This is a genomic window from Undibacterium sp. Ji50W (assembly GCF_049340445.1).
In the GTDB taxonomy this organism is placed as follows: domain Bacteria; phylum Pseudomonadota; class Gammaproteobacteria; order Burkholderiales; family Burkholderiaceae_D; genus Undibacterium.
This window is the reverse complement of the sequence record NZ_JBMPOX010000021.1, coordinates 1-57,671: the sequence shown is the minus strand read 5'-3', so window position 1 is coordinate 57,671 and position 57,671 is coordinate 1. Positions and strand designations below refer to the sequence as shown.

Below are 57,671 nucleotides of genomic sequence, written 5' to 3'. Positions count from 1 at the left end.
GTGCATTGGCGCGTGCCCGGCTGGCACTAGACATTGTTGCCGAACGTCTGAAAATTGCAGACGTGAAAGTCGGGGAAACACGTTACGATCTGATAGGTGTCAATGCAATCCACGGCTCCGCATTGAGTGCCTCGAATCCAGAACCCTATGAAGTTCGCATTCGCGTTGCTGGTCGGACCAGCACGATGAAAGAAGCTGTACGAATAGGTAATGAAGTCGAGACGCTTTACACATGTGGGCCCGCAGGTGGTGGTGGTGCGACAAAATCAGCCAAAGATGTGGTCGCCGTTCGGTCGACTTTATTGCCGCAGGCCTTGGTGCCGACTACTGTTCATTATGAGGAAATCTAACATGTTAATTCGTGAGATCGCGCATTCTCGCGCTGGTGACAAGGGAGACATTTCAAATCTTTCCGTTATAGTATATGACATCAAAGATTACAGGCACCTGGAAAAATACCTGACAGCAGAATGTGTGAAGATGCACCTATCTGATGTTGTGTTGGGGGATGTGGTGCGCCATACGCTTCCCGGGCTCGGGGCGATGAATTTTGTATTACAAAAGGCGCTTGGTGGGGGCGTCACACGTTCACTTGCTCTCGACGCACACGGAAAATGTTTGGGATCGGCTTTGTTGAACATCACGATACCAGATGTCTGACGTTGAGATGGTGCATCGCGGTCCATGGGGTCGCCATGTTGAAATGACGCGACTCGCCAACGGATTTCTGGTCAATGCGTGTCCTGGATGGCATCAGATTATGGACTCTATAGCTTGGTTAATTTCTGGCGGGATAACTGGAGGCATAATGGTCAGGGATAGCTTAAACCTGCTCACGGATCACCGTATGCACTTCTTTTTCCAAATGATTGCAGCGAAATTGTCTTCGGTGTAACAGAAAATACACTGCTGGCACCACAAACATTGATAGCAGTGGCGCGGTGATCATACCGCCAATCATGGGAGCAGCAATTCGTTTCATCACTTCTGAGCCGGTACCAGATCCGAGCATGATAGGAACCAGGCCGGCGATAATGACGGTCACAGTCATCGCTTTTGGCCGTACCCGTAGTACTGCGCCTTCACGAATGGCATCCAGTAGATTTTGCTCGTCAACTTTTCCTGCTTTGAGTCTGTCATCCCAGGCATGCTTCAGATACAGCAGCATGATGACACCGAATTCAGCAGACACGCCTGCCAGGGCGATGAAACCGACACCGCTGGCGACGGACAGATTATGGCCCAGCACCCATAGCAACCAGATCCCGCCGGCCATGGCAAATGGCAAGGTGGCCATGATCAGTGCTGCTTCATCGACGCGTTTGAAAGTCATGTACAACAATACAAAGATGATCAGCAAGGTTGCTGGAACGACGATTTTCAGTTTTGCTGCCGCACGTTCCAGGTATTCAAACTGACCAGACCAGGCAATCGAATAGCCGGCTGGCAATTTCACTTCCCTGGCCACGACTTCTTGCATTTCATGGACTGCCGAGCTGAGGTCGCGATCCCGGATATCGACATATACCCACCCCGACAAACGCGCATTCTCGCTCTTTAACATGGGCGGTCCGTCGTTGATGTGAATATCAGCAACATCACACAGACGGATTTGCGCACCACGTTCAGTCAGCACAGGTAACTGGCGCAACTTCTCGACCGAATCACGCAGCTCTCGCGGATAACGAACATTGATGGGAAAGCGTTGTAAGCCCTCCGTCGTTTCACCAATATTGTCACCACCAATGGCGGCGGAAACGATGCTCTGCACATCGGCGATGTTGAGACCGTAACGTGCTGCGGCGTCCCGGTTGATATCAATATCGATGTAGCGCCCCCCGTTCAGTCTTTCGGCCAGGGCTGATGACACGCCGGGCAGGTTTTTGATGACACGTTCAATATCGCTGGTAATCCTGTCTATTTCTTGCAGACTGGTTCCCGCCACTTTTATACCCACAGGGCTCTTGATACCCGTCGCCAGCATGTCTATACGGTTCCTGATGGGTGGCACCCAGATATTGGATAAGCCAGGAACCTTGACTATGCGGTCGAGTTCTTCCACCAGCTTGTCGGTAGTCATGCCCGGACGCCATTGGTCTTTGGGCTTGAATTGAATTGTCGTCTCGAACATTTCCAGGGGTGCAGGGTCGGTCGCTGTTTCGGCGCGGCCAGCTTTGCCGAATACGCTTTTGACTTCCGGAACAGTCTTGATCAGGCGATCTGTCTGTTGGAGCAATTCTGCAACTTTACCCGCACCAGCACCTGGTAAGGCGGACGGCATGTAGAGCAAGTCACCTTCATCAAGTGGCGGCATGAATTCGCCACCCAAACGTGCCAGGGGCCAGACCGTAAAGACAGCTATCAGCGCTGCAAACACCAATGTCAGTTTGGGGAAACGCAGTACGACATCAAGCAAGGGACGATACAAAGCGATCAGGAATCGATTCAAGGGGTTCTTGTGTTCATCAGGAATCTTTCCACGTATAAGATAACCCATCAACACGGGAATCAAGGTCACGGCCAAACCTGCGGCAGCCGCCATGGCATAGGTTTTAGTGAAAGCCAGGGGCGAGAATAGTCGCCCTTCCTGTGCTTCCAGCGTAAAGACGGGAATAAACGACAGGACAATAATCAGCAAAGAGAAAAACAGGGCTGGCCCTACTTCGGCAGCGGCATCTCCGATCACCCGCCAATGTGCTTCTCCCTGGAGTTTTTCCTCTGGATGGCTATGATTCCATGCCTCAATGTGTTTGTGCGCGTTCTCTATCATTACCACGGCAGCATCAACCATCGCTCCAACGGCAATCGCGATGCCTCCCAATGACATGATATTGGCATTCACGCCCTGATAATACATGATGATAAAGGCGATCAAGATACCAATTGGCAGAGTGACGATGGCGACTATGGCTGAACGGAAATGAAACAAGAAGACAGCGCATACGATGGCCACCACAATGAATTCTTCTATCAATTTCTCTTCCAGGTTTTTTACGGCGCGATGGATGAGCTTGGAGTGATCATACGTCGTGACGACTTCCACACCTGGAGGCAGGCCGGCTTTCAGTTTTTCCAGCCGGGCTTTGACGGCAGTGATGGTTTCCAGCGCATTCTTGCCAGATCGCATGATGATGACGCCACCAGCCACTTCACCTTCACCGTTCAGGTCGGCAATACCGCGTCGCATTTCTGGCCCGACCTGGATACGTGCCACATCGCCCAGACGCACGGATACACCGGCATCGGTCGTCATCAAAGGTATCTTACGAAAATCATCCAGCGACTTCAGATAGCCCGAGGCGCGCACCATATATTCGGCTTCACCCAGCTCCAGTACTGAACCGCCGCTTTCCTGATTGGCTTTTTTTACTGCTTCAATGATTTTTCCGTGCGGTATGTTGTAGGCACGCATTTTGTCGGGGTCAAGCTGGACCTGATATTGGCGCACCATGCCACCGATGCTGGCCACTTCGGACACGTTGGGGACGGATTTCAATTCATACTTCAAGAACCAGTCCTGCAAGGCCCGTAACTGTGACAAGTCCATCTTGCCACTGCGATCCACCAGCGCATATTCATAGACCCAGCCGACCCCGGTTGCGTCGGGGCCGAGCGAGGCTTTGGCTTGTGGTGGCAAGCGTGACTGCACCTGATTCAGGTATTCCAGCACGCGAGAACGGGCCCAGTAGAGGTCGGTTCCATCTTCAAACAACACATAGACAAAGGAATCACCAAAGAAAGAATAGCCGCGTACCGTCTTGGCACCGGGTACCGACAGCATGGTGGTGGTCAATGGATAAGTGATTTGATTTTCGACGATTTGTGGTGCCTGGCCAGGATAGCTGGTGCGGATAATCACCTGTACGTCCGACAGATCAGGAATGGCATCCAAAGGCGTGCGGGAAAGTGACCAGCTACCCCAGGCTGTGATAGTGAGCGTGGCCAGCAAGACCAGGAAGCGATTGGCAATCGACCAGCGTATCAGTTTGGCGATCATTTCTTTGCTCCTGCTGTTGGTGAAACAGAGACAATCTGGTAGCGTCCGTCCTGCACCTGGCGTATTTCAAAATTCACCGTGTCACCGACTTCGACATTCCGTGGCAAACCGCTGGCGGGTAGCTTGAAGCTCATTGTCATCGCATCCCATCGCAGGCTGGCGATAGGGCCGTGCGATAGCGTGATTTCATCCTTATCTATTTTTTCGACTTTGCCACTACCATGATGCGTGATGCCGGCAGTTTTGTTCATGTCTGCTGTATTGGTTGCCGGTGCGACACCCATGCGGGTGGTGCTGGCTTTTAAGCTGGCCTCGGAATCGATCAGGAACTGGCCGGAAATTACCACTTTTTGTCCGGCCTCCAATCCCTTGCGGATTTCAGTCTGGCCACTTGCCTCTGCACCGGTTTCAACATCGACAGGTTTGAATTGACCATCGCCCTGGGCCAGCATCACCACATGGCGGGTTCCGGTTGCAATCACCGCTTCAGACGGTACCAGCAACACATCCTTGTGTAGTCCAGAATTAAAGTTGAGCGCGGCAAACATGCCGGGTACCAATGCGCCATTGGGGTTAGCCAGTTCTATGCGTGCCTTCAAGGTGCGGGTAGCGGTGTCGACTTGTGGCAGGATGGCGCTGACCTTGCCCTGAAAAGTCACGCCAGCCAGAGATGGTGTGCGTGCTTCCACGCTATTGCCCGGATGCACCTGGGCTGCCAGGTTCTCGGGTATGTCGGCATTGACCCAGATCGTGGCCAAGCCATTGATACGGAATAAAGGCGCACCTGTTGCCACCGTCATGCCTTCGCGCGCAGTCAATTCCGAGACCACTCCGCTGACTGGTGCGGTAATGGTGATGCGCGGGCGCACTTTGCCACCACTGGTCACCTGACGGATCTGCTCATCATTCATGCCGACGAGACGCATGCGCTGTTGGGCTGCCTCTTGCAAATCTGCGATACCGGCAGTTTGCATGCGTCGCGCGGTCAGGTATTCTTCCTGCGCTGCCACCCAGTCAGGGACATACAATTCTGCCAGTGGCTGGCCCTTCCTGACTGTATCCAGGGGCGCACGCACATAGAGTTTTTCGATAAAACCATTGCTGCGGGCCTGCACCAGGGCGACATCGCGTTCATTATAGGCAAGGGTACCGACAGTGGTTACAGGAGTAGACAAATTGCCTTTGATGACCTCGGCGGTACGGACGCCTAAATTCTGTTGTACGCGCGGGCTGATGCTGACGCTGCCTTCATTTCTACTATTGGCGCCATCGGCACCGTCGGCACTATCCGCACTATCAGCACCGTCTGCATACACCGGCACCAGTTGCATATCCATGAAGGGTGATTTACCTGGCTTGTCAAACTTTTGCCCTGGGGCCATGGGGTCGTGCCAGTACAAGATCTTTTTGCCGCTGCTACTATTTTTCGGCATTTCTGCGCCGCCTGCTGTTTTGGGTGAGGCTTGTATTCCCTGCCGCAGACCCAATTGATATAGCCCGTAGCCACTGATGACGAAAGCACTGGCAAGGGCAAGGGTGAGGATGACTCTTTTATTTTTCATGGCATATCCTTGTTCACGACATCAGCAGGAGTCAGGAAATTCAGTTGCGCCCACAGACGCGCAGCATCGGCTTGCAATTGCAGTGTTTGCAGACGGGTGTCGAGTTCATTGCGACGGGCTGCCAATACATCTCTGAGGCTGGACTTGCCACCGCGGTAGGCGGCCATCACAGCCTGAGTGCGTTCCCTGGCCAAAGGGATCAGTTCATGCTCGTAGCGAGTGGCGCGCTCGCGATTGCTTTGCCATTCGGTAATCATGATTTGGGCTTCGGCAACATGGGCTCTCAGCATGTCGTCACGTTCAGCCCTGGACTGTTCCAGCATGGCCAGTTTGGACGACAGTTCACGGTCTTGCCGGTTCTTTTGGTCCCATTGAAAAGGCAGGGACAGGCCTATGGATACCATATTTGAATAGGCCGGCCCGCGCTGCTGAAATGCCACTTCTACAGTCCAGTCGGATTTTTTATTGGCTGCAGCCAGCCTGGTATCAAGCTCGGCAATTTCTGTTTGCCGGTTCAAAATGGCGATCTGTGGGTGATGTGCCAATGAAGTCTCCAGCGACATCTGGTCTAGCCTGATACTGTCGATATCGGGTTTTCCGGCTAATGCGATATCAGATGCGTCACCGGTCCAGCGAGCTAATGTGGTCCTGGCATTTTTTAGTTTTTTTTGAAATTCGCTGGTGCGATCATCCGCCATGGCGAGTGCACTGCGTGCACTAAATACATCAGCCTGGCTGCTGCGACCTCCGCGATAAGCGGCTTGCGTGGCTTCGATTTCCAGTTTTGCCTGTTGGATCTGCTCAACCGCCACGGCCAGCATTTGCTCGGCATAATAACGATCCAGCCAGGCGATTGCTGTTTCGCGCTGGATGGCGGCGATGGTTGTGGCTTTCTCTGCCAGGGCCTTGTCGGCGGCACGATCATAGCGTTCGGTGCGCAGTTGCCGTTTGTCTGTCCGTGTGATTTCCTGCATGACGCCGACACGACGCATGGTCATGAAATCACTGGTGAGGCTGCCACGGTCAGTGCCACTGACCGGCAGGTTATCGACGCCGACTTTCAATATTGGATCTGGCAACTGGCCAGCAGCGACGGCCATTTCGCGCGCAGCAGTTACTGCCTGGTCTTGCGCATTGAGCTGGCGCGAGCGTGCCACCGCCAGTTGTTGCGCCTGCCCCAGCGTCAGAGGAAAATCCAGCGCCAGAGCAGTAAATGAAGATAAAGCCAGCAGGCCTGCAAGTACGGCAACGCGAATAGGATGTGGCCGCCCACCACGTGGGGGGATGACAGCAAATAACATGGAAACTCCAGACAGCAATAAATAACAGGGCACGCTGAAAAGCGTGGCAGTCAGAAAAGCCTGTCTGGAAATTTAAATACGGAAACAGCAGTTACGTATGGAAATGGGGGGCGCTGTCTGATGCCGTAACAAGCGGGCAGCAGGTGCTGTTTGCGGCACGGTCGCCGTAAAATCTGCGGTCTTTATCACCAGCACTATGCCTGCTGGTGTAAATGCCTGCACATCAGGGATGGATGGCTTGTCGAGAGACTGCTTGCTCCATTCGTTCTGGGCATGGGCATGGCAAAGGCCAGGCTGTTCCTTGTCCATTCTTTCACAGCCTGGCATCGATGCATTGTCAGTGGATAGGGATACCTGAGCGCTATCCCGACCACCTTCCGTCGTCATACCCGGACAGGCATACGTAGCCAGGGCAAGCTGCATGAACAGCATGCTGAACAGGGCAATGAACACTGCTGCCAGGCGGGATGGACGGGATAGTTTCATGGAAACGTCATATTTTCAGTCTATGCATCATAAGGATGAAGGCTTTTTGCGTCAAGTTAAGTCAGTATGCACTTGAGCTATGTCATGCTTGCGCTGAAAAACCTTACAGGCTGCTGACGGTCACATCCTGACCAGCGTAGATTTGCCAAACAGGCTTTCGATCAAATCCACGGCCAGTACGGCGGTCTGGTTGCGGATGTCGAGTGCCGGGTTTAGTTCTACCACGTCCAGCGATGCCAGCAAACCGGTGTCGGCCACCATTTCCATGCACAACTGGGCTTCGCGATAGCTGGGGCCACCCAATACGGCGGTGCCGACGCCGGGGGCGATGCCGGGGTCGAGGCAGTCGAGGTCAAAGCTCACATGCAGATGGGTATTGCTGTCGAGATTCGCCAGGGCTGAGGACATGACATTGCGCATGCCATATTCGTCGATATAGCGCATGTCGAATACCTGCATGCCCATTTCGTGGATGAAGCGTCGTTCACCATCATCCACACTGCGTATGCCTATCAGGCGGATGTCGGCAGCTTGTATGGCTGGTGTGTGGCCGCCATAGTTGATCAATTCTTTCGGGCCGTGGCCCATCAGGCAGGCGACTGGCATGCCGTGGATATTGCCGGTGGGGCTGATGGTGGACAGATTGCTGTCGGCATGGGCATCAAACCACAGCACCCGCAGTTTTTTACCAACGCGGCGGCAGTGGGCCGCCACCGCGCTGATGGAACCTATCGCCAGACAATGATCACCACCCAGCATCATGGGCATGTGGCCATCACGCAAGGCCTGGTCAACGGCGTCATACACCGCCTGATTCCAGTCTATGGCTTCTTTCAGATGACGCAGACCATTGACCGCTTGTTCCCAAGGGTTGGCAGGACCATGCAGATTGCCATGGTCGATGACTTTTAATTGACGCGCTGCCAGTGCCTCGTTCAGGCCGGCCACACGCAATGCGTCGGGCCCCATGCCCGCGCCTCTGACGCTTGCGCCTACATCTGTTGGCGCTCCTATCAAGGAAATGGTTTTCATTTGCTGGTTTCGTTCTTGCTGTAATGCCTGGATCAGGCGTTTATCGGTACGGCAAATGCAGTTGTGCTGCGGGCCGGATTAGACATTGTATTACCAGCCATTCCCATGCCAAACAAATCTTTTGGATTCATCATTTCAGGTATCAAATCCAGTACAGGTGAATTGGCGTGCATCACATATTTTTCCAGATACCGCATGGCAGAAAAATCTTCCAACGCAAAACCAACAGAATCAAATACCGTGATCTGTTCTGCGTGCGTGCGACCAGATGCCTTGCCTGCCAGAATAGTCCATAATTCTGTCACCTGGAAATCTGCTGGCATCTGTTGCAATTCACCTTCTATTCTGGATTGTGGTTCATATTCAACCACGACATGGGCCCGATGTAAAATGTCGGCATGCAATTCGGTCTTGCCGGGGCAATCGCCACCGACGCCATTGATGTGCATGCCAGGTTCTATCATTTCTGGTGTCAGTATGATTGCATTGGTTTTGTCTGCCGTGACTGTGGTCACAATATCCGCACCCTTGACTGCTTCGGCAGTGGAACTGGCGCGTATCACCCGCAATTCAGGATACATGCGCAAATTATGGATTAATTTGTCGGTTGCTGCAGGGTCTATGTCATACACACGCAATTCTTTGATGCCCAGCATGGCATGGAAGGCGATTGCCTGAAATTCACTTTGGGCACCATTGCCGATCAAGGCCATGCTGCGACTGCCTGGTCTGGCCATATAGGTGGCTGCCAGGGCCGAGGTAGCTGCCGTGCGGATGGCGGTGGTCAGTGTCAGTTCAGACAGCAAGCGAGGGTAGCCGGTATTGACATCTGCCAGCACGCCAAAGGCGGTGACCGTTAACAGGCCAGCCTGGGTGTTCTTGGGATGGCCGTTCACATATTTGAATGAATACTGCACCCCATCGGAAATCGGCATCAATTCGATGACGCCAACTTCAGAGTGGTTGGCCACCCGTGCTGACTTGTCGAATGACTGCCAGCGCAAATAATCTTCCTTGATCATGTCAGCCAGACGCGCAATCGCATCTTCCAGCCGGGTTTTCTTCAAGTGGTTTTGCAGTTCTTTTGTGCCGATGAAGGTCACCATGATGTTCTCCGTGTATTTTCTAAGGACTTACCGGAACACATATTGAGAGGCTATTGCGAAATCACCCTGGTCTTCCTGATGTTGCGAGATTTCAGATTGGCGCCAGCTTGAAAGTAAACAAATAAGCAGACATAAAAGTAGGCAAATACCCTGAAAATCCACCAGACCCATTTCGCATCAGGCTCTTGCGCACCTGTTGTGCTATGTATTCTGTATCCATTGTAGCCAGCGGCAGCAAGAATTAGATTGCTAAATATGATGGTAATTTCACATAAATAGAAATTTAATTTCTTATTTATTAAAATTATGTGTTTAAATTTCTTATTTATAGTAATTGATAAAATATCCTGAAAATACGCATTGACTGATATGCTCTGACCGCAGCAGAATCGGTGCCTGGAATGGTGAATGAAAAGGAGAAGTAAATGGACGTGTATGACCGCAACATCCTGCGTCATCTTCAGCAAGATGGCCGCATGAGCAATCTGAGCCTGGCTGAGCGCATACATCTGTCGGCACCGCAAACATTGCGGCGTGTCAGGACGCTGGAAGAAAAAGGCGTGATACGCGCCTATGTTGCACAGGTGGCACCTGAAGCCTTGGGCCTGGGGGTCATGGCATTTGTGAACCTGTCACTGGACCGTGAACAGTTTCGCAATGTACGCGAGGTGGAGCGTCAGTTGAAGGCCTTCCCCGAAATCATAGAATGTCACACCATTTCGGGTGATTTTGATTACATTCTGAAAGTGGTGGCCTGTGACTTGAAGAGCCTGTCGCAATTTTTGACCGACACCCTGATGCAGGTGCCGGGTGTGGCATCCTTAAGGTCGATGATTTGCATGGAAGAAATCAAACCGGTCAGTGGTTTGCCCATAGAATAAGCACGCACCTGCTGCAGCGGGATTGAGGTAATCCCGGTCACGTTCAGACGCGGGCGATATCACCCCATAGATGACGCATGGTAAATTTAACCGGTACCTGCTCACGATACATGACTTCACGAATGGCGATTTTTTGCGTATCCCGCTTGAGTGGCACCGTCAGCGCCACCCCGCGCGGCCCCAGCAAGGCATGCACAAACGGTGTTGTGGTAGTTGCTCCCTTGGCGCTTACCACGCCCACTTCACCATTCTCAAGCTTGACGAAAGTACCTATGGGATAGGCACCAAGCTCACGTATAAATACCGCAACCAGCGTGGGATCGATTTTTGATTTTCCTTCTATCAGGATGTCGCGCAGGGCGACGTTGGGCAGCATGGATTTGCGATAACTGCGGGGGCAGATGCGGGCACAGTAGCGGTCAGCAACAGAAATAATCTTGGCATTTTGAGGAATATCGACGCCATTTTTTTTACCCGGGTAACCACTGCCATCTTCACTTTCGTGATGATGCAAGACCCAGGATAACCAGTCTTCGTGGTCTATGCCGGCTGCGCGCAACATGCTGACAGCAGCCTCGGGGTGTTGCATGATCAAATCCTTCTCACCCGCAGTCAGGGCCTCGCTCTTGTCTTGCAGGCGTTCTTGTTGACGCAGCATGCCCAGGTTCATGGTCAGTGCTGCGGCTGCCAGCACCAGCATTTCATCCTGTGGTTTTTTTAATGCGCGGGCGATCAATAGTGCCACCATGGCGGTATCGACAGAATGACGTATGCCGTAAGTGTCTTCCTGATTCAGCAAGATGCCACCGAGGGCGATGTCGGGCGACATGAAAACGGCGGAACCTACCTGTCTTGCCAGCGCGAGAATCTGCGCCTGGGCATTTGCTTCAGTATCCAGCTTATACAAGATGCGCCGCAATTCAGTGCGGGCCGAATTGACCATGCGCACTACAGAAGGAGATTCGCTGGCTTTTTCTACTGGTTTGCCCTCGCGCAGGCTAGCATCACTACGCTCGGTATTGGCGAACAGACCACGTTCTATCAATGAGGCGACCTGGCCGGTGTTACTGACAATAAAACCCTTGCGTAGCAAGAGACTGCCGTCACTGCCATAGACATCCCAAAGCAAGGGCTGCCCTATGACAATGTCAGACATTCCTATACGCCTTGTTGACATACATTCCTCAGGTGGGGGTAGTTGGTGGCCTTTGCAGAAAAGGCAGATAAATGATGCTAGCAGAAAAATCTTGCTTGGCACATTACCAAATGTCAATAAAGCAGTTTTTTATTGCCGCGTTGCAATATAAATGCTGTCTTTTATTTAAGGGCTTATCTTCACACGCTATCTTCACACGCTACGTTTTGCACCCACCAGAGCACAGCCAAAGAATAAAAAGGTGGCAGCACCGATTTTATTCATGTGTGCGCCTCCTTTGTCTGAAGTCAGCCAGGTTTTTGCCTTGCCTGCGAAAATGGCGTAAATGCCAAGTATTAGGACGATCGGTGTGCTGTAAGAACCTGTTTCCGATCTTGCGCTGATACGGAATTTATCGTCGAGACAATTTTTGTAGGTTGGGGGAAATGGGCAGGGGACATGCAAGCGCCTCCTGCATGTTGCCCTTTGCCCACCATGGATACGAGCAGCCTTAATTCACGCTAACAAAGATGGGGTTGGAATAAAACCATAAACTGGCATAGTTGCGATCGTTGATCTGGTTGTGGCGCGTAGGATTGTCCGTGGTCGTGATTTTTGCATCGGCCAATGGTTCGCCATTGTCCGTCAGGTCGGCGACGTTGATACCCAGGTTGGTGCCACGCAGGCGCAGGTACTGGTTTTTTTGCACGAGCATCTGGTACTTGATGACGTTGTAACCATCGGCATCGGTTTTCCAGTCAGCGCTGGTGAAGCGTTTCAAGACCTTGGTGCTGGGATTGACCGCCACATTGTAAGCACTGGAATCCGGTGCCGCCTTACTGCCAACATCGCCCACGATCAAGTCCACATGGTCCACTTTTGGTGCCTTGTTGCCGGATACGCCACTACCGACCGGAAACTCATAATTATTCTTTGCCGGGCTCTTGAAGCGTATGGTGACATCGACCATGCCGCCGTTAGTCACCTTCAGTTCTTGCCCCATGTTTTTTACATCGCTGGTGTTGCTGACATTGCTGACGGTGAATTCCATGGCATTGATAAGGTCACCAAAGACGCTGAATAGTCTTCCTGACTGCAGGCTCTTGATCAATTCATTGACGCCGGCTTTCTTGTCGTTCATCCACACATAGTTTTTGGCATATTCGCCAGGGAAGTAACCGCTGCTATTGCCGGCATCGTCGATTTTAAAATGCGAATCAGAATCGGCGATATTCCAGATGCGGCGACCTTCACCAAGCAAGGCATCCCAGACGCCGCCCACCTGGGCCACGATGGCATCAACACCCCCGTAGACACGATTGGGTTTATTGGCATCGATATAGCTGGAGGTGTAACCGCCACGATCAGGTTCCATCTGATTGCCGACCATGCCTTCTATCGAGAACATGATGCTGGGTGCCATGTCGTTCATGGTACGGAAATCGGCAATCGTATATTTGCCAGGATTGCGCGAAGGGTGGTTGACGGTGATAAAACTGCTGTCAGGATAATTTTTCTTCAACCACGAGATGGCTTGCAAGGCATCTGCTGCCGTGCTGTTGAAACGTTGGGGATATTTTGTTTTCCATTTGCTGACATCTGCGGCATCAAACTTGCTGTCTTCCAGTGTCGTGAACAGGTATTGGAATTCCTTGGCCGCAGTGGCGGACGACGTCAATTTGCCATCTGTCACATCAAAAATACTGACGCCCAAATGATCATGCGTGGGCATATCCCATTCAAAACCGGAAAAGATGGTTTTGTCTGCATAGCGACCGGAAGCCTGCAGGGCTTTGATTCTGGGGATTTCATAGGTTTCCATGCCATACGCAAAAGGCAGCGGGTTTGCCAGCAGGGCACCGTTATTGTCATATTTTGACGAGCGCAGGTGATTGGTGATGGCGGTCCAGTCCAGGCCATAGCTGGTAAATGCCTTATCCAGCACCGTATCCAGTGTTTGCGTTGTGCGGGCATCGTCTGACTGTATGGTGTGCACATGCAAGTCACCGGTCGTCCATCCCGCCTGTGAAGTGGCAGGCAGGGTCGGGTTTTGCACTTGCGTAGGATTGTCAGACGAACTACCGCAGCCATGCAGTAAAAAGACGGCGGAAGGAACAGCACAAAAAATAGCAATCAAACTCAAAAAACGGGGGCGCATGGGAAATCCTTTTCTCTGATGCATTGAAATTTTCATACACGGAAATTAAATATATTTACCGTATATGAGTGCATTGTAAAAGTTGACTGTGACGCCACAATTACAATCGATTTCATTCAGGAATAGGCATCGCTGGATATCGAGTGCGTTTTTTGGGGGATGCGTTTTGGCTTGGTGCGTGATACACGAATTAATGCGTCATGATCATGACGGACAAGCGTCTATTGCGTGGGAGGATACTTGAGTAGGCTGGACTTTATGCCAATACTGACGAAGGGGCCAGTGATGAAATACGAGTCGTGCTTGTCGGCATAAACCATCAGCCATTAGCCACGACTCGTCAAAGATATAACTTAGTGAGCCTTGGCGAAGCGCAGGGCAAATTTCTTGAAGTTGCGATAGCTGGCGCCCAGGTCTTTCAGTGAATCGAGGGATTCGGCAATGGACGCACCTTGTTCGCTGAAGTTGCTTTTGAATTCTTCAAATGCAGCTTCCAGCACGACAGCCAGTTGGTGGTTGTACAAACGGCCATAATTCAGATGACGTCTCTTGATGCGTAATTTCATGGTGTTTCCTTTCAGGTGAAGGGCGGATTATAGAGTAATCCCTGCCTCTGCTTCATTTCTGTGCTTGCCGCAGCGGATATGGATGGCTGAAAATGTTTAGCGCCAGCCATACATCATCTGTTCGGCCAGCATTTTTTTTGCTGGCTTGATCAGGTCCAGTGCACCCAATCCCATGCCCAGCAGGGTTTGGCTGAAAGCGCCGTCCGGGGCGCTGGCAAAGACGCGGGCCATGCTGTCGGTGATGCGTATGGTCAGTTTTCTGTCGGCCTGGCGTTCCGCCAGATAAGCTTGCAAGGCGGTAGCGGGATCAGTCATGGCGGCCAGCGTGCGTGCCAGTACGACACTGTCGCGCAAACCCAGGTTCAGGCCCTGGCCTGCTACCGGATGCAGGGTCTGGGCGGCGTTGCCAATGGTAACCGTGCGGGCCGTGGCCTGGGCCTGGGCATTCAGGCCCAGTGGGTAGGACAGCCGCGCCGAGGTCTTGATGAAATTGCCAAGACGATTGCCAAATGCTGTTTGCAGGGCTTGCCTGAATGCGGCTTCATCCAGCGCCAGCAAGTGACCGGCCTGGTCTGGCCTGACACACCACACCAGAGCATAGCCATCTTCATGCGGCAACAGGGCCAGCGGGCCTTGTTCAGTAAAACGTTCAAATGCACGCCCGGTGATCTGGGCGTCGGTATTCACATGGGCGATGATAGCTGTCTGCTGATAATCGTGGTGCTGTGTTCTTTGCTGCTGCTCACCAAAGGTGCCGCCTTCAGCCTGTATCACGATGCCGGCACTGATATGGGTGATGGCCTGCGTACTCATGGTATCGCTATGAAGCAAGCTAAGACGCACATGGTCGGGCATTTCATCAATGGCGGTAATGGTGTATGGCCGCGTGATGCTGATCCCAGATTGCGTGATTGCCTGTTGCAGTGGGCGTATGATGTCGCCATACCGTGCCACATAACCCAGTGCCGGTAAATCATAGTCGCTGGCGCGCATCAGGCTGCGGCCAAAATGGCCACGGCGTGAGACATGGATTTCGCTGATACTGGTCGCTTTGATGGGCCAGGCACCGGCAGCTTGCAAAATTTGCCGGCTGCCATACGACAGCGCGATGGAACGCGCATCATGCCCGGCCTGCTCAGCGGTTTTGCCATCGAACAGGGCAATGCGGTCAGCCTTATATCCCTGTTGGTGTAGCAGCAGGGCCAGTGTCTGCCCTACCGGGCCGGCACCACAAATGGCGATGTCCACATCATTGATGATTTGATCCATAGTTTTTTATGCCTGATGCTTGCGCATTTCTGCTTCAATTTCTGCCACGGTCTTGGGTGTGTCACGACTCAGGTTCAGGTGACCGTCTGCGGTGATCAGGATATCGTCTTCTATGCGTATGCCTATGTTCCAGTATTCTTGCGGTACGCCTTCGGCAGGCCGCACATAAATACCCGGTTCTATGGTGATAACCATACCGGCCTGCAATAGGCGGTAAGGATTTTCATCACCGACTTTCTCGACTTCGCGATAGTTACCGACATCATGCACGTCCAGCCCCAGCCAGTGGCCGGTGCCATGCATGTAGAACTGACGGTAAGCAGCACTGCTGATGGCATCATCAATGCTGCCAGTCTTGTTTTTATCCAGCAGGCCGGTGTCGAGCATACCCTGAGTCAATACGCGCACCGCGGCATGATGCCCATCCATATAACGCGAGCCAGGGCGGGCACAATCCATGGCAGCCTGCTGCGCAGCCAGCACGATCTCATACAGGCGTTGCTGTGCCTTGCTGAACTTGCCATTGGCCGGAAAAGTGCGGGTGATGTCGGATGCATAGCTATCGTATTCGCAGCCAGCGTCGATCAGCACCAGATCGCCATCCTGTATCAGCGCCTGGTTGCTTTGGTAATGCAATATGCAGGCATTGCCACCGGTGGCAACGATGGAACCATAGGCAGGTGATTGCGCACCCTGACGGCGGAATTCATGCAGCAGCTCGGCTTCCAGTTCATATTCATATTTACCGGGCTGCACACTGCGCATCGCACGTGCATGGGCCATGCCGGAAATGCTGGCGGCGCGCTGCATCAACGCGATTTCAGTGGCATCCTTGAACAGGCGCATTTCATCAATCAGATCTCGCACATCCACCGTGATGGCTGGTGCGCGGATGCCGCTGCGGCTTTTCGCCCGCACGGCTTGCAGGCTTTGCTGCAATTGTTCATCGATATGCGGTTCCATGGCGCTGCTGTAAAACAGCTTGTGGGCATCGGCCAACAACCCTGGCAATTTTTCTGCCAGGCTTTCTATGGGGTAGGCGATATCGAAGCCAAATTCTTTTTCTGCCGCCTGCGGACCATAGCGAAAACCATCCCAGATTTCACGTTCGGGATTTTTTTCGCGGCAAAACAAAATAGCTTGCTGTTGATCTGCATTGGCGACCAGCACGATGATGGCTTCCGGTTCATTAAAACCGGACAGGTAATAAAAATGGCTATCGTGCCGGAAAGGGAAGGTATTGTCGTTGTTGCGTATCAATTCACGTGCAGTGGGGATGACGGCCACACCACCACCTTGCGCCAGCATGTGTGATTGCAGTTGCTGGCGGCGGCTAATATAGGCAGGCAGAGCGGGGATGCTCATGCAGATCCTTTGAAGTTCAGGGGCGCATTCAGCGCTTCCAGTTGATCAGGCGTACCCAGATTATGCCACTCGCCGCGATACAGTTCACCACCGACGCGGCCGGCATCAATATATTCGCGCAGCAAAGGGCCCAGCTTGGCATGGTCGCCAGGGCGTATGGCATTGAACATCTCTGGCCGGTACACGCCAATATTGCCAAAGGTATGGCGCGGTGACCCTTCATTTTCCACACCCATCAGTGTCAGCGCAAAGTCACCACCAGGGTGGAAGCTGGGGTTCTTGACCAGGTACAGCCAGGCGATATCGCGCTTGTCTGCCGGGTGCGGGTTGCCCCATGGGTCATGTTCTTCCAGCGTATTCAGGCATTCGGAAAAATTGAAATGCGGGATATAAATATCACCCGATACCACGATGAAGGGATCGTCGCCCAGCAAGTGCAGGGCCTTGGCGATACCGCCTGCCGTTTCCAGCGCCTGTTCTTCGGCGGAGTACTGAATTTTTGCACCGAAACGTGAACCGTCACCGAGGGCATCTTCTATCATGTGACCCAGGTGTGCATGGTTGATGACCATGTCGGTGATGCCGGCTTTTACCAGGTTCAGGATATGCCAGACGATCAGCGGCCTGCCACGCACTTTCAGCAAGGGCTTGGGGCAGGTATCGGTCAAGGGGCGCATACGTTCGCCGCGCCCAGCGGCAAGTAACATGGCTTTCATGGCGCTGCCTCAGAAGGTATAGCCAACTTGTGGCGTATTGTCTTGCAGTTCATCCAGCAGGCGCAACAGCGGGATCAGTTCCTTGTAGCGGTGTGAAGTTTTGCGTACATATTCCATGACAGTAGGGATATCGCCTATGTAATGATGTTTGCCATCACGGTGTGACAGGCGGGCGAAGATGCCAAGAATTTTCAAATGACGCTGCAAGCCCATCCATTCAAAATCACGGTAGAAGCTGTCGATGTCGGGTGCCATTGGCAAACCGGCGCGCTTGGCTTTTTCCCAATAGCGTATGGCCCAGTCCAGCACGATTTCTTCATCCCATTGCACGTAGGCGTCGCGCAACAGCGATACCAGGTCATAGGTGATGGGGCCGTACACGGCATCCTGGAAATCGATAATGCCGGGATTGCCCTTGTCCATCCACATCAGGTTGCGTGAATGGTAATCGCGGTGCACGTACACTTGTGGCTGTGCCAGTGCACTGGCCAGCAAGTGATCAAATACCTTGTCCAGTGTGGCATTTTGCGCGTCAGTCAGGGTCACACCCAGGTGTTTGGCGACATACCATTCCTTGAAAATATTCAATTCACGTAGCAGGAAAGCTCTGTCGTATTCCGGCAAGACATCCGGCTGGCTTTGTGCCTGGAACAGGATCAGGCTGTCTATGGCATCCAGATACAGCTTGTGGGCATTGTCGCTATTCAAGACCTGGCCATACGTACGCATGCCCATATCGGTGACCAGCAAAAAGCCCTGTGCTATGTCGTGGGCCAGCACTTCAGGCACAGTCAGGTTGATGCTTTTCAACAGATTCGCCATCTTGATGAAGGCAGCGCTATTCTCGGTCGCGGGTGGTGCATCAACAGCGATCAGGCTGTTACCGTCTTCGGTGTCAATTCTATAATATTGGCGAAAGCTGGCGTCGGCAGAGGCCGCACGCATGCTGGCCAGCTTCATGGCATGTCCGTTGACACCAGCAAGCCAGGTTTGCAGCGCCTGCTTGCGCTGCTCTTTTTCGGGGGAGATCGCTGCAGATGCTGCAGAATTCACTGGGATTGCTGTGGAGGACATGTATAAATAGTAATAGAGTTTAGTTTGTCTGCATACTTCAAGTGGTTTTGCCAGCATTTCACCTATAATAGGCGACTGATTTCTGGCGGATTGTCTGTATGACATCGTCCAGCATACTTGGCAAAACGCTTACTGACCACTGAATTCATGCGCAGGAAACCCGTATTATCTCATTCACCGCTGTTGTTTCCTACTATCCCGGCGATTCTGGTGTCGGTTCTTGTGCCTGCCTATTTTTCCCAGGCGATGGCGCAGACTCAGGCTTCAGGCATGACTGCCGAGGTACAGGAGCAAAATCGGCAGGACGAAAAATCGCAGAAAGAGAAACTGCAACTTGCCAAAGCAAAACAGGACGATAAAAACGCGCCTGTGACAATACGCGCCGAATCCTTCAATGGCCGGCCGGAACGCTTTATCAAGTTTGAGCGCGATGTGGAAGTCATCAAAGGCGGCACGAAGTTAAATGCGGATGAGGCCACCTACAGCAACCTCGACGATGAAGTAGATGCCTCCGGCAACGTTCGCATGAATCGCTATGGTGACTGCTACAGCGGTGACAATATGCGCCTGCAACTTGATTCGGGTGCCGGTTTTGTCAGCAATCCTATTTACCGGCTGTTGCGCAATAATGCCCAGGGTAATGCCAAACGCATTGATTTTCAGGATGAAGAGCGTTCCCTGATTACCAGCGGCACTTACAGTACCTGCGAAGGCCCGAATCCGGACTGGTATTTGAAGTCAGACACGTTGAACCTGGATACTGGCCTTGACCGCGGTGTGGCAGGCAAATCGGTGGTGTATTTCCTCGGCATGCCTATCCTGGCAACGCCTTCGCTGACTTTCCCTTTGTCGGGCGCACGCCATTCCGGTTTGCTGCCACCTATCATGGGGGCGTCATCCAAGGGTGGGCCAGAACTGACGATGCCGTATTATTTCAATATTGCCCCCAACCGTGATTTGACGGTCTACCCCAAGATGATTGCCAGACGCGGCCTGCAACTGGGGCTGGAAGGGCGCTATCTGGGGGAAACCTATTCCGGTGAAACCAGTGTTGAAGGTTTGCTCAATGACCGCGTGACTGGCACCAACCGTTATGCGGTGGCTTCCGTGCATCAGCAAAAGTTGCTGCCGCAACTGGATTTTTCATGGAATATCAATACAGCGTCGGATGATAACTACCCTACCGATTTTTCCCGCACCATCACCAAGACCGCCCAGCGCCTGTTGCTGCGTGAAGCCAATCTGACGTATTACGGTTCATTCTGGAGCCTGGCACTCAGGACCTCGAATTATCAGGTCCTACAGGATCTGGCTGCGCCGATTGATCGCCCTTATGACCGTTTGCCACAGTTGCAACTGCATGCAGAGCAGCATGATGTGGCGGGTCTGGACTGGTCGATGGACACCATTGTGACGCGTTTCTGGCATCCGACCCTGGTGCGTGGCGACCGCACGGTGATCAATCCCAGCGTGTCTTTGCCCATGGTGCAGGCGGGTGCTTTCATTATCCCGAAAATTTCCTTCCATGCGACCAATTACCATCTGGTGAACCCGGCACCGGGGCAGGAATCTGATTTCCATCGTGCCGTACCGACTTTTTCTGTCGATAGCGGCCTGGTATTTGAACGCAAGACCCGGATGTTTGATACCGACCTGACGCAGACGCTGGAACCGCGCCTGTTCTATGTGAATACGCCTTACCGCGACCAGTCGAACATGCCGAATTTTGACAGTGCGGTTGCCGATTTCAATTTTGCCCAGATTTTCAGTGAAAACCGTTTCACCGGTCAGGACCGTATAGGGGATTCCAACCAGATCACGGCGGCCCTGATTTCGCGCTTTATCGAAGGCAATGGCGATGAAAGCCTGAAACTGGCGATAGGCCAGCGCTTTTATTTCAATACCCAGAAAGTCACGCTGGACAATACCGTCAGCCCAAGTCGTTCCGATCTGTTGCTGGCAGCCATAGGCAAGTTATCATCCACCCTGAGTGGCGAGATGGCCTTGCAACTGAGCCAGACTGACCGCCAGTCGGTGCGCTCCAACTACGGTATCAGCTGGCAGCCATCACCTAAAAAAGTGTTGAACCTGGCGTATCGTTATCAGCGCAACTCGCTGGAACAGGTGGATCTGTCGGCGCAATGGCCGATGGCAGACCGCTGGTATATGGTAGGCCGCAGCAATTATTCGATCATGGATAAACGTATGGTGGATGGTTTGCTGGGCTTTGAATACAAGGCAGATTGCTGGTCTTTGCGTTTCCTTGCGCAACGTTTTGCCACGAATATTGTCAATAACACGTCGGGCTTCTCGATTCAGCTGGAATTGAATGGCCTGGCCCGTCTGGGCTTTGGTGGCAATCCAATTGATGCCTTGAGGAAAAATATTTCGGGTTATCAGCCGATCAATGAACGGTAGATATTTTTTGCTGTAATAACAATTGTAGTAGCCGTCACCGGCGATTGAATGGCCTGCGCTGTTTATGAAACGGGTGCTAACGTGTATATTGCAACTTTTGCCCGGTGTCGATGCTCAGACACGTGACCAGGCGTAACAGGATTTTGGATCGATATGCGACATTTATTGCAAATGAAACAATGTAAATTTCTCTCAGTATTCGCGGTTTCTGCCGGCTTGCTTGTCAGCCCGGTGGCCTGGTCGCAAGTTAAAATCAATCCAGTCGTCCCGCCTGCTCCTGTCGTCAAGCCCAAGCCAGCACAGACGAACGGCAAGTCGCAAGTCATCAATACCATTGTGGTCGTGGTGAATGATGAAGTGATTACCCGCCAGGAATTGAATGAGCGCCTGCTGGCCGTAGAAGCAAACCTGAAAAAGCAGGGCACACCCTTGCCCGACCGTGCTGATCTGCAAAAACAATTACTTGAACGCATGATTGTTAATCGTGCGCAAATGCAGCTGGCAAAAGAAAATGGCATGCGTGTTGACGATGTTATGTTGGACCGCACCATGTTGCGTCTGGCGGAACAAAACAAGATGTCCATGACCGAGTTCCGCAACCAGATCGAACGCGAAGGCACTTCCTACGCCAAGTTCCGTGAAGAAATGCGCGACGATATTCTGATGCAGCGTATTCGTGACCGTGAAGTTGACAGCAAGATCCAGGTATCTGAAACAGAGATCGACAACTACCTGGCTGCAGAAGCCAGTTCCAAGGCCGGCAAGCAGGAATTGAATCTGGCACACATCCTGGTCAGCATTCCGGAAAACGCCTCGTCTGAACAAATTGCCCTGCGTCGCAAACGCGCTGAAGAAGTGCTGGAAAAACTGCGTGGCGGTGCCGACTTTGCCAAGCTTGCGGTGACTTATTCTGACAGTTCCGAAGCACTCAAGGGTGGCGATATCGGCTGGCGTGAGCAAGACCGGTTGCCACAATTGTTTGTTGATGCCATCAGCAAAGTGAAAGTTGGCGAAGTATCTGATATCGTGCGCAGCCCGAATGGTTTTCATATTGTCAAAGTCAATGGCAAGCGTGCCATGAATGACAGCAAGGCTGCCGCCGTTGAGCAACAAACCCATGCCCGCCATATCCTGCTGAAAGTCAGCCAGATCGTGACTGAGGCGGAAGCACGTCAGAAACTGATGGAATTCAAAAGAAAGATAGAAGCCAAAGAGGCGACTTTTGAAGATCTGGCCAAAGCCAATTCCGTCGACGGTTCTGCTTCCAAAGGCGGGGATCTGGGTTGGGTTTTCCCAGGTGTTACCGTACCTGAATTTGAGCAGGTCATGGATAAGCTGGCTATCAATCAGATCAGTGAACCAGTAACGACACAGTTTGGTGTTCACCTGATTCAGGTGCTGGAGCGCAAGACTGATGAGTTGTCGAAAGACCGCCAGCGTATTGCTGCCCGTCAGACTGTGCGTGAACGCAAGGCTGATGAAGCTTTGCAGGACTGGTTACGCGAAATTCGTGATCGCGCATACGTGGAATATCGTCTGGAAGACAAATAATGCCACAGCCCAGTTTGCCGGTGATCGCGGTGACCGTAGGGGAACCAGCCGGCATCGGGCCTGAAATATCCATCGCCGCAGCCTGGCAGTTGCGGCAAGAAGTAAGACCGGTCTTGATAGGCGACGCCGCCTATCTGGCCATGCTGGCAGCGGAGATCAATCCTGATATCAACCTCATGGGGGTGTCTTTGCAGGCTTTGCGCAATCAGGGCCTGCCGGCCTGTGGCACAGACAGGCTGACAGTGATTGACTGCCCTCTGAATGCCCATGTGATTGCCGGCCATCTGGATGCGCGCAATGGCCGTTCTGTCTTACAAACCCTGGATGTGGCAATTGAAAGTGTGCAGCAGCACTGGTGCGATGCCATCGTCACCGCACCGCTGCAAAAAAGTACCATCAATGATGCCGGTGTTCCTTTTAGCGGACATACCGAATATTTCGCCGAAAAAACCAATACCAGTCGCGTAGTCATGATGCTGGCGAGTGAGGCCAATGCCCAGTTGCCGCAACCCTTGCGGGTCGCCCTGGCAACCACCCATCTGCCCTTGCGACAGGTGGCAGACGCTATCCAGTTTGATGATTTGCTGCGTACGCTGGAAATTATCCATGCTGATCTGCGCGACAAATTTGGTATTGCGGCACCACGCATACTGGTGGCGGGGCTGAACCCGCACGCGGGTGAGAATGGCTATCTGGGGCGGGAAGAAATCGACGTCATCACACCTGTCATCAGGCAGGCGCAGCAAGCTGGCATGCAAGTCAGTGGCCCGTATCCTGCCGATACCCTGTTCCAGCAAAAATACCTGGAACAGGCCGACTGCGTGCTGGCCATGTATCACGACCAGGGTTTGCCGGTATTGAAGCATGCCAGCTTTGGACTGGGCGTGAATATCACCCTGGGCTTACCCCTGATACGCACCTCGGTCGATCATGGTACGGCGCTGGATTTGGCGGCACAGGGCGTCGGGCATGCAGATATCAATAGTATGATGGTGGCCATACGTGTTGCGGCCAGCATGGTAAAAACGCATTAGCAGAATTGGCATGATCCTGCCTCGTCGATTTGGCAGGGACAAGCAGGTTCCAGCCTCAAAGAAATAATATGAAACATATCCCACGTAAACGTTTTGGTCAGAATTTTTTGACTGACGATCTGGTATTGAGCCAGATCATTCGCGCCATCCATCCACAGCCCGGCCAGAGCATGGTCGAAATCGGCCCCGGCCTGGCGGCCATGACACGCCTGTTGCTGGCGGACCTGGATCACCTGCATGTGGTGGAACTGGATCGTGACCTGGTGGCGCGCCTGAAGAAGAATTTCCCCGCAGAAAAACTGGCAGTGCATGAGGGCGACGCCCTGGCATTTGATTTTTCCAGCATCACCGTGCCAGCCGGACAGAAGCTGCGCGTGGTCGGCAATTTACCGTATAACATCTCCAGCCCGCTCTTGTTCCATCTGGCCGAATTTGCCCATCTGGTACAAGACCAGCATTTCATGCTGCAAAAGGAGGTGGTGGAGCGCATGGTGGCAGAACCGGGTAGCAAGACCTATGGCCGCCTGTCTGTCATGTTGCAGGTGCGCTACCACATGGAGTTGATGTTTATCGTACCGCCGGAAGCGTTTGATCCACCACCTCGGGTGGAATCTGCCATCGTGCGCATGATACCCAAGCCGGGTGCCTTTCCCTGCGATATCAAAAAACTGGAAGAAGTCGTCACCAAGGCGTTTTCCCAAAGACGCAAGGTGGTACGCAATTGCGTCGCCGGCTTGCTGACGGAAGCGGACCTGGTCGCCTGCGGGGTTGATCCTCAGGGCCGTCCAGAGACCTTGTCGCTGGAAGCATATGTTGCCATGGCGAATTTGCTCAGCGCGCGCTGATAGCGTAATCTGGCATGGCGCTTGACTGAGCTCTTTGTATTATGCCAATTCCTGACGCGTCTTAAAACCCCGGTTGTTTCCAGTTCTTGCGGCGGTCAATCAAGTACTTTAGCGGTCTGTATGACTTCGTCAACAGGTTGTTCATATTCTCCAACACCGTTGCCGGGTTGAAAGGCTTGACGATGAAACCGCTGGCGCCGCTCTTGATGGCTTTGATGACGGTTTCTTTTTTGTTGCTGCCTGTAACCATCAGTACCACGGTTTCCGGTGATATTCTCTTGATGTGGTCGAGGATAACCAACCCGTCAATGTCGGGCATCATGACATCCAGGCACACCACTTCGGGAATGGTTTTTTCTATCCACTCAATGGCAGTGAGGCCATTGTTGGCTTCACCAACGACATTGAATTGTTCGCTCTCGAGGATATGACGCAGCATCGAGCGACTGATGTCATTGTCATCCACAATCAAGATACCGATATCCTGTTTACTCAGCATGACCATCCTTTTCTGTCAGGCTAATCTTGTTGACATTCTTGCCCTATGTCATTTTCGCTACAGAACTGCCGCGATGTAACATAGGTTAACACAGCCTAATGTTTATTTTAACAATAATTAGCCTCGCCGCATGCATAATTGTCTTGAATCGTGCGACGCTGTCACAGCCCAGGCTTCCTCCAGACCATGTTAATCTAGTTGAAGCAAGTAGTTGAGGCTCACCCTTACAGGCCCAGGAAGAATATGAACATTACCCACACGCCCGAATGGCAGGCATTGCTGGCGCATCAACAGCGCCTGGAGCATAAGCATCTGCGCGAGCTATTTGCTGCCGATGCCGGCAGGTTTGCCCATTTCTCGGCAGAGCTGGATGGCTTGCTGGTGGATTATTCCAAGCAACGCATAGACCAGCCCGCACTCGATAGCCTGATGGCGCTGGCACGCCTGTCGAATGTAGAAAGCTGGCGTGACCGTATGTTTGCCGGTGAAAAAATCAATATCAGCGAAGACCGGGCCGTGTTGCATACGGCCTTGCGCCATTCCGATTTCACACCTTTCCCGAATGCTGAACATGATGTCATGCCGCAAGTCAGGGCCGTGCGCAAGCAGATGCGCGATATCGTCGAGCGCGTACGCAGCGGCCTGTGGCGCGGTTTCAAGGGCGATGCCATACAGAATATCGTGAACATAGGCATAGGCGGCTCTGACCTCGGGCCCAAGCTGGCCACCCGTGCGCTATCTGCCATGCAACATCCGGGGCTGATTTTTTACTATGTGTCGAATCTGGACAGCGCCCATCTTGCCCCCTTGCTGGAAAAACTGGACCCGCGCACGACCCTGTTTATCGTCGCCTCCAAGACCTTCACTACGCAGGAAACCAGCATCAATGCCCAGACCGCCCGCACCTGGCTGATGGCGGCAGCGATGGAAGAATGGGCGGTGGCCAAGCATTTCATTGCGGTGACATCCAGTCCCGACAAGGCGCATGAATTCGGCATCCCTGACAGCAATATCCTGCAAATCTGGGATTGGGTGGGGGGACGTTATTCCCTGTGGTCTGCGGTTGGCCTGTCGGTGGCGCTGGCCATCGGCATGAGTGGTTTCGAGCGCATGCTCGCAGGTGCCGAAACCATGGACAAGCACTTTCGCCAGGCGCCACTGGAAAACAATCTGCCGGTGCTGCTGGCCCTGATTTCGATCTGGAACACCAATTTCCTCGGGGCAGAGACCACCGCTATCCTGCCGTATAACGAATCGATTCGCCATTTGCCTGCCTTTTTGCAGCAACTGGAAATGGAATCCAATGGCAAGACTGTCAGCCGTGATGGCGAAGCCCTGACCTGCCGTGCCAACCCCATCGTCTGGGGTGAGATTGGCGTTAATGGCCAGCATGCCTTCTTCCAGTTACTGCACCAGGGTGGCTGGTTGATCCCTTGCGATTTTGTGGTGGCAGCTTCCAGTGATTACCCTTTGCCGGGTCACCAGGCCCCCTTGCTGGCAAACTGCCTGGCGCAGAGCGCTGCGCTGGCATTTGGCAAGACCGAAAGCCAGGCACGGGAAGAGTTGTCGCAGGCCGGCCTCAGTGACGCACATATCGCCAAGCTCTTGCCGCACAAGGTGTTTGCCGGCAACCAGCCATCCACCACCATCCTGATGCCCAGCCTCGATCCTTTTCAGTTAGGCATGTTGCTGGCCTTGTACGAACATAAAGTATTTGTGCAGGGCGTTATCTGGGGAATCAATTCTTTCGACCAGTGGGGTGTGGAACTGGGCAAACAATTGGCCAATAAGCTGTTACCGGCGATCTTGGGGAACCAGGAATACGATTCCAATCTTGATACATCTACCAGCGGCCTGATTGCCTATTTCCGCCGGCATGGGCACGTGTAGGGCAAAGTGTGGATGCCCGTTCATGGATAGCACAGGCAGAATGCAAGATTAAGTTAAAACTCCTCGAAAGCCAGTTTGTAATGTTGACGCACGGCATCTCGATTGATATAAAGAAACATCATTAATCAATTCGGAGGTGGGCTTATGTGGACCGGTATTTTGAGTGTCATCTCTGCGGTTATCGTCGTCAGCATGGTAGTCCTGATTCGCGCCATGAATAAGGAAGCACGTCGTCCTGACTATAAAAACTGAATCTTTGATTGATGAAGAATTAAAAAACGCAGACCAGGGTCTGCGTTTTTCGTTTGAGCGCCAGCAGCCAGTGTTACTAGTTACCAGTTACCCGTGTTCGGCATTGATGCCCATGGTTCAGCCGGGGCCAAAGGCTCGCCCGCCTGCAACAGTTCTATAGAAATATTGTCTGGTGAGCGGACAAAGGCCATGTGGCCGTCGCGCGGTGGGCGGTTGATCACAACGCCATGCTCCGTCAGGCGCTGACAAGCCTGGTAGATGTCATCCACGCGGTAAGCCAGATGGCCGAAGTTGCGGCCACCGGTATACACTTCCGGGTCCCAGTTATAGGTCAGTTCCACCTGTGCATCATGGTCGTCAGGCGCTGCCAGGTACACCAAGGTAAAGCGGCCTTTTGGATATTCTTTTTGATGCACCAGTTCCAGCCCCAGCGCATCGCGGTAAAACCGCATCGAGGCGTCGAGGTCGGTAACGCGGACCATGGTGTGCAGGTATTTCATGTGTGCTTTCTGGAAATAAATTCTCGTAATAAGTGTTGAAAATAAATGTTGAAAATAAGTTTAAAAATGAGTTCTGAAAATAAGGACGGCTGCGGTCTCAGATCAGAAATTGTAGCCTATCCTCAAAAAATTATTTGATGCACACTATCCTGACCTGCTTCATGTCAGTCAGGCCGGACAAGACTTTTTCTATGCCATCCATTTTCAGCGTCAGCATGCCATCTGCCAGCGCTGCTGTCAGCAATTCTGAAACACGTGCGTGATCCTGTATCAGCTTTTTGACGATGTCATTCGCCACCATCAGTTCATGCAGGCCCAGCCGGCCTTTATAGCCGTTGGAGCAATGCTCGCAACCTACAGCCTTGTACAGAGTGAATTTACCCTGCTTGTCGGCATACAGTGACTGCCAGGTGGTAAACACTTTTTTCTTGGCTTCCAGCGCATTCTTGGTAAATGCCTCGGTGTTGAGCAACTCTACGCAGTATTCATCGAGCAGGTCCTTCATTTCTTCCTTGCCCGGGTTGTACGCCACTTTGCATTTGCCGCACAGCCGCTTGGTCAGCCTTTGCGCCAGGATGCCCAGCAGGGCATCGGCAAAATTGAAGGGGTCCATGCCCATGTCCAGCAGGCGCACGATGGATTCCGGCGCGCTGTTGGTATGCAGGGTCGCCAGCACCATATGGCCAGTCAGCGACGCTTCAAGGCCGATGGCGACGGTTTCCTTGTCACGCATTTCGCCGACCATGATGATGTCCGGATCTGCCCGCAAGAAGGCCCGCATGACGGTGGCGAAATCCATGCCGGCCTTGCGGTTGACCTGCACCTGGCGTAAACCTTTCTGGGTAATTTCTACCGGGTCTTCTGCCGTCCAGATTTTGGTTTCAGGCGTATTCAGGTGGCTCAATACAGAATGCAGGGTAGTTGTTTTACCCGAGCCGGTGGGGCCGCAGACAAAGAACAGGCCATAGGGTTTGCTGACCACCTGTTTCAGGCGTTCGAGGTTGTACGGCAAGATGCCCAGTTTATCCAGTGGGATAGGTTCACCGGCTGCCAGGATACGCATGACCACGTCTTCCATGCCGCCTGAAGACGGAATGGTGGCTACCCGCAATTCGATATCGTAAGGGCCGTATTTCTTGAACTTGATCTTGCCATCCTGTGGCTTGCGGCGTTCGGAAATATCAAGATCACACATGATCTTGATACGTGCCAGCAGTGAATTGCGGTAACTGGCAGGTATCTCAATATATGGCGACAGCGAACCATCCTTGCGGAAGCGAATCAGGGTTTTTTCTTTGCCGGGACGAGGTTCGATATGGATGTCGGACGCTCCCTGCTGATAGGCATCGATGATGATCTTGTTGATCAGCTTGACCAGTTCGTTTTCAACTGCAGCCGAAATTTCCACGGCGGATTGGCCACCGCCGTGTTCGTCGTCTTCATCTTCCATGCCCGACAACAGATCATCAACCGAACCGGTATCGGCCACGCCACCAAAGAATTGGTCTATGGTCTGGCGGAATTCTTTTTTGGTGGTGACCTTGTAATTGATCTTCGAGGTGGCAAAGACATGATTCACCACGTGGGTGGTGTTGATATGCTCGGGATCAATTGCCAGGACGGTCAGGCCATTCTGGTCTTCCGTGATGGGTAACCAGGAATTTTGTTCTACGTACTGGCGCTTGAGCCGCTTGACCAGGTCGACCGGTACCAGGCGTTCAGGCTTGAAAGGCTCGTAAGGCACATTGAAATATTTCGCCAGTGCCTGGCCAAGGCTGGCAATAGGGATATCAAACTCGTCGGTCAGCACGTCTTCCAGATCCAGCAAATTCCTGCGGGCTGAACTGACGGCCAGTTCCAGTTCTGGTGCCGCAATGATTGCCTCGGATACCAGGAAATCAAATTTGGTACGCGGGGTGTTGGTCGGCAGGGCCTTGCTTTTTTGCGAAAACGCAACAGCCAGGGTTTCGCACAGGGCTTGTACACCTTCCGCCGCAATATCGGTAAACGCATCGCCAAAGCGGTGATTGATGAATTGCACAACGCCCAGCAATTCCTTGCTTTGCCCATCGACTATGGGCGCCACCAGCATTTGCTTGGTGCGGTAGCCAGTGCGCTGGTCAACCGCACGCTGGAATTTCAGCGTCGGCGAATGCGAGCGCAACTCGTTTTCATCATACACATCGCGCAGGCTGATCATGCTGCGGGTAAGGGCAACATGGCCGGCAATACTTTGTTCAGAAATCGACAGGCGCAGGTCCTTGAAGGAATTCAGGCCAGTCTTGATCTTGGAAATCAGCGTGGTTTTGTCTTGTGCCACCACATAAATGGTCAGGCGATCACAGTCAAAGAGGTCGCAGATATCCTGGGACACGTCCAGCATGATCTGGTCAAGCGCATCCGCACCATGAATTTTATTGGTCAGCGCCTGGAGTTTTTTAAAGAACAGCAGGCGATGATCGACGCCTTCTTTGGGTGCATGTGCGATGTTGCCGGTAACCGCCATTCTTTTTCCTTGATTTGACTAATTCGTCAGCTAAATTATGAAGCAGAGAGCGGTTGTCTGACCAACAATCCAGCCACTGTTGCTTGCAAGTGCTAAACCTGAGTGCCAGTTTGTACAAAAATGTATCATGGAAGTGCATGTATGACCAGAATGCAAAGGATTTCCCCAGCGCTGAAGGCATAATTTTGCTGGTTGAGGTGGTTTTTTCCAGAATACAGGCCTATTCCTTGCCTCTTATTGTTCTGGCATGATGGGAAATGCTGCAAGTCCGTGGTTTGACCGCCACTAAATTTCGTTGTCCCCAAAGAAAGTGTTAAGCTAGGTTAGCGCAGTTTGCGCAGTTTGTTTAAAAGACAGGTCAACACGCCGTTGTGCACTGTTACAGTCCATTCGTCTTTTCTTGGGGCTGTCTGTTGTAAATAGAGTGGTCAGGATTTACGCAAAATCGTCACAGCAAGGCTATCGTTACGTCGGCAGACAATATGGTGTCTGAAACCCCGACTACACCGCAACTAGGGCGGTTTTGTGTAAGTCCTGGTGGTTTTAATTCACTGCCAAAACAATGGCTCACTATTTCTGTGTTTATGAAATTAAAAATTCTTGGCTGCGCGGGCGGTATCGGCGGAAAAGAGCCACATACAACCAGTATGCTGGTGGATGACGATCTGCTGGTGGATGCCGGCACCGGCTTGGCTAACTTGAGCATAGAGCAACTGGTTGCCATTGACCATGTGTTCATCAGCCACTGCCATCTTGATCACGTTGCCGGGCTGGCGCTGTTGATGGATGCGGTGTTTGGCAAAAGAAGCGCACCAGTCATCATTCACGCCAGTCCAGAGGTGGTGCAGGCATTGAAAGCCCATATCTTTAATTGGGTGATTTGGCCTGATTTTGCCAGTTTACCCAATGCAGAACAGCCATCCATGCGATTTGAAGAAATGCCGGCCGGCAGCACGCTGACCCTGGGCGACCGCATCATCAGCTCGCATCCGGTCAACCATACCCCGGGTTCGGTAGGGTATTGGATCAGAAACAGTGATGCCGGCTTCCTGTTCACTGGTGACATGGCGACCAGCCCCGATTTATGGGACGTAATGAAAAATGAAACAGCCTTGCGCCAGGTGATCGTGGATTGTTCTTTCCCGGATGCTGAAGCAGAACTGGCGCATATATCCAGACATTTTTGCCCGAGTGCATTGTTGCAGGATATTCAGGGCATGCCTGAAGCCGTGGATTTTTTGATTTACCACCTCAAGCCAGGACAGGAAACAAAGATCATGTCCGAACTGGAAGCGACACGTCCAGGCAAATTTACCGCATTGAGAGCGGGTGACAGTTTTCTATTTTGATGCGACAGGTCAGCCGATAGTCGGCTACAGTTTTTGATTTGGAGAAAGTGAACATGACTGCATTGAGCAGTAGTGAGATTGCACAACGTCTGGAAAAACTCACCGAGTTGAGTCTGGAATTGAGCAATAATCACGACACACCTTTATTGCTTGAAAATATATTGCGTTCAGCGAAAAGCATGACCTATGCTGACGGCGGTACCCTGTATCGCACCAGCAAGGACAAGAAGAGCCTGTGCTTCAATATCTCATTGAATGACACGCTTAACATGTATCAGGGCGGTGTCAAAGGGCAAGCGGTGGATATTCCAAATATCCCTCTGGTCGATGACAACGGTGTCAAAAACCTGAGTGCCGTGGCAGCCTATGCGGCCAACTATAAACTGTCAGTGAATATCCAGGACGTGTACACCGTTGGCGTGTTCAATTTCTCAGGCACCCGCAATTTTGACCAGCAATTCAATTACCACACCAAATCCCTGCTGACCGTACCCATGCATGATCACGAGGGAGAATTGATCGGTGTGCTGCAACTGATCAATGCGACTGATCCCGAAACCGGTGAACCATGCCTGTTTACCGAAACCGACCAGCGTTTTATTGAAGCCCTGGCATCCCAGGCAGCGATTGCCCTGACCAACCAGCAACTTATTTCGCAACTGGAAAATCTGTTCGTATCCCTGGTGCACCTGATCAATATCGGCATTGATGAAAAATCGCCGCATACAGGCAGGCATTGCCAACATGTACCTGAACTGACCATGATGCTGGCCAGTGCCGTGCATGAAACCAGGTCTGGTCCACTGACCCATTTTGTCATGACAGACAAGGACCGCAAGGAATTATGGATGGCCGGCATCCTGCACGATTGCGGCAAAATTTCCACCCCGGTACATGTGGTTGAAAAATCGACCAAGCTGGAAACCATTTTTGACCGCATCCACTTGCTGGATACCCGTTTTGAAATATTGAAACGTGATGCCGAAATACGGATGTTGAAAAGCAAGTGCTCGCTGTATCAGGCCGATGTCAAGAATGAAGTCCTGGCGACAGAACTGGACCACGATTTACAGGCTGAACTGACCAGGATAGAAGAGGCGCGGCAATTTTTAAAAAAGTTGAATCTTGGTTCGGAAAGAACCAGCCAGGAAGACCTGGAAAGAATTGCTGAAATCGCCAACTGGCAATGGACCAGCCTTGATGGCACCAGCAGCACCTTCCTCAGTGCCGATGAAATGGAGAATCTGTCCGTCCGTGCCGGCACCCTGAATGCCGCAGAACGGGCCATCATCAATAACCATATCGTCACCACCATCAAGATGCTGGAAGCTTTGCCCTGGCCGAAGCATTTGCAGAATGTACCTGAATACGCAGGGGGACATCATGAACGCATGGACGGCAAAGGGTATCCGCGCGGCTTGCATGGCGAACAGATGTCGGTACAGGCCAAGATCATGGCAATTGCCGATATCTTTGAAGCCCTGACCGCTAAAGACAGACCCTACAAGGACGGCAAGACCCTGACCGAATCCTTGCGCATCCTGGGTAACTTTGCCCTGAACGGCCATATTGACCCGGACCTGTTTGACATCTTCGTCCGGAAAAAAGTCTACCTGACGTATGCCGAAAAATTCATGGACCGGACGCAGATCGACAATGTGGATGAGAGCGGAATACCTGGTTACAAACCGTGAGACTTGATGAGACAAATGGTTTTTGATGCGGAGGCGGCTTGCTAAAAAATATCAGAAAACAGGTTCCCTGGATCATCGGTCTGGTGGTGACGGTGCTGGTTGCCTTGCAGGCCAATGCCATTTTCCCGGTAAGACTGGTCAACCTGATCGATTTTTTTGCCTATGACGTCAGGATGCGGCTGGAAGTCCCGCAGCGCAATAAAGATATCATCATCGTCAACATCGACGAAAAAAGCCTGACCGAGGTTGGCCAATGGCCATGGAAGCGCTCAGTGGTGGCCGATCTCATCAAAAGACTGACGGATGATTACCATGTGCGGGCTGTGGGTGTTGATGTCGTTTTTCCCGAGCCTGATGGTAGTTCCGGTTTCCAGATACTGGAGGGATTGGCAAAGAAAGAATTAAAAGACAGCAAGGGTTTCGTCGAACAGGTGGCAGGCCTGAAGCATCAACTGGATTTTGATGACCGCCTGACGAAAGCATTTGAAAGCCGGCCAGTGGTGCTCGGCTATTTTTTTTCCAACGATAAAAAAGCTGTCAGCAAGGGGGCTTTGCCTAAACCTGCCTTGTTGCAGGCAGAGTTGGGGGGGCGTGATGTCGAGTCGGCAGAATATTTCAGTTTTATCGCCAATATGCAGCAGCTACAGGATGCTGCCATAGCCGGTGGTTTTTTAACCCCTACGCCAGATTCTGATGGCGTCATACGCAGCATACCCTTGCTGGCGAAATACAAGTCAAATTATTATGAGGCATTATCGCTGGCAACTGCCAGAGTTGCGCTGAATGCGACCAGGCTGAAACCAAAATTTTCCAAAGACGCTGCAAATTTACAGGAAGATACCAGCAAGGACGATGAAATCGAGGCCATCGTACTGAACTCGTCACCGCGCAAGACCATTCCCCTGGAACCGCTGCTAAGAAGCCTAATTCAGTACAAAGGCAAGGGTGGTCCTGATGGCGGGCGTTTTACTTATATATCTGCCGTCGACGTCTTAAAAAAACAGTTGCCTGAACCAGTGCTGGCAGACAAAATCATCCTGATTGGTACCACCGCAGTAGGGCTGAAGGATTTGCGTACTGCCCCCGTGGGTATCGATTACCCCGGCGTTGAGATGCATGCCAACGTCATCGCTTCAATCCTCGACAATGATTTCAAGATCAGACCCAGTGATAGCCGCAGCATCGAATTGATACAGGTTATTTTGCTGGGTATTGTCCTGACCTTTGCGCTGATCCGTCTTAAACCTGTGGCGGCAATTTTATTTACCTTATCGAGTTTACTGACAGCTGTCGCTTTTAATTACTGGATGTATGCAAGCTTTGACAAGGTGCTGCCGCTGGCGACGCCGCTGCTATTGATTTTTTTACTTTTCCTTTTTGTCTTCGGCTGGAATTATGTGGTTGAATCGCGCCGCTTGCGTGGCGTGGTCAGGCGTTTTGGCGAATATGTGGCACCTGAGCTGGTGGCCGTCATGGCTGATGAACCTGACAGCTATACCATGGAAGGTGAAAGCCGTGAACTGACCGTCATGTTTTCGGACGTACGGGGTTTTACCACCATCTCTGAAACGCTGAGTGCGGTTGATTTGCGCGAATATATCAATATCTACCTGACCGCCATGTCGGAAGAGATTCGGGGTAACCGGGGTACGCTGGATAAGTACATAGGTGATGCCGTAATGGCATTTTGGGGTGCGCCAGTCCGGCTCGCAGATCATGCCAGACGATCGGTAGAAAGCGCCTTGAAAATGCAGGTGACAGCACACCGCCTGAGCCAGGAATTTGTCCAGCGTGGCTGGCCTGCTCTGAAAATAGGCATAGGCCTGAATACCGGCGAAGTGCGGGTGGGCGACATGGGCTCTAAAATCCGCCTGGCTTATACCGTGATGGGTGACGCCGTCAACTTGTCCTCCAGACTCGAAGGTGTGACCAAGCTGTACGGCGTGGGTATTATCGTTGGTGAAGCGACAAAAAAGGCTGCGCCGGAATTTGCCTACAGAGAGTTGGACAGGGTCAGGGTGAAAGGCAAGACACAACCCATTTCCATTTTTGAACCTGTCACGGAATTGGCAAACCTTGATGCAGACACGACAGCAATACTGGACCTGTGGCATCGCGCGCTCAACATTTTCCGTGCCCAACAATGGGATGAAGCTGAGGCACTATTTTTTGACTATCTGAAAATGCGTTCTGCTGATGTTTCAGCCCAGGTTTTCCTGGAGCGGATTGCGTATTATCGTGAAAATCCACCCCCTGCTGACTGGGATGGCGTTGCCACCTTTGTCAGCAAGTTCAGTGAGTAATTTATTTACCGGCATGTGATGTGGTCTTGACACGCAACAGGTAATAACTCAACACCCCCAGAGCTATCCCCCAGCAGGCAGACCCCAGGCCCAGCAGGCTGATATTCGAGGCAGTGACGATAAAGGTGATCAGTGCTGCCTCGCGTTCCGAGGTTTCCTGCATGGCATTCACCAGGCCATTTTGTATCGCCCCCAGCAGGGCCAGGCCAGCCACCGTGGTCACCAGCGCATGCGGCAGATGCAGGAACAGCGTGGTCAGCGAGCCGGCAAAACTGCCTATCAGCAGATAAAACACACCGCAGGACAGGCCGGCGACCCAGCGTTTTTCTGGTTGATGATGGGCTTCCGGCCCGGTGCAGATGGCGGCAGTAATTGCTGCCAGGTTGACACCGTGCGCACCGAATGGTGCCAGCAACAGGCTGGCCAGACCGGTAGCGCTGACCAGTTTGCTATTGGGTGCATGTTCGTAGCCAGCGGCACGCAGGACCGCAACACCGGGTACCTGCTGGCCAGTCAGGCACAGCAGGGCCAGTGGCAAACCCAGGCTGATGAGCGCGCTGACAGAAAATTCTGGCGTAGTCCAGACCGGCAAGGTCAGACCTGCCTGCCAGGTAATGACGGCTGCATTGGCTGCCGTATTGGCTGCAGGATTGGCGGCATCACCCCAGCCCAGCAAGCTCCACAGCAGTACGCCGGTCAGCAGGGTCAGCACGATGGCATAACGGGCAGAACGTTTCTTGTACAGTAAATAGGCAATGAACATCAGACCCACCAGATAAGGCGCGCCGTGGGCTTCACTGCGGGCGCTGGCAAATACATCGACCCCAAAGCGCATCAGGATGCCGGCCAGCATGGCGGCACACAGGCTTTTCGGGATATGCACCATCAGCTTTTCAAATATGCCGGTCGCGCCGATGATGAAGATGATGGCCGCCGCAAACAGATAGGCCGCAATCGCCTGGCTATAAGCTACTGTTGCCAGTGCCGTCACCAGTAGCGCCGCACCTGGCGTGTTCCAGGCACAGATGACCGGGATTTTATAACGCCAGCTCATCCACGCACCAGACAGGCCAGACCCGATGGAAACCGCCCAGATCCATGAACTGGTTTGGCCCGCAGTCAGATGGGCTGCCTGTGCTGCCTGCAACATCAGCAGCATGGGGCCAGCATAGGAGATCAATACGGCAATCAGGCCAGCCAGCACTGCTGGAAACAGATCGGCAGCAATCTGAGCAATACCTGGCTTTACCCTGACTGCAGGGCGGATAACGGGGGCGGTATGTGAGGTAGTCATATGCCTGAAACTTATCTGTATTGATGAAGTGAGTTACAGTCTAATGCAGCAGTTAAGGGCATTTGCTTACAGTGGCAGACTGATTTATGCTGTACAGATTCACTATAAAGGTATCTGTTATGCAGCACAGTTATACGCAACTTGCGCTGGCTTTAGGCAGCGATATCCGGGCTGGCCGCTATCAGGTGGGTGAACGTTTGCCTTCAGTACGTGAATTCGCCAACTTGAAGCAGCTTAGCGTTTCCACCGTCATACGCTGTTATCGCTATCTCGAAACCCAGGGGCTGGTAGAGGCGCGCAACAAGTCTGGCATGTATGTGGCCGACTGGAAAATCCGTGCCGGGGACCAGGCCAGGGCAGTCACGTCAAAGGCAAAGCAGGCACCGCCAGCGGTTGAATATGACAAACTGGTGTCGCTGCAGCACCGCATGACAGAACTGTATTCGCTGACGGCACAACCCCTGCAACTGGGCTTGCATCTGGCGAGTGCCGCGCCTGAATGGTATCCCTGCGACGCCTTATCGAAAATCGCCCAGCGCCTGCTCAGGCAAGACCCCATGCTCATCGGCGTATACCCCGGCGGCACCGGCTTGCCCGCATTGAAAACGGCATTGATACAATGGCTGAAAATTGCTGGCGTTGACCTGGAAGTGCCAGACCTGTTGATCACCAATGGCAGTACCGAAGCCCTGAGCGTGGCCCTGCGGGCAGTGGCGCAGGCGGGCGATGCCGTGATTGTTGAATCGCCGGTCTATTTTGGCTTGCTGCAAATGCTGGAAAACCTTGGCATCAAGGCGATAGAAATACCCTGTGTTCCTGGCCAGGGTATCAGCCTGGAAGCCCTGGAATATGCACTGGAACACCAGACCGGCGTGCGCGCTGTGGTGGCCATGCCCAGCTTCCAGAACCCGCTCGGTTGCAGCATGTCCGAAAAAAACAAGAAGCGCCTGCTGCGACTGATAGAACAGCATGACCTGGCTTTGATAGAAGATGATGTATTTGGTGACCTGTCGCATTTGCCGCATAGGCCGCAAGCCATCAAAGCCTGGGACAAGCAGGGCAGGGTCATCTATTGCGGTTCATGCAGCAAGAGCCTGGCACCGGCTTTCCGCGTTGGCTGGATCGCTGGTGGGCGTTACCAGTCCCGTATCAATTCGCTGAAACTCAGCACCTCCCTCATCACGCCGCTGTTTGAACAGGCGGTACTGGCAGAATTCATGCAGTCAGGTGCCTTGCCCTCACATTTGCGCAAATTGCGTGAACGACTGGCAGCGACCATACCGCTGGCAACAGCTGCGATACAGCGCTATTTTCCTGTTGGGACGCAGGTCATCAGTCCCGCAGGCGGATGGTGGCTGTGGCTGGAATTACCGGACCATGTTGACACCCTTGCGCTGTTGCGCCAGGCAGTCGGTGTCGGTATTGCGTTTACCCCGGGCAGCCTGTTTTCTGGCTCGGGTAAGTATGCGAATTTCATGCGTTTGAATATAGGTCGCCCGTGGGGGCGCGAGATGGAGTACGGGATGAAAACCTTGGGCAGACTGATCTCAGAAATGGGTTCGATGCACGCGGAAATAAATGAATAATTATTTCACAAGCAATTATTTCTTGAACCGGTCAAATAAATCTTTGGCTATCTTATCCGCATCTTCTGCGTTAATTTTGCTTTTTTTCCGGGATATGAATGGATTGCGGAATTTAAGTAAGGTGTTGAATTTATACGAGCGAATTTTTCTATAGGTGAAGGGGATGATACGCCATGCAATATAACCGTCCAAAGGTTTAACCGGGATTAAATTGGTGATCATCAGCATAAAGTTAATCCCGATGACTACATTAAATACTGGCGCTAATTGAAAAACCAGTATGGGTAAAAAGCGCGACAACAAATAGTTGAAAACTACTGCAACCACAAACAGACATAGTTGAGCGATAACACCTGCCCAGGCGATCAGGATGTAATCTCTTTCATAATAGGGAGTTTCGAGTTCGCATTCACCATGGATCACGAATAGCTTGATCGCATATACTTTGGCTCCAGTATATTTTGCCGCGATTGCATGCCCCAATTCATGAACAAGCAAAATGGTGGCAAAAGAAAAAAATGTGGGAATAATCCAGAACAGGTTTTTACTGGAATTCTGGATTAAATACCAGGGCAGCCAAAGTAGTACGCTCCAATGAAAATAAATCGGAACGTCTTTCCATTGGCTAAATTTCCAAAATCCTGAGTTCATGTATTGGTGAATTTTAATAAGTAGTCATATTTTACAAGAGCTTTGCAAGCATCAAGGCTTTATCCCATTCCGGTACCGGCTGGTATTCTTCCACCAAAAAATCGATCAGGGCCCTGACTTTCGGTGCCACTTTGTGGGTGGCTGGATACAGGGCGGTAAAGTCGTTCAGTGGCAATGCCCAATCTGCCAACACGGGGACCATGCGACCTTCCAGCAGATCACGCCATGCCAGGAAGGTGGTGTCATAGACGATGCCCAGGCCACGCAGTGCAGCCTGGTGCAATACTTTGCCATTATTGGATGAAAAGCCTGGCGTGATGTCGATAGCCAGATGCTGGCCTGCCCGTTCAAAATGCCAGGTATTGCCCTGGGTAAGGTGGCTGAAATGCAGGCAACGGTGTTGCAGCAATTGTTCTGGATGCGCTGGCATGCCATGGTGTGCCAGATAAGCCGGGCTGGCGCACAGAATGCCGCGGCAAGGTGCCAGCCGGCGCATATGCAGGCCACGGCTGTCCGGTATGCCACCGACCCGGATGCTCAGGTCAAAGCCATGTTTGAACGGGTCCAGCAAATTGTCATCTACATGCAAGGTGGGCTGCAGCCTGGGGTGCAGCAAGGCAAAGCGGGCCAGGGTATCGGCCAGCCATTCGCTGCCAAAACTGCTGGGTGCCTGTATGCGTAGGCCACCCGCCAGTTCATGACCGGCCTGGCTGATCACCAGACGTGCCTGGCGCGCCTGTTCAACGCTGGCGCTGCATGGCTCCAGATAGGCCTGGCCCAGTTCGGTCAGGCTGACTTCACGGGTAGAGCGGTGCAGCAGGCGCGCGCCCAGTTCTGCTTCCAGCTGCATGATGTGTTTGCTGACCATGGCGCGGCTGATGCCCAGATGGCGTCCAGCCGCACTGAAGCTGCGCTGGCGCGCCACCTCGACAAAGATTTCCATTGCTTTTAATTGGTCCATACAGTGATTGTCTATATATTGGAGACAATCTGTCAACCATTGTTGGTGTTGTAAGAGACAAGCGATATTCGCTACACTTGATACATGTCAAGGTGCTGCGTCAATACCGGTCAGTCTGCAGCACCCAGTCCAGCCATACACCCACAGGAGTTGCCATGCTGAATGCCGAACAGATCAAGCAGTTTCATCAGGACGGTTATATCGTCGTGCCAGATTTTAAGAACAAGGCCGACATCGCTGCCCTGCGTGAACGCGCCGCCAAAATTGTGGATGATTTTGATCCTGCGTCGAGCAGATCCATCTTCACGACCAAAGAACAGGAAAAGAAGATTGATCATTATTTCCTGAATTCGGCCAACAACATCAGTTGCTTCTTTGAAGAAGAAGCCTTTGATGAACAAGGCAAGCTGCGCCAGGCCAAAGCCCTGTCCATTAACAAGATAGGCCATGCCATGCATGATCTTGATCCGGTATTCAGCGCTTTTTCTCGCGGCCCCGCATTAGCCAAAGTGGCACAGCAACTGGGTTTGCAGCAGCCACAGATATGGCAATCCATGTACATCTTCAAGCAACCCGGCATAGGCGGGGAAGTGCGCTGGCATCAGGATGCGACTTACTTTGAAACCGATCCGGTCAGCGTCACTACTTTCTGGTTTGCGCTGGAAGATGCCACGCTGGAAAACGGCTGCATGTGGGCTGAACCAGGCGGGCATCGCAGCCCCATGCGTGAACGTTTTGTGCGTGAAGGTGATCAGGTACGTGTAGAAAAACTTGATGCCATGCCCTGGCCTGACGACAGTACGGCCATTCCGCTGGAAGTGAAAGCCGGTAGCCTGGTCTGCTTCCACGGTCTGTTACCGCATTACAGTGCACCCAATCGCTCGCCGATTTCGCGCCATGCGTATACCTTGCACGTGACTGATGGCAGTACCCATTATTCACCACACAACTGGATACAGCGTGACGCCAGTTTCCCTGTGCGTGGCTTTGTCTGAAAGGCCGGTAATGAGCATATTGATTTTTGCGCCGCACTGGGGCAGCGCCCACCTGAACCGTGACAGCTTTATCACGCGTGTGCAAGAAGCCGGTTTTGATGGCGTGGAAATGTCGCTGCCACTGGATACCAATGAACGAGATGCGTGGACGCAGGCCATCGCTGATGCCGGCTTGCACTTGATCGCCCAGCAGTGGGAAACCGTATTCCACAGTGACTTCGTTGCCCACAGACAGGCGCTGGCAGACTTGCTGCGCAATGCCTGTGCAGCCAAGCCCTTGTTTGTGAATACCCATACCGGCAAAGACTTTTACAGTCACGCGCAAAATTCAGAACTGCTGGATCTGGTTGATGAGATCGCAGCCGAAACTGGCATCGCCATCGTGCATGAAATTCATCGCAGCCGTTTCAGTGGCCACCCCATGCTCTTGCTGCCTTACCTGGAACAGCGTCCGCAACTTGCATTGAATGCCGATCTGTCTCACTGGTGCTGCGCCTGCGAATCGCTGCTGGAAGATCAAGCCCATATACTACAAAAGGTATACCCGCATGTACAGCATATCCATGCGCGTGTCGGCCACAGCCAGGGGCCACAGGTGAATGATTTCCGTGCGCCTGAACATGCGGCAGCGCTGCAACAGCATTTGTCGTGGTGGGATGCCATCATCAACCAGCAGCGTGCATCCGGCAAAAAGCAGATTACGCTGACGCCAGAATTCGGGCCTTCGCCCTACACCCAGACCCTGCCGTATACCAATCAGGTGGTTTCCGACGCCTGGGAACAGAATGTGGCAATGATGCAGTTACTGCGTGCACGCTACAAGAGGGAAAAATTGTAGCGCAAGGTTTTTCATGACATCATGCACATTGATTGCAATATCGACTACTGCCACGCAGATGGAAAGGCCTTATGCAGGATATGCGTACAAGTTACGTGTTTACACGGATAAAACGCCAGCTGCTCATGATAGAAAAGCTGGCGTATTTGGCGTTGGCCATCAGTGTGGTGGGCACCTTTTTCTGGTTCATGCATTTGAACATGCTGAGCGCGCTGAGTCTGGAAAAGTTGAAGGGTTTGTTTTCGCTTCGCCATGCAGACCGGTGGGTGAGCCTGGTTTTTGGTATGGCGTTTGTGCTGATGCAATTGGTGATGCAATGGTCTTACCGCTCCGCCAGACTAATCGTTAATGCTGATGGCTTACGTCTGGAACAAACTTCCACCTCTTTGCTGGCCCATCTGACTTTCTATGAAAGAGAAATGCGCTGGGCTAATCTGAAGAATGTATCTTTCATTCCACGGTTTGGCGTGTTGCAACTGCGCTCGCATACGCAGTGGTTGCCATGGGGCATACGCATTAAAGACTGGCAGTTGCAAAATGCCGACGCTGTGCCGGCAGCAGATAACGATGCCGAACATGTGCTGATACGCTTGTTCCGCGAACACGGTGTGTTCGACAGCTTCCCCACGGACAGTAAACTGGATGCGGCAATGTTTGATTTGACGAAGCATCCTGCCACCAAGACCGTCCTGATAGGCATGGCGCTGTTGCTTGCCTATAGTTTTGTGGACTTTATGCTGCAAAATGAATCCTGGGTTTTCTTCAACCCGACCTATGGCATGCCGCATGTGCTGGCAGGCGTCTTTGCCAGCCTGTTGCTGGCTTTTGGTTTGTACCAGGCTGGACGTGACCCCATTGTGCCTGTGCGTATCATTTTGGGCATGGCCGTCCTGGGTGGGGCAATGTTTGCCGCCACCAGCTATGTCGGTGGCATACGCATTAACCAGGCGCTGGGTGGCCCCATGCTGGAAGCCCACTATCACAGGAACATACCTTGCAATGCCCTGGTGCCTGAAGACAAAAGCCTGCCCGTCATTGAATACACCAATCTCGCCAGAGCCTACTGGTGTAGCAAGACTGTTGATGACGTAGTGATCGTCAAGGTGCGTAAAGGTTTGTTTGGCTTGTACCAGGTTGATCTCAGGGAACAGCGCAACGCCATTCGCGACTACCGCCAAAATCATTAGAACCTGTCTACGATCTTAAGCGCGTGAGTGATCGGAGCTCATGCGCTGCTCTTCGCCCCGCTGATGCGCAAACGCTAGCTCGCTACAGATCGTAAACACGTTCTTGGAAGTTTCTCAGCGCAATTTGACAATATTAAACTTGACTAAAGTTTAATATTGTCAAATAATCATTCTGCATTCCTGAATTTTCATATTTGCCTGCTCCCGCCTTTTGGCTGGGCACGGCAAATCCTTGCCTATGCAATTTGTTAGTCCAAGAATAATCAAAGGGAGATAGTATGAGTAAAGACACCGACCCGATTCCACCCTGTTTTGACCAGGCCAACCAGGCGCCCGAACGTTTGACCGAGATGTTTGTCGGCATCGCTCAGGAGAGTCGCATCAAGCTGGGTCAACGTCCCGCCGAACGGGCAGTCTTCCGCAAATTACATGGGGTGGCCAGCGCCAGGCTGGTGATGGAAAAGAATATCCCGGCCAAACTCAAAGTGGGCGTCTTCAGTCATGACAGCCTGGATGCCTGGGTCAGGTTTTCCAGCGACACCACACCGACCTCGCCCGACCTGTATTCGACTTTGGGTATAGGCATCAAACTGTTTGGTGTACCTGGGCCCAAGGCGCTGGGTGACGATGGTGATACCGCCGACTTCATCATGCAAAACTTCCCGGTCTTCTTTGTCGACAATGCCAAAGAGATGGTGGAATTTACCTATGCAGGCGTGGTCGCGCAGGATTATCCCGGCTATCTGAAAAAACATCCCAAGACGGCAAAAATACTCGATCAGATGGAAAAGGTCGAAGGCAGCACATTGACCACGACATACTGGGCCATCCTGCCTTTTCATGCAGGCGAAAAGAACTATGTCAAATATCGCCTGGAGCCGGTGACACCACCAGAAAACGTGCCGAATAATGAAAGGGATTATCTGGCCGTGGACATGTGTAACCGCCTGGCCAGGCGTGAATACCAGTTCCGCTTCATGGTGCAGCTCAGGACCAATCCCAAGACCATGCCGCTGGATGAAGCAACGGTGGAATGGCCAGAAACAGAAAGCCCCTTCGTCCATGTAGCAACCCTGATCTTGCCGCAACAAGACATCAGCGTGCGCGGCCAGTCTGACTATGGCCAGGGTCTGGCCTTCAATATCTGGCGCGTACCGCCAGCGCAGGCACCGGCAGGCTCCATCGCTGAAGCCCGCAAGATCGTGTACGCCGCTGGCGCTGATGCCAGACATGAAGCGAATGGCCAGGGCCTGCAAGACCCGCGTGCACCGCGCCCGGCACCTGCGGGCTGTCCCTTTCATGCAGCAGGGGTAGCAAAAGCTGAAGCAGAAAAACCCGTCAAAGACACCTGCATCGTCAAGGCCGTGATTTATCCTGCCATAGGCGTGGCGCGTGTCGGCACCAGTGAGAAAGAATGGTTTCTGGGGCCGGAAGTGCCTTACCCCAAACCGGAAGCACCAGGCTATTACCGCGATGCCCACAAAAAACTCAAACGTCAGGGTGCCAGGTTCCGCGTGTATGGTGTCAACGCCAAGGGGAATATCGTCAAGGAACTGAATGCCGACAATGCCAAGATAGAATGGCAGGTGCAACTGGCCAACACCAAATCAGCCTGGTACGGCTTCCAACTGGCGCTGGATATTCCCGAAGCGGCATCAGCACCACCGACTACCTTGCGTAATGCCGTCGTCTCAGACCGGGACATGTTATCGATCACGCCCAGGCAAAGAAAAGTCAGCGGTAAAAAAGCCAAAGCCCAGCGCTTTGATGACGGCAAGTTCATGGGCAAGCCTGTGTACCTGGGCGAGGCTTTCACCGATGAGCAAGGGCACCTTATCGTGCTGGGTGGGCATGGCGTGTCTGCTTCTTATGACAATAGCCGCGCCATCACCTTTGCCAACAATGAAGGCTGGTATGATGACACCTCAGATGGCCCCATCAATGCCAAGGTCGTTTATGAAGGGCTGGAATTGATGGTCGAACCGGCCTGGGTGGTCGTCGCACCACCCAACTATGCGCCACAAAGAAAATCCGTGCGCACCATGTGGGATTTGATGCGTGATGTCGCCATTACGGCTGGCAGTTTACCCAAACCCAGGCGCCCCAGTTTCACCTTCGATATCTTGCCCCTGTTTGAACGCCTGAATGGCTTGCAATGGGTGAATGCCGGGTTCTTTGCCGGTTTCGGCTGGAAAGGGGCAATTGATCTGACCAGTGCCGATGCCTTGTCGCGCCTGGCCAGCAATAACACCGCCTATGTGGAATTGCGCCGTACTATCGCCAATCAATTCCGTAATTATAAAGTTGATTCATGGTCACCCAAGCCCTGGCCCTGGTTGTATGGCGATGCCATGGCCATACCGGCTGCGCAGACACCCAGGCAAAATGCCTCATTGACGGCGACACAGTTGGCCATGCTGATGGAATGGGCCGAAGGTAATTTTGTGGAAGATTATGACCCGGAACGCAAGCATGCAAGCAGCATAGACCAGGTGCCGCTGGAACAGCAGGGCGATACCCTGACGCAAGCTGCGCTGGATTTTTGTCTGGCCGATGCCTTCCACCCCGGTTGCGAAATGACCTGGCCGGTACGTGCCAGCACCATGTATATGGCACCTTTCCGCTTCGCCCATGCGCTGGATGGCTGGATTGCCCCTGGCCTGGGTGAGGTGCTGACCAGCGATGGCGTCACCATACCAAATGGCCCCTTGTATGGCCAGCAGGCAGGTGGTATCACGCGCTGGATGGCGGTGCCATGGCAAACCGATACGGCAAGCTGCCGCTCTGGCTATGACAAATCCTACGACCCTTATGTACCCAGCTTCTGGCCAGCACGTGTGCCGAATCAGGTCATGACCAAGCAAAACTATGCCGTCGTCATGGATGATAAAAAGCCGCTGGGTGAAAGGCTGGCGGCATTTGCCAACCGCGCTTCCTGGATCAACCCTTTGGGCAGTACCAGCTACACCGACCAGATCAATAACATGATTCACCATTTTGATCATCTGGGCGTGGTGGAAGTGCATCCCGGCCCGACGGATGATACCCACTTCCCGGCAGAGTTTGAAGTAGAAGACCAGCATATACCGATAGCCAACATGCCGGCGCCCAATGCCCAACATGAAGCCCATCATGATGGCCAGTATGCCAGGGTAGGTGCGGCTGAAGTGGTGAATGCCGATTCTTTGGATTTGATGACGATAGAAAAAGTACGACGCTTCCCACGCGGGCTGCATCGTTAATATCCATCGCTTATAGAAACCACCAGCATGCGCAAGTTGCACGTGGATGTATTCGTGGCAGGGGCGGGGCCGGCAGGCTCTGCTTTTGCGTTGAACCTGGCACCGTTTCAAAAAGTGCTGATGATAGAAGCGCAGCCGCAGGCAAGCCTGCGCATAGGCGAATCCCTGCCCGCAGCAGCGGGCAGATTGCTGGCTGACATGTGTTTGTATGAAGATTTTTTGCAAGAACCACACCAGCCCACTCATTTGCATGTCAGCAGTTGGGGGGATGCCAGCCTGGTTGAACAGGATGCAATGCGCAATCTCGACGGCCATGGCTGGTATCTGGACCGGCATCGTTTTGATACCTGGCTGCAAGACGTGGCGCAACAGCGCGGTGCCGGCTTATTGAAGCAGACCAGGCTACAGTCTTTCCAGCCAGCCCAGGACTATCCCAGACATTGGGATATACAACTTGATGTGCAGGGCAAGCCCTTGCAGGTACACGCAAAAATGCTGATCGACGCCAGTGGCAGAAAATCCCTGCTGGCCAAACGCCAGGGCATCGCCCGCAAAGCTCTGGACAAACTGGTGTGTAGCTGGACAGTCGGGCGGGACCACGGCCACAGCCAGAACCACAATGCAGCAGCCAGCAGCCTGATCATCGCCGAAGCTGGCGGCTGGTGGTACACCTCGTCCTTGCCGGGTGGCGGACGTATGATTGCTTTTTATACCGATGCCGATTTGCCTGAAGCAACAGCATGCAGCCAGCAAGCAGGCTTACTGCAACGTGCTGCCAGCAATACCCAGTTGTCAGCACATTTGCAGGAAAGTGGTTTTACGCCTGGCAGCCATCACGGCTATTGCGCTGCCCATAGCGCCCTACTTGATCAGGTCGCCGGGCCAAACTGGCTGGCGGTCGGTGATGCCGCACTGAGTTTTGACCCACTGTCCTCGCAGGGCATGTTCAATGCACTCTATACCGGACTGGCTGCAGCAGAAGCAGTGTCGCATTATGACGACGCGGCACAAGCCGCCTATGTGGCCGAGCTGGCCTCCATACAGAATGCCTACCTGAACCATCTCAAGGTCTGGTATCAACAGGAACAACGCTGGGCCGATCAGATTTTTTGGCAGCGGCGACATAGCACTTGAACACTTGCCTTGCCGAGAAAACGGAGTAATCGCTTCAAAACTGTTGCAGAAATTAATATGCGCTGCACGAATATCCATGAGCAAACCCATGGTGACCAACAGCGATCAGTTAGAATCTCTGCTACTCCATCAAGAAAATTTCCCTCGTGCAATTTCGTCTGTCCTTCATCAAATCCCTGGGTGCGCTGCTGTGCCTGCTTGTGCTGGCGGCATGTGGGCGGACAGAGTCCGTACAGACGTTGGAACGGCGGGATTTGATGCGTCTGGTGTTTAAGGGTTGGGATGGCGAGCAAAATGCCATCGTCAGGCCACCACAGTTGAAGGCTGAATTTCCCGTGTCTGTGCCCGCTGATTCACAGACTGGTCTGCGCATGGATACCTTGCAGGTACAGCGATTGAATGAAGACAGTGCCGTCTTGCTGGTCAAGGGCGATGCATTGGATGCCGGCATGCCCACGCTGCTGGCGGCTTACTGGTTTCGTCGCCGTGGCGAAGCCTGGTCACTGGTTAACCGGCAGGATGTGATTGAATGGCTGGATAGTACCGGTCGCAATTCGGCTATAGGTAATACCCGCATCGTTGAATTGTTCTCTGGTCAGTTCGCGCTGGCGCTGGAATACAAGCAACTGAAGCAGGGAGTAGCAAATACCCGTTTGCTCTTGTTTCGTCTTGATGCTGACAATCTCGTACCGCTGCTAGAAAAGGGGAGTGAGCCGGACTTGGCCATACATGAAGAAAGCGGGCCGGAATGTGTGAACATCATACGTAATGTCGGCAATGTACGTACGAAGGGCAAGCACGTGCGCTTGCGCTTACGTGAAAATGAGGCAGAACCACCGAATTGCTACGACTATCTTGCCACATGGGACCTCGCCATTGGTAGCAATACGCCGGGGGACATCACACTTAATTTTGCGGACAAACATTACCGTTATCAGGAAATTTCCCGCAACACGGACAATGACGGTGAACGTACATCAACCTATGAATTGCAGGTCAGTGCACAAAAAGGCAAGAAGCTGTTTCGCTTCAATGCTGAGCAACAAAAATATGTGATCGTTCCTGACAAGCCAAAACAGAAAAAATAAGTGCCAGCCTGTTCAGGTCGCAATTACTACATTTCTGACGTGACTTCAAAGCTTTTCAGCGCCTGCCAGCAGCAACCCAGCTAATCAATTCATCCAGTGCAGGCTTGGCTTTGATGCTGTCTTCATGATTGATGGTGGCCACCACGATCCATTGCTGATCATTGATATCCCTGACATAACCAGCGATGGCCACCACATCTTTCAACGTACCGGTCTTGATGCGCGCACGTAATTCTGCCGGGCTGCCTTTCAGGCGGCGGCGCATGGTGCCATCAAGCGAGGCGACCGGCATGCTGCTGGAAAATTCCGCATTCCAGTTGCTGCGTGCACCCACCTGCAAAATGGCAGCCATTTGCTGTGGGCTGATGCGTTCTGTGCGAGACAGGCCGGAACCGTTTTCCAGCACCAGGCCGGCATCATTGATATTCTGTTTGCCCAGCCATTGCCTGACGCGGATATTCGCGGCTTCAAGACTATTGCTGACCGGCTTGTTGGTTGATTCACTGCCCAATGTCATGTACAACATGCGTGCCATGGTATTGTCAGACTGCTTGTTGATGATGCGGATAATATCTGCCAGCGTTTCCGATGTGCGTTCTACCACTACGACAGCATTGGCCGGTACTGTGCCGTCATGTACTTCACCTTGCCAACTGCCACCCATCTCTTGCCACAGGGCTCGCAGTACATGTGTGATGTAGTGGTTGCGGTCCAGGATGTTGACACTGTTATTGATCTTGCAGCGACGCGGGAAACCACCATTCAGCGTCACTTCGGTCATGCCAGCCGGTGTGGTCGCATAGTCGATCGCTGGTGGTAGCCATTCTTTTTCCCAGGCGGAACAGGGCAGCTCATTGAAATGCAGGTGGCTGGTGACTTTCAGCTTATCCAGCGGTGTGCCCAGGCGTACACCAATTTTGTCGGTACCGGCATCAATGCTCAGATTGATCAGGTTATTGTTGACCAGCATGGCATCCGGTATCACGTTGTAATACGCATCTGGATATTCATCAAAAGGGGGGGCACCGACATCCGGGCGTTCTGGCTGCAGGTAGCTGCGGTCGATAATGATATCGCCACGGATTTTACGAAAGCCCTGCTGACGCAAGGCACGCAGCATGCTGCTCAGCTTTTCCAGATTCAGGTTGGGGTCGCCACCGCCACGCAGGTACAGGTTGCCAGTATAGCTATCCTTCTTCACTGTCTTATCGATCAGTATCTGGGTCTTCCAGCGAAAGGTCGGCCCCAGTTCTTCCAGTGCAATCAGGGTGGTCAGCAACTTCATGGTCGATGCAGGATTCATCGGCCTGTCCGGCATGTGCGCCAGCACTGGCTGGCCACCACTGGCTGGTATCACTATCGCACTCATGGCCTGTTGCGGCACCCCGGTCTGGTTGAACACTGCTTCCACAGCCGGTGGCAGATTGCCCTGGGCACTTGCCAGTGCTGGCAGCAAGGAGCCAAGTAAGCTCATTGAGCCCAGTAAGCTCAGCAAGATCAAGGATTTTGGTAACAGCAGGCGGGCGTAAGATAGGCGCATAGTTGCGTTTATGTGGCTCAAGTCGGTATAGCAGGCATTGTAGAGCAGGCAAGACCCTTGCAACGTATGCGTGTTTCTTTTATCAATGAAATTTTGTCAGGACGGCATATCTTCTGGTTATCTGTGCAGACTTGGCTACACTGTGGGATGAGTCAATGAACAAAAGCCGCCAGCTACGGCAAATGTTGCCTGAAACTTACTATCCGTAAATGAATCGGCCAGACTTTCATCAAATGGCATGGTTTTATGCCCTGATAGCGAATACAAATAAGACATAAGCCCTTGATTTCGTTATAATTTTGGCCTTTCCACGTCACCGGTGTACACCATGACCTTGCTTGCCAACCAGACTGAACTTTTATCGCCCGCCAAAACTGTAGAAATTGGCCGTGAAGCGATCTTGCATGGCGCAGATGCCGTGTATATCGGCGGTCCTTCGTTTGGCGCACGTCACAATGCCAGTAATGAAGTCAGCGAGATTGCTGCACTGGTGGCATTTGCCCACCGCTACCATGCGCGCATCTTCGTGACCATGAACACCATCCTGCATGATTCAGAACTGGAACCGGCACGCAAGCAGATACATCAACTGTACGATGCCGGCGTCGATGCCCTGATCGTGCAAGACATGGGCATTTTGGAACTGGATATTCCGCCCATCCAACTGCATGCCAGTACCCAGTGCGATATCCGTGGTGTGGAAAAAGCCAGGTTCCTTGGCGATGTCGGTTTTTCGCAATTGGTGCTGGCGCGTGAACTGACGATCAAACAGATACAGGCCATCAAGGCAGAAGTCGCCACACCGCTCGAATATTTCGTGCACGGCGCATTGTGCGTGGCCTTCTCTGGCCAATGCTATATCTCGCATGCCGACAATGGTCGCAGCGCCAACCGTGGCGATTGCTCGCAAGCCTGTCGTCTGCCGTATACCCTCAGCGATGGCGAGGGTAGGGTAGTCGCCTATGAAAAACATTTACTGTCAATGAAAGACAATGACCAGAGCCGCAATCTTGAAGCCTTGCTCGATGCCGGTGTACAGTCATTGAAGATAGAAGGCCGCTACAAGGATATGGGCTATGTCAAAAATATCACCGCCCATTACCGCTTGCTGCTGGATGAAATTTTAGAGCGCAGGCCAGAATTTAGCCGTGCTTCCAGTGGCCATAGCCAGGTGGCATTTACACCCAATGTGGATAAGAACTTTCATCGTGGCCATACCGATTATTTTGCCAATGGCCGCCTTGAAGACATAGGCGCTTTCGATTCACCCAAATATGTCGGCCTGCACCTCGGTTATGTGACCCGCCTGGCAGCCAATTTCTTTGAGATTGAAGCCAATGAACCCATGTCGAATGGCGATGGCCTCAACTACATGGTCAAACGCGACGTCGCTGGTATACAAGCCAACACCGTAGAGCGCGTAGGCGCATCAGACAACGGTGAAATCTGGCGCGTCTTCCCGAATGAAAAAATGGCTGAGCTGACAGGTCTTAAAGTAGGCACCCTGGTCAACCGCAACCGTGACCACCGCTGGGAACATGCGCTGACCAAAAAATCCGCCGAGCGCCGCATCCCGGTCTGGCTGACTCTCAGCGAACAGCCTGATGGCCTGCGTCTGAAGATCACCGATGAAGACGGCGTGACATCTGAAACCAGCACCCAACTGGCGCTGGAACCAGCGCAAAACCGCGACAAGGCAGAAGCAGGCCTGCGCGACAATCTCGCCAAGCTCGGCAACACCATGTTTGAAGCCGTCCAGGTCAACCTTGATTTGCAGCAGCCATGGTTCGTGCCATCTTCTGTCATCAACGCTCTGCGCCGCGATGTTGTTGCAGCGCACGAGCTAGCCCGCTTGGCCGCATGGCAGCGTCCGCAACGCACACCGGCAGTCGAGCCACCAGTGGCGTATCCGGAAACCACACTCAGCTACCTCGCCAATGTGTACAACCACAAGGCCCGCAGCTTTTATGAAAAACACGCCGTACAACTGATCGCCGCCGCCTACGAATCCCATGAAGAAGCGGGCGAAGTATCGCTGATGATCACCAAGCATTGCCTGCGCTTCTCCTTCAACCTCTGCCCCAAACAGGCCAAGGGAGTGCAGGGCGTACAGGGCCAGGTCAAGGCCGAACCCATGACCCTGGTTACCGGTGAAGAAAAATACACCCTCAAATTCGACTGCAAGCCCTGCGAAATGCATATCATAGGCGCAATGAAAAAACATATCCTGCAGGCACCGCCGCCATCATCGGTACCGTATAGCCCGGTGACCTTTCATAAGACCAGGCCGCAGACGGTTTGATGGTGTGGTGGATGGGTATTGAAGGCTCAAAAGATGGAAACGCTTTTTGGGCCTTTTTCAAGCACCGACCTTTGTGTCTGTAGTCATTCAAAAAATTTTTAACCAATAATGAATTATGTCTGAAATCGTACGTGTCGCTTTAAATCAAACCTCTGGAAAAATCAATTGGCCAAGCCGATGTCCACGATGCGGTACGCAAAAAGACCTGATCAATATTGAAGGCCGAGTACTGCGTGAAACCAGTTCTTATCGTATTGTCTCTGTCGTTTTTCGGAGAGAAACTACGAGTTTTCATTTCCCTGTCTGCAGACAGCATTCGTTTCAGAATGAAATAGGTATGAAATTATTGGAGCGATCTTTCAGCATGACTGCCATTAGAGGACTAATTTATATCTCACTGGTTTTTATTATCAGTTTGCTGTATTCCAGATTTTACGAGCATCGTCCCATGACTTCATTTATTCAGGGCTATCAAGAAAGTAAAGTGGTAACGACCTTATTTTTGCTCGCTGGTCCCGTCGGTGTTTTCCTTCTTTTGTGGGCGCGTAAAGTGGCAAGCGTTTGTCCGATTAAAATAGACGGCAGCGTGGACGTTGTCAGTATACGATTTAAGAACAAAGAATACGCCAGAGATTTTAGACAAGCAAACCTTAAGGCTACACATCGGTTTAATACAGTAACGCCGATATTTTTTCTGCGACCATGGTTTTGGATGATGGTGATTTTTGTTTGCCTTTTTCTTTTCCTGTTACGTTCAAAATAGAGGTAGATATTTTTAGGACTTACGCGAAAGCGCCCCAAAGCGTTGCAGCTCCTTGCCGTACTATTCGTACTGTCTTCGTCGCTGCGCCTTGCTGGGACAATTTTGCGTAAGTCCTATTTTTCTTTGGCACGCCTGGCTAATTGTTTTTTGCATCAGTCAGTATCATTTTTCGTCATTCTCATTGCGCTCTGCCAATGCGGAAGTACCATTTGCTGATTTCGCCCGTTGCCATACCCAACCTGTGTACAGATGTATAGCCACAGCCAGGCATCCATTGATGATCAGTGCTGTGCGAACGCCTGTCAGATGCACCGATATGCCGGTGAGCAGGCTGCCTGCGGATAGACCGCCACGCATGGCCAGCATGTAGAGACTGACCGTCTGGCCGCGCAGTTGTGGACTGGCGCTGGCCTGTAATAGTGAATTGGCAGCGGTGTTACTGGCTGTCATGCATGAGCCGGCAAAAATCAGCAAGACGGGCAGGCCCCAAGTCCAGGTATTCAATCCTGCGAGCACCAGTGTGAGGCCATAAAGCGCCGCCAGCTTTGAACTGAAACTGCGCAAGTCGATATGCCTGCTTATCAAGAGCAAGCTGAATGCGCCCAACATGCCACCGACGCCAAATGAAGCCATGCCTATACTGAAATGGCTGGCATCGCCATGCAACGATTCTTTGACCAGAACCGGCGTGAAGGTGATCAAGGGGCTACATAAAAAACTGGTGGTCAGAACTGTGATCAGGGCACCGCGCAAATTAGGGTCGGCGACGATATCGCGCGCACCAGAAAACGGGCGTCGACCATCTGCCACGACACTAGCGTCTGCAGCAAGTTTTCCGCGTGGAAGTATCCACAATGCGACCGCTATGAATGGAAGATACGACAAGGCGCTGATGGCAAAGCATCCGGCTGCACCCATGCTCACCAGCAGGACGCCAGCGATAGACGGCCCCAAAATGCGCGACAGGTTGAACTGTATCGAGTTTAAAGCCAGTCCCTGGGCTATCTGTGAACGCTCGACCAGGCTGGGTACGATGGATTGGAAGGATGGCATGGACAGTGCATCCGTCACACCCACCACCAGCGACAAGCAGATGATGATCCAGGGATGCACAGTGCCAGTCAGCAGCAGCACGACCAGCAGGGTCGGGCACAGCATCTGTATCGACTGGAAGACGCTGATGATGCGACGCCGGTCTGCGCGATCAGCCAGTACACCACCAAACAGGGTCAGTAAAAATGCTGGAGCACCCAGCGCAAAGGCATCCAGACCTATCATGAAGGAGGAAGCCCCAAGACTAAGCAAGAGCCATGGCTGTGCTACCTGTTGCGCCCATGTACCTATATTGGATAATAAACTGGCGAACCAGAACGTACCGAAGCGCCGTGTCTTTAACAGGGCAAACGATGCCGAAAATTTAGTTGCTTCTGATTGCGTTGTTCCCATGTCTTCATAGCTAAGAATACCCCCTGTTGGTTCAGCAGGACATTCCTATGCTATCGCAGAAGAGATGGTTCGTGGGGAGTCGTTACATTCTGAAATTTGGCATATGATTTACTTCGTCACAATCGCAAACGTCCCCGGTGCCTTGTCTATCAATCCGAAAAACCTCACCATATATATCTTGCCTTCGGATCTGCCGTTAAATGCACGCAGTAAGGCGTTATTGATGCGTGTAGTAATAAGCTAGTCTAAAAGGCCGGGGCAGTTGCCCGTGGTCCTCTTACAGCCCGTTAAAACTGTCAACTGACTGCATGCTGCAGCAGGTCTTTTTGTATTGCTTTTCCTTTGCCAGAAATCTGCATTTGCTCAATGGATGATCTTGTTAATGGCGGCAAGGGGAGCCCAAGCTCTATGGCCAGTTCCAGCAAGAAATCCAGTAAGCTTGAAATTTCCTTGTTGAGGTCACCGGGCTCTTGCACCAGGGCTATACATAACAAATCAAATGCCATGCGGGGTGCCGTCTGATGCGATTGTGTCGCGGCTTTCAGGGTCTTTTGTAGTCGCCTGGCATTAAAGGATAGGTTAGCCAGCATTTGTTGAAAGACTTTCCCTAATGCGGGGACGTTCAGCCGGCCATCCTGCCAGGTAGCAACCAGGGCATCCACGGCCAAGGTGGATTGTCCTGGCTCCTTGCCCACAAGACCCAGCGCCAATGTGATTGTTTCCAGTCCGTTCATGGGTACAGCGGGATCAAGCAGCAAGCTTAAGAAAGCACTGTTGCACCATTCAGCATTGACCCAATCGATATTTCGTACAAGTGCAATTGTTGCCTGAGCAAAAAAGGCATCCAGGCATGATGGGGTGAGTGTTGCAGAGAACTTGATGAGTCCTTCGTCAAGTCGCCAATAGCTCCCACCCAGAAGGCATTCTTGCCCGCCCTGATAGAAAATCCCCTGATGTCTTGCAATGCTGATGTACTCCAGCGGTAAGCGCACTGGTGCAGGGCTGACGGTAAGCTGCCATTTGGTCGGAGAACCAATGGGATTGTAGGGCGCGCTGCTCAATGGATAGCGGGCTGCGTGGGCACCGTCCGGTCCGATATCGCCGTACGTGGCAATTAAATCCGGGTCGTCAGTACCGGGATGACGGGCTCTGCCTGCTGCAATAAACAATTCCTTGTTTTTGCCGACGGCAACTGTATCACCCAGTGCATATCTCAGTGCCTGGGTATAAGGTGTCTCTGGCAGCTCACGCGCCGTGGTTTGCGCGTTTTTATTGTGACCGGGGGCGAGACGCAACAGACTGAGCACTTGCTCGAACAGGGATGTTTGTGCATCTGCAGCGATGTGAGCTGCTATGCGATGCACGAGAACCTCTGGGTCAATAAAACCCCTGCGATGGCTTGGCGAGGCTAGTGGCGAGAGCGTTTTTTTCTGGGTAACGAAATCCATTAAATCATCTATACGGCGACATAAAAGTACACACGGCATATCGGTTGGATTGCAGTAGGAAGCAATCAAGGGAACTTTTTCGTCGTCGAACAGGAACAGGATGAATCGCGCCATCGCGCGCGCGACACGTTTATCGTATAGGTAGTTGGGATTGTCAGGCTTGAGCTTGTGCGCTCTCTTTAGTACAGGGAGAAATTGTTTTCTGACATCTGGAAGCCGACTTGGCACCAATCTGACAAGGCCATCAAGTACACGTTCAAATTCATCGATGTCAGTATTGTTCTCAAGGACATAGGCAGTGCGTTCAACCAATTCCGCCAGGTCGTTGATGGCGGATATCCGGCGCGTTTCGTCCAGCGGCGATGAGGGGCCTTGGGCACTTGGTATGTTTTCATCAATATTGGCTTTAGGTGGTGCTGGCTTTTCGCCCTGACCTGATATGGTGGCCAGTTGTTCCCGGTATTTGGCAGATACTTGCGGCAATAGGGCGCGTACGCGGTCCTTCGTTGCATCGGTCATACCCCACGCGGTCAGCCTGTCTATCACTTTCTTTTGCACATCGGCTGCAGTATGGGATAGGGCTACGATGGTGAGTGCTGCAGCTTCTTTGCTGAGCGTGGGTTCTTTGTTGACGATTTGGTCAAGCAACTTCAGTGCACTGTCGATCAAGCCTTTGGTCGTGGCAGAAAGCACCGTTCCGACTGCTGGCATTAATTCGTTTGTGCTGACCATTTCGTGCCGATACAAGGTGCTAAGAGCAGTGACGGCTACATTGATGGTCAGTGTGTTCCTGCTATGGCATAAACTGAGGTAACGTTCGGCAAACTGCTGCATTTCATTTGCAGTGGGTTCGAGTACGCGATGAAAGTGGGCAAACCAGCCAGAATGATGTTGACTCCAGGGTTTTTCCAAAGTGCCTATGGTTTTTTCCAGTAATAATGATCGGGAAAAAATGCCTTCGCGTATCAGGCGCAAATAAAACTGTTGTTTGTGATCGTGGGTAGACTCGGCATCGTAAATCAATCCACCTTCGACTTCAAATGCTTGTAACAGCGGCTCGCGCAGCAATTTGGGGTCTTCATCTGCCCAGCTACCGACATTGCTTTGGGCGAAAGTCCGGGCATAGCTTTCAGTCTGTGGCTTTGGGATCAGATCTGCAAGATACAGTGCGTGAACGATGGCTATGCACCGGTTGGCGTTACTGTCGACCAGATTGCGTTTCAGCAGTTCTTCGGCAAAATCCTCTGTCGCTCTCGGTTTGAAACGTCGCCAAAGATCAACAAAATCTTCCGGTGATAAACGGAAACGCCATCCCCAGGGACTACCGGCATTGACGATGTCACGCGTCACGCCACACAAAAACAGCGCAGCATCCCGGGCACGGCTTAGTTCAATTTCATCGTAAGGAATCTGTATATGCAGCAAATCATTGCGCCGCTTATATCGGTCTGCCGGGGGCAGTTCGGCAAGATAGGCGACCGTACCGTCATAGTCACCTGCTTCTATCAGGTCGTACAAGGAATTATTGCTTTGTGCCGGGTTGGCTGTGCTGCTTTTTGTCATCGTCACTTTACTCCTTGAATCACTAGTGTCCGGTTAAATTGGTAAGTAAAGCCAGCAAAGCTAATGCAGGCGCTGGTTTTGGCGGTTTTAGGGGTGTCCACGATTTGAATTTAAAATATGTCATTTGCGATAATCTCCGGTTTA

Annotated in this window: 42 protein-coding genes (1 of these 42 running past the window's edge); 20 read left to right on the top strand and 22 right to left on the bottom strand. The window is 52.5% G+C overall.

Annotated elements, in window-relative coordinates; genetic code table 11:
- Both ACO0K9_RS22580 and ACO0K9_RS22575 read left to right on the top strand, forming a co-directional pair.
- On the top strand, positions 1–350 hold the final stretch of the coding sequence (locus ACO0K9_RS22580) for an acyclic terpene utilization AtuA family protein (protein ID WP_422988649.1). 991 nt of this gene lie to the left of the window's left edge; only the last 350 of its 1,341 coding nucleotides appear in the window; its start codon lies beyond the left edge, outside the window; the stop codon is at positions 348–350.
- Position 351: 1 nt separating this feature from the next.
- Entirely contained in the window at positions 352–660 is a 309-nt protein-coding gene (locus ACO0K9_RS22575) for an AtuA-related protein (RefSeq protein ID WP_422988647.1), read from the top strand.
- 163 nt (positions 661–823) lie between these two features.
- On the opposite strand, the gene ACO0K9_RS22570 is transcribed toward ACO0K9_RS22575, so the two are convergent.
- The 6 genes from ACO0K9_RS22570 to ACO0K9_RS22545 form a co-directional block, all read right to left on the bottom strand.
- Positions 824–3,997, bottom strand: coding sequence for an efflux RND transporter permease subunit (locus ACO0K9_RS22570; RefSeq protein ID WP_422988645.1), 3,174 nt, complete (start codon positions 3,995–3,997; stop codon positions 824–826).
- Positions 3,994–5,559 carry an efflux RND transporter periplasmic adaptor subunit gene (locus tag ACO0K9_RS22565; protein WP_422988643.1) on the bottom strand — a complete coding sequence of 522 codons (1,566 nt, stop codon included), beginning with the start codon at positions 5,557–5,559 and terminating at the stop codon, positions 3,994–3,996. The genes ACO0K9_RS22570 and ACO0K9_RS22565 overlap by 4 nt, the downstream gene beginning before the upstream one ends.
- Positions 5,556–6,860: a TolC family protein gene (locus ACO0K9_RS22560; protein ID WP_422988641.1), complete on the bottom strand. Its 1,305-nt coding sequence runs from the start codon at positions 6,858–6,860 to the stop codon at positions 5,556–5,558. Before ACO0K9_RS22560 ends, ACO0K9_RS22565 begins: the two co-directional genes overlap by 4 nt.
- Positions 6,861–6,932: 72 nt before the next feature.
- Positions 6,933–7,346 (bottom strand): hypothetical protein, encoded by a 414-nt coding sequence (locus ACO0K9_RS22555; RefSeq protein ID WP_422988639.1) that lies wholly within the window; start codon positions 7,344–7,346, stop codon positions 6,933–6,935.
- Between the two features lie 120 nt (positions 7,347–7,466).
- Positions 7,467–8,378 carry an arginase gene (gene rocF, locus ACO0K9_RS22550; RefSeq protein ID WP_422988637.1) on the bottom strand — a complete coding sequence of 304 codons (912 nt, stop codon included), beginning with the start codon at positions 8,376–8,378 and terminating at the stop codon, positions 7,467–7,469.
- Between the two features lie 32 nt (positions 8,379–8,410).
- Positions 8,411–9,484 carry an ornithine cyclodeaminase gene (locus tag ACO0K9_RS22545; protein ID WP_422988635.1) on the bottom strand — a complete coding sequence of 358 codons (1,074 nt, stop codon included), beginning with the start codon at positions 9,482–9,484 and terminating at the stop codon, positions 8,411–8,413.
- 425 nt (positions 9,485–9,909) lie between these two features.
- Here ACO0K9_RS22545 and ACO0K9_RS22540 point away from each other — a divergent pair, with 425 nt between their 5' ends.
- Positions 9,910–10,365: an Lrp/AsnC family transcriptional regulator gene (locus ACO0K9_RS22540; RefSeq protein WP_422988633.1), complete on the top strand. Its 456-nt coding sequence runs from the start codon at positions 9,910–9,912 to the stop codon at positions 10,363–10,365.
- 43 nt (positions 10,366–10,408) lie between these two features.
- Here the strand turns inward: ACO0K9_RS22540 and ACO0K9_RS22535 are convergent, their stop codons facing one another.
- The 7 genes from ACO0K9_RS22535 to ACO0K9_RS22505 form a co-directional block, all read right to left on the bottom strand.
- A complete protein-coding gene (locus tag ACO0K9_RS22535; protein WP_422988631.1) occupies positions 10,409–11,521 on the bottom strand; it encodes an HD-GYP domain-containing protein in 1,113 nt (370 codons plus the stop codon).
- A 490-nt stretch (positions 11,522–12,011) separates the two neighbouring features.
- Positions 12,012–13,658: an S-layer protein gene (locus ACO0K9_RS22530; RefSeq protein ID WP_422988629.1), complete on the bottom strand. Its 1,647-nt coding sequence runs from the start codon at positions 13,656–13,658 to the stop codon at positions 12,012–12,014.
- 353 nt (positions 13,659–14,011) lie between these two features.
- Positions 14,012–14,224 (bottom strand): hypothetical protein, encoded by a 213-nt coding sequence (locus tag ACO0K9_RS22525; protein ID WP_422988627.1) that lies wholly within the window; start codon positions 14,222–14,224, stop codon positions 14,012–14,014.
- Between the two features lie 96 nt (positions 14,225–14,320).
- Positions 14,321–15,493 carry an FAD-dependent monooxygenase gene (locus tag ACO0K9_RS22520; RefSeq protein ID WP_422988625.1) on the bottom strand — a complete coding sequence of 391 codons (1,173 nt, stop codon included), beginning with the start codon at positions 15,491–15,493 and terminating at the stop codon, positions 14,321–14,323.
- 6 nt (positions 15,494–15,499) lie between these two features.
- On the bottom strand, positions 15,500–16,858 hold the full coding sequence (locus ACO0K9_RS22515; protein ID WP_422988623.1) for an aminopeptidase P N-terminal domain-containing protein: 1,359 nt from the start codon (positions 16,856–16,858) through the stop codon (positions 15,500–15,502).
- The gene (gene murU / locus ACO0K9_RS22510) at positions 16,855–17,574 is read right to left on the bottom strand and encodes an N-acetylmuramate alpha-1-phosphate uridylyltransferase MurU (protein WP_422988621.1); all 720 of its coding nucleotides are present in this window, start codon (positions 17,572–17,574) and stop codon (positions 16,855–16,857) included. The genes ACO0K9_RS22515 and murU overlap by 4 nt, the downstream gene beginning before the upstream one ends.
- Positions 17,575–17,583: 9 nt before the next feature.
- Positions 17,584–18,648: an aminoglycoside phosphotransferase family protein gene (locus ACO0K9_RS22505; protein WP_422988619.1), complete on the bottom strand. Its 1,065-nt coding sequence runs from the start codon at positions 18,646–18,648 to the stop codon at positions 17,584–17,586.
- 147 nt (positions 18,649–18,795) lie between these two features.
- Here ACO0K9_RS22505 and ACO0K9_RS22500 point away from each other — a divergent pair, with 147 nt between their 5' ends.
- The 4 genes from ACO0K9_RS22500 to rsmA all read left to right on the top strand — a co-directional run bounded on the left by ACO0K9_RS22500 (position 18,796) and on the right by rsmA (position 24,496).
- The gene (locus ACO0K9_RS22500; protein ID WP_422988617.1) at positions 18,796–21,066 is read left to right on the top strand and encodes an LPS-assembly protein LptD; all 2,271 of its coding nucleotides are present in this window, start codon (positions 18,796–18,798) and stop codon (positions 21,064–21,066) included.
- A gap of 171 nt (positions 21,067–21,237) precedes the next feature.
- Positions 21,238–22,617, top strand: coding sequence for a peptidylprolyl isomerase (locus ACO0K9_RS22495; RefSeq protein ID WP_422988615.1), 1,380 nt, complete (start codon positions 21,238–21,240; stop codon positions 22,615–22,617).
- Entirely contained in the window at positions 22,617–23,651 is a 1,035-nt protein-coding gene (gene pdxA, locus ACO0K9_RS22490) for a 4-hydroxythreonine-4-phosphate dehydrogenase PdxA (RefSeq protein ID WP_422988613.1), read from the top strand. The genes ACO0K9_RS22495 and pdxA overlap by 1 nt, the downstream gene beginning before the upstream one ends.
- A 68-nt stretch (positions 23,652–23,719) precedes the next feature.
- Complete coding sequence (rsmA, locus tag ACO0K9_RS22485; RefSeq protein ID WP_422988611.1) at positions 23,720–24,496, top strand: 16S rRNA (adenine(1518)-N(6)/adenine(1519)-N(6))-dimethyltransferase RsmA; 777 nt, start codon at positions 23,720–23,722, stop codon at positions 24,494–24,496.
- Between the two features lie 61 nt (positions 24,497–24,557).
- On the opposite strand, the gene ACO0K9_RS22480 is transcribed toward rsmA, so the two are convergent.
- Entirely contained in the window at positions 24,558–24,995 is a 438-nt protein-coding gene (locus ACO0K9_RS22480; RefSeq protein WP_422988609.1) for a response regulator, read from the bottom strand.
- 243 nt (positions 24,996–25,238) lie between these two features.
- Here ACO0K9_RS22480 and pgi point away from each other — a divergent pair, with 243 nt between their 5' ends.
- Positions 25,239–26,885, top strand: coding sequence for a glucose-6-phosphate isomerase (gene pgi / locus ACO0K9_RS22475; RefSeq protein ID WP_422988607.1), 1,647 nt, complete (start codon positions 25,239–25,241; stop codon positions 26,883–26,885).
- A 332-nt stretch (positions 26,886–27,217) separates the two neighbouring features.
- Here pgi and ACO0K9_RS22470 read toward each other — a convergent pair whose 3' ends face one another.
- Both ACO0K9_RS22470 and ACO0K9_RS22465 read right to left on the bottom strand, forming a co-directional pair.
- A complete protein-coding gene (locus ACO0K9_RS22470; protein ID WP_422988605.1) occupies positions 27,218–27,637 on the bottom strand; it encodes a VOC family protein in 420 nt (139 codons plus the stop codon).
- 130 nt (positions 27,638–27,767) lie between these two features.
- Positions 27,768–30,143, bottom strand: a complete 2,376-nt coding sequence (locus ACO0K9_RS22465) for an ATPase, T2SS/T4P/T4SS family (RefSeq protein ID WP_422988603.1) — start codon at positions 30,141–30,143, stop codon at positions 27,768–27,770.
- Positions 30,144–30,727: 584 nt separating this feature from the next.
- Between ACO0K9_RS22465 and ACO0K9_RS22460 the strand changes: the two genes are divergently transcribed.
- The 3 genes from ACO0K9_RS22460 to ACO0K9_RS22450 are packed head-to-tail and all read left to right on the top strand — an operon-like array spanning position 30,728 to position 35,489.
- A complete protein-coding gene (locus ACO0K9_RS22460) occupies positions 30,728–31,492 on the top strand; it encodes a 3',5'-cyclic-nucleotide phosphodiesterase (protein WP_422988601.1) in 765 nt (254 codons plus the stop codon).
- A 53-nt stretch (positions 31,493–31,545) separates the two neighbouring features.
- Positions 31,546–33,186 (top strand): GAF and HD-GYP domain-containing protein, encoded by a 1,641-nt coding sequence (locus ACO0K9_RS22455; protein ID WP_422988599.1) that lies wholly within the window; start codon positions 31,546–31,548, stop codon positions 33,184–33,186.
- 38 nt (positions 33,187–33,224) lie between these two features.
- Positions 33,225–35,489: a CHASE2 domain-containing protein gene (locus ACO0K9_RS22450; RefSeq protein ID WP_422988597.1), complete on the top strand. Its 2,265-nt coding sequence runs from the start codon at positions 33,225–33,227 to the stop codon at positions 35,487–35,489.
- 1 nt (position 35,490) lies between these two features.
- Here ACO0K9_RS22450 and ACO0K9_RS22445 read toward each other — a convergent pair whose 3' ends face one another.
- Complete coding sequence (locus tag ACO0K9_RS22445) at positions 35,491–36,783, bottom strand: benzoate/H(+) symporter BenE family transporter (RefSeq protein WP_422988595.1); 1,293 nt, start codon at positions 36,781–36,783, stop codon at positions 35,491–35,493.
- Positions 36,784–36,902: 119 nt separating this feature from the next.
- Here ACO0K9_RS22445 and ACO0K9_RS22440 point away from each other — a divergent pair, with 119 nt between their 5' ends.
- Positions 36,903–38,369 (top strand): PLP-dependent aminotransferase family protein, encoded by a 1,467-nt coding sequence (locus tag ACO0K9_RS22440; RefSeq protein WP_422988593.1) that lies wholly within the window; start codon positions 36,903–36,905, stop codon positions 38,367–38,369.
- A gap of 15 nt (positions 38,370–38,384) precedes the next feature.
- Here ACO0K9_RS22440 and ACO0K9_RS22435 read toward each other — a convergent pair whose 3' ends face one another.
- Together ACO0K9_RS22435 and ACO0K9_RS22430 are read right to left on the bottom strand one after the other, a co-directional pair.
- Entirely contained in the window at positions 38,385–39,020 is a 636-nt protein-coding gene (locus tag ACO0K9_RS22435) for a metalloprotease (RefSeq protein WP_422988591.1), read from the bottom strand.
- A 31-nt stretch (positions 39,021–39,051) separates the two neighbouring features.
- A complete protein-coding gene (locus ACO0K9_RS22430) occupies positions 39,052–39,981 on the bottom strand; it encodes a LysR substrate-binding domain-containing protein (RefSeq protein ID WP_422988589.1) in 930 nt (309 codons plus the stop codon).
- 155 nt (positions 39,982–40,136) lie between these two features.
- Between ACO0K9_RS22430 and ACO0K9_RS22425 the strand changes: the two genes are divergently transcribed.
- The 6 genes from ACO0K9_RS22425 to ACO0K9_RS22400 all read left to right on the top strand — a co-directional run bounded on the left by ACO0K9_RS22425 (position 40,137) and on the right by ACO0K9_RS22400 (position 48,465).
- Entirely contained in the window at positions 40,137–40,976 is an 840-nt protein-coding gene (locus ACO0K9_RS22425) for a phytanoyl-CoA dioxygenase family protein (RefSeq protein ID WP_422988587.1), read from the top strand.
- Positions 40,977–40,986: 10 nt separating this feature from the next.
- Positions 40,987–41,814, top strand: coding sequence for a sugar phosphate isomerase/epimerase family protein (locus tag ACO0K9_RS22420; protein ID WP_422988585.1), 828 nt, complete (start codon positions 40,987–40,989; stop codon positions 41,812–41,814).
- 80 nt (positions 41,815–41,894) lie between these two features.
- Positions 41,895–43,001 (top strand): hypothetical protein, encoded by a 1,107-nt coding sequence (locus tag ACO0K9_RS22415; RefSeq protein ID WP_422988583.1) that lies wholly within the window; start codon positions 41,895–41,897, stop codon positions 42,999–43,001.
- A gap of 278 nt (positions 43,002–43,279) precedes the next feature.
- On the top strand, positions 43,280–46,243 hold the full coding sequence (locus tag ACO0K9_RS22410) for a LodA/GoxA family CTQ-dependent oxidase (protein ID WP_422988581.1): 2,964 nt from the start codon (positions 43,280–43,282) through the stop codon (positions 46,241–46,243).
- 27 nt (positions 46,244–46,270) lie between these two features.
- Complete coding sequence (locus ACO0K9_RS22405) at positions 46,271–47,377, top strand: tryptophan 7-halogenase (RefSeq protein WP_422988579.1); 1,107 nt, start codon at positions 46,271–46,273, stop codon at positions 47,375–47,377.
- 146 nt (positions 47,378–47,523) lie between these two features.
- Positions 47,524–48,465 (top strand): hypothetical protein, encoded by a 942-nt coding sequence (locus tag ACO0K9_RS22400; RefSeq protein ID WP_422988577.1) that lies wholly within the window; start codon positions 47,524–47,526, stop codon positions 48,463–48,465.
- Between the two features lie 55 nt (positions 48,466–48,520).
- Here ACO0K9_RS22400 and dacB read toward each other — a convergent pair whose 3' ends face one another.
- Positions 48,521–50,005, bottom strand: a complete 1,485-nt coding sequence (gene dacB / locus ACO0K9_RS22395; protein ID WP_422988575.1) for a D-alanyl-D-alanine carboxypeptidase/D-alanyl-D-alanine endopeptidase — start codon at positions 50,003–50,005, stop codon at positions 48,521–48,523.
- Positions 50,006–50,333: 328 nt separating this feature from the next.
- On the opposite strand from dacB, the gene ACO0K9_RS22390 reads away from it, so the two are divergent.
- Both ACO0K9_RS22390 and ACO0K9_RS22385 read left to right on the top strand, forming a co-directional pair.
- On the top strand, positions 50,334–52,307 hold the full coding sequence (locus ACO0K9_RS22390; protein WP_422988573.1) for a peptidase U32 family protein: 1,974 nt from the start codon (positions 50,334–50,336) through the stop codon (positions 52,305–52,307).
- A 115-nt stretch (positions 52,308–52,422) separates the two neighbouring features.
- A complete protein-coding gene (locus tag ACO0K9_RS22385) occupies positions 52,423–53,070 on the top strand; it encodes a hypothetical protein (RefSeq protein WP_422988571.1) in 648 nt (215 codons plus the stop codon).
- 162 nt (positions 53,071–53,232) lie between these two features.
- On the opposite strand, the gene ACO0K9_RS22380 is transcribed toward ACO0K9_RS22385, so the two are convergent.
- Together ACO0K9_RS22380 and ACO0K9_RS22375 are read right to left on the bottom strand one after the other, a co-directional pair.
- Entirely contained in the window at positions 53,233–54,516 is a 1,284-nt protein-coding gene (locus ACO0K9_RS22380) for an MFS transporter (protein ID WP_422988569.1), read from the bottom strand.
- A 296-nt stretch (positions 54,517–54,812) separates the two neighbouring features.
- Complete coding sequence (locus ACO0K9_RS22375; RefSeq protein WP_422988567.1) at positions 54,813–57,527, bottom strand: DUF6493 family protein; 2,715 nt, start codon at positions 57,525–57,527, stop codon at positions 54,813–54,815.
- Positions 57,528–57,671 lie beyond the last annotated feature (144 nt).

Coding starts and splice junctions, on each gene's coding strand:
- ACO0K9_RS22575 (WP_422988647.1), top strand. CDS start 352: ATGTTAATTCGTGAGATCGCGCATTCTCGCGCTGGTGACAAGGGAGAC.
- ACO0K9_RS22515 (WP_422988623.1), bottom strand. CDS start 16,858: ATGAGCATCCCCGCTCTGCCTGCCTATATTAGCCGCCGCCAGCAACTG.
- ACO0K9_RS22415 (WP_422988583.1), top strand. CDS start 41,895: ATGCGTACAAGTTACGTGTTTACACGGATAAAACGCCAGCTGCTCATG.
- ACO0K9_RS22560 (WP_422988641.1), bottom strand. CDS start 6,860: ATGTTATTTGCTGTCATCCCCCCACGTGGTGGGCGGCCACATCCTATT.
- rocF (WP_422988637.1), bottom strand. CDS start 8,378: ATGAAAACCATTTCCTTGATAGGAGCGCCAACAGATGTAGGCGCAAGC.
- ACO0K9_RS22470 (WP_422988605.1), bottom strand. CDS start 27,637: ATGAAATACCTGCACACCATGGTCCGCGTTACCGACCTCGACGCCTCG.
- ACO0K9_RS22465 (WP_422988603.1), bottom strand. CDS start 30,143: ATGGCGGTTACCGGCAACATCGCACATGCACCCAAAGAAGGCGTCGAT.
- ACO0K9_RS22385 (WP_422988571.1), top strand. CDS start 52,423: ATGTCTGAAATCGTACGTGTCGCTTTAAATCAAACCTCTGGAAAAATC.
- ACO0K9_RS22540 (WP_422988633.1), top strand. CDS start 9,910: ATGGACGTGTATGACCGCAACATCCTGCGTCATCTTCAGCAAGATGGC.
- ACO0K9_RS22455 (WP_422988599.1), top strand. CDS start 31,546: ATGACTGCATTGAGCAGTAGTGAGATTGCACAACGTCTGGAAAAACTC.
- pgi (WP_422988607.1), top strand. CDS start 25,239: ATGAACATTACCCACACGCCCGAATGGCAGGCATTGCTGGCGCATCAA.
- ACO0K9_RS22420 (WP_422988585.1), top strand. CDS start 40,987: ATGAGCATATTGATTTTTGCGCCGCACTGGGGCAGCGCCCACCTGAAC.
- ACO0K9_RS22570 (WP_422988645.1), bottom strand. CDS start 3,997: ATGATCGCCAAACTGATACGCTGGTCGATTGCCAATCGCTTCCTGGTC.
- ACO0K9_RS22375 (WP_422988567.1), bottom strand. CDS start 57,527: ATGACAAAAAGCAGCACAGCCAACCCGGCACAAAGCAATAATTCCTTG.
- ACO0K9_RS22410 (WP_422988581.1), top strand. CDS start 43,280: ATGAGTAAAGACACCGACCCGATTCCACCCTGTTTTGACCAGGCCAAC.
- dacB (WP_422988575.1), bottom strand. CDS start 50,005: ATGCGCCTATCTTACGCCCGCCTGCTGTTACCAAAATCCTTGATCTTG.
- ACO0K9_RS22545 (WP_422988635.1), bottom strand. CDS start 9,484: ATGGTGACCTTCATCGGCACAAAAGAACTGCAAAACCACTTGAAGAAA.
- ACO0K9_RS22520 (WP_422988625.1), bottom strand. CDS start 15,493: ATGGATCAAATCATCAATGATGTGGACATCGCCATTTGTGGTGCCGGC.
- rsmA (WP_422988611.1), top strand. CDS start 23,720: ATGAAACATATCCCACGTAAACGTTTTGGTCAGAATTTTTTGACTGAC.
- ACO0K9_RS22525 (WP_422988627.1), bottom strand. CDS start 14,224: ATGAAATTACGCATCAAGAGACGTCATCTGAATTATGGCCGTTTGTAC.
- ACO0K9_RS22440 (WP_422988593.1), top strand. CDS start 36,903: ATGCAGCACAGTTATACGCAACTTGCGCTGGCTTTAGGCAGCGATATC.
- pdxA (WP_422988613.1), top strand. CDS start 22,617: ATGCCACAGCCCAGTTTGCCGGTGATCGCGGTGACCGTAGGGGAACCA.
- ACO0K9_RS22535 (WP_422988631.1), bottom strand. CDS start 11,521: ATGTCTGACATTGTCATAGGGCAGCCCTTGCTTTGGGATGTCTATGGC.
- ACO0K9_RS22495 (WP_422988615.1), top strand. CDS start 21,238: ATGAAACAATGTAAATTTCTCTCAGTATTCGCGGTTTCTGCCGGCTTG.
- ACO0K9_RS22435 (WP_422988591.1), bottom strand. CDS start 39,020: ATGAACTCAGGATTTTGGAAATTTAGCCAATGGAAAGACGTTCCGATT.
- ACO0K9_RS22460 (WP_422988601.1), top strand. CDS start 30,728: ATGAAATTAAAAATTCTTGGCTGCGCGGGCGGTATCGGCGGAAAAGAG.
- murU (WP_422988621.1), bottom strand. CDS start 17,574: ATGAAAGCCATGTTACTTGCCGCTGGGCGCGGCGAACGTATGCGCCCC.
- ACO0K9_RS22530 (WP_422988629.1), bottom strand. CDS start 13,658: ATGCGCCCCCGTTTTTTGAGTTTGATTGCTATTTTTTGTGCTGTTCCT.
- ACO0K9_RS22390 (WP_422988573.1), top strand. CDS start 50,334: ATGACCTTGCTTGCCAACCAGACTGAACTTTTATCGCCCGCCAAAACT.
- ACO0K9_RS22500 (WP_422988617.1), top strand. CDS start 18,796: ATGCGCAGGAAACCCGTATTATCTCATTCACCGCTGTTGTTTCCTACT.
- ACO0K9_RS22445 (WP_422988595.1), bottom strand. CDS start 36,783: ATGACTACCTCACATACCGCCCCCGTTATCCGCCCTGCAGTCAGGGTA.
- ACO0K9_RS22405 (WP_422988579.1), top strand. CDS start 46,271: ATGCGCAAGTTGCACGTGGATGTATTCGTGGCAGGGGCGGGGCCGGCA.
- ACO0K9_RS22505 (WP_422988619.1), bottom strand. CDS start 18,648: ATGTCCTCCACAGCAATCCCAGTGAATTCTGCAGCATCTGCAGCGATC.
- ACO0K9_RS22565 (WP_422988643.1), bottom strand. CDS start 5,559: ATGAAAAATAAAAGAGTCATCCTCACCCTTGCCCTTGCCAGTGCTTTC.
- ACO0K9_RS22430 (WP_422988589.1), bottom strand. CDS start 39,981: ATGGACCAATTAAAAGCAATGGAAATCTTTGTCGAGGTGGCGCGCCAG.
- ACO0K9_RS22480 (WP_422988609.1), bottom strand. CDS start 24,995: ATGCTGAGTAAACAGGATATCGGTATCTTGATTGTGGATGACAATGAC.
- ACO0K9_RS22555 (WP_422988639.1), bottom strand. CDS start 7,346: ATGAAACTATCCCGTCCATCCCGCCTGGCAGCAGTGTTCATTGCCCTG.
- ACO0K9_RS22380 (WP_422988569.1), bottom strand. CDS start 54,516: ATGGGAACAACGCAATCAGAAGCAACTAAATTTTCGGCATCGTTTGCC.
- ACO0K9_RS22425 (WP_422988587.1), top strand. CDS start 40,137: ATGCTGAATGCCGAACAGATCAAGCAGTTTCATCAGGACGGTTATATC.